The sequence below is a fragment of the Allobosea sp. P4_E12 genome, from assembly GCF_056401655.1.
In genome coordinates this window covers 55,033-102,457 of the sequence record NZ_JBFUIY010000023.1, presented here as the reverse complement: position 1 = coordinate 102,457, position 47,425 = coordinate 55,033, and the positions used below count along the sequence as shown (strand labels likewise).

Annotated in this window: 48 protein-coding genes (1 of these 48 cut by a window edge); 23 read left to right on the top strand and 25 right to left on the bottom strand. The window is 65.6% G+C overall.

Annotated features, from left to right (window positions below):
* Positions 1-5: 5 nt before the first annotated feature.
* The 6 genes from napE to AC1DW9_RS25495 form a co-directional block, all read right to left on the bottom strand.
* Entirely contained in the window at positions 6-194 is a 189-nt protein-coding gene (gene napE, locus AC1DW9_RS25520) for a periplasmic nitrate reductase, NapE protein (RefSeq protein ID WP_441507466.1), read from the bottom strand.
* Between the two features lie 174 nt (positions 195-368).
* Entirely contained in the window at positions 369-1,169 is an 801-nt protein-coding gene (locus tag AC1DW9_RS25515; protein WP_441507467.1) for an aldolase, read from the bottom strand.
* Positions 1,170-1,213: 44 nt separating this feature from the next.
* Positions 1,214-2,374: a M20 aminoacylase family protein gene (locus tag AC1DW9_RS25510; protein WP_441507468.1), complete on the bottom strand. Its 1,161-nt coding sequence runs from the start codon at positions 2,372-2,374 to the stop codon at positions 1,214-1,216.
* Positions 2,375-2,431: 57 nt separating this feature from the next.
* On the bottom strand, positions 2,432-3,049 hold the full coding sequence (locus AC1DW9_RS25505; protein ID WP_476776627.1) for a glutathione S-transferase family protein: 618 nt from the start codon (positions 3,047-3,049) through the stop codon (positions 2,432-2,434).
* Between the two features lie 133 nt (positions 3,050-3,182).
* Complete coding sequence (locus AC1DW9_RS25500) at positions 3,183-4,337, bottom strand: MFS transporter (RefSeq protein WP_476855211.1); 1,155 nt, start codon at positions 4,335-4,337, stop codon at positions 3,183-3,185.
* A 7-nt stretch (positions 4,338-4,344) separates the two neighbouring features.
* Complete coding sequence (locus AC1DW9_RS25495; RefSeq protein ID WP_441507470.1) at positions 4,345-5,529, bottom strand: diaminopropionate ammonia-lyase; 1,185 nt, start codon at positions 5,527-5,529, stop codon at positions 4,345-4,347.
* 105 nt (positions 5,530-5,634) lie between these two features.
* Between AC1DW9_RS25495 and AC1DW9_RS25490 the strand changes: the two genes are divergently transcribed.
* The 6 genes from AC1DW9_RS25490 (at position 5,635) to tam (ending at position 10,180) form a co-directional block, all read left to right on the top strand.
* On the top strand, positions 5,635-6,123 hold the full coding sequence (locus tag AC1DW9_RS25490; RefSeq protein ID WP_441507471.1) for an Lrp/AsnC family transcriptional regulator: 489 nt from the start codon (positions 5,635-5,637) through the stop codon (positions 6,121-6,123).
* 77 nt (positions 6,124-6,200) lie between these two features.
* Positions 6,201-6,731, top strand: coding sequence for a MarR family winged helix-turn-helix transcriptional regulator (locus tag AC1DW9_RS25485; RefSeq protein ID WP_441507472.1), 531 nt, complete (start codon positions 6,201-6,203; stop codon positions 6,729-6,731).
* Positions 6,732-6,776: 45 nt separating this feature from the next.
* On the top strand, positions 6,777-7,352 hold the full coding sequence (rfbC, locus tag AC1DW9_RS25480; RefSeq protein WP_441507473.1) for a dTDP-4-dehydrorhamnose 3,5-epimerase: 576 nt from the start codon (positions 6,777-6,779) through the stop codon (positions 7,350-7,352).
* A complete protein-coding gene (gene rfbB / locus AC1DW9_RS25475) occupies positions 7,353-8,408 on the top strand; it encodes a dTDP-glucose 4,6-dehydratase (protein WP_441507474.1) in 1,056 nt (351 codons plus the stop codon).
* Positions 8,405-9,298, top strand: coding sequence for a dTDP-4-dehydrorhamnose reductase (gene rfbD / locus AC1DW9_RS25470; RefSeq protein ID WP_441507475.1), 894 nt, complete (start codon positions 8,405-8,407; stop codon positions 9,296-9,298). The genes rfbB and rfbD overlap by 4 nt, the downstream gene beginning before the upstream one ends.
* A gap of 111 nt (positions 9,299-9,409) precedes the next feature.
* Positions 9,410-10,180, top strand: coding sequence for a trans-aconitate 2-methyltransferase (gene tam / locus AC1DW9_RS25465; protein ID WP_441507476.1), 771 nt, complete (start codon positions 9,410-9,412; stop codon positions 10,178-10,180).
* A gap of 192 nt (positions 10,181-10,372) precedes the next feature.
* Here tam and AC1DW9_RS25460 read toward each other — a convergent pair whose 3' ends face one another.
* Entirely contained in the window at positions 10,373-11,707 is a 1,335-nt protein-coding gene (locus AC1DW9_RS25460; RefSeq protein ID WP_441507477.1) for an 8-oxoguanine deaminase, read from the bottom strand.
* A gap of 112 nt (positions 11,708-11,819) precedes the next feature.
* Positions 11,820-12,176: a hypothetical protein gene (locus AC1DW9_RS25455; RefSeq protein WP_441507478.1), complete on the bottom strand. Its 357-nt coding sequence runs from the start codon at positions 12,174-12,176 to the stop codon at positions 11,820-11,822.
* A 218-nt stretch (positions 12,177-12,394) separates the two neighbouring features.
* Between AC1DW9_RS25455 and dapD the strand changes: the two genes are divergently transcribed.
* The gene (dapD, locus tag AC1DW9_RS25450; protein WP_043242272.1) at positions 12,395-13,237 is read left to right on the top strand and encodes a 2,3,4,5-tetrahydropyridine-2,6-dicarboxylate N-succinyltransferase; all 843 of its coding nucleotides are present in this window, start codon (positions 12,395-12,397) and stop codon (positions 13,235-13,237) included.
* A 115-nt stretch (positions 13,238-13,352) separates the two neighbouring features.
* On the opposite strand, the gene AC1DW9_RS25445 is transcribed toward dapD, so the two are convergent.
* Together AC1DW9_RS25445 and AC1DW9_RS25440 are read right to left on the bottom strand one after the other, a co-directional pair.
* Positions 13,353-13,916, bottom strand: a complete 564-nt coding sequence (locus AC1DW9_RS25445; RefSeq protein ID WP_476855210.1) for a DUF1269 domain-containing protein — start codon at positions 13,914-13,916, stop codon at positions 13,353-13,355.
* 144 nt (positions 13,917-14,060) lie between these two features.
* On the bottom strand, positions 14,061-15,551 hold the full coding sequence (locus tag AC1DW9_RS25440; protein WP_441490386.1) for an MDR family MFS transporter: 1,491 nt from the start codon (positions 15,549-15,551) through the stop codon (positions 14,061-14,063).
* Between the two features lie 574 nt (positions 15,552-16,125).
* Between AC1DW9_RS25440 and AC1DW9_RS25435 the strand changes: the two genes are divergently transcribed.
* From AC1DW9_RS25435 to AC1DW9_RS25425, 3 genes are all read left to right on the top strand, one after another.
* Complete coding sequence (locus AC1DW9_RS25435) at positions 16,126-17,556, top strand: aldehyde dehydrogenase family protein (RefSeq protein WP_441490385.1); 1,431 nt, start codon at positions 16,126-16,128, stop codon at positions 17,554-17,556.
* 1,008 nt (positions 17,557-18,564) lie between these two features.
* Positions 18,565-21,330 (top strand): autotransporter outer membrane beta-barrel domain-containing protein, encoded by a 2,766-nt coding sequence (locus AC1DW9_RS25430; RefSeq protein ID WP_441507479.1) that lies wholly within the window; start codon positions 18,565-18,567, stop codon positions 21,328-21,330.
* Between the two features lie 188 nt (positions 21,331-21,518).
* A complete protein-coding gene (locus tag AC1DW9_RS25425) occupies positions 21,519-21,992 on the top strand; it encodes a cysteine hydrolase family protein (RefSeq protein WP_441490383.1) in 474 nt (157 codons plus the stop codon).
* Between the two features lie 556 nt (positions 21,993-22,548).
* On the opposite strand, the gene AC1DW9_RS25420 is transcribed toward AC1DW9_RS25425, so the two are convergent.
* Positions 22,549-22,956, bottom strand: a complete 408-nt coding sequence (locus tag AC1DW9_RS25420) for a VOC family protein (RefSeq protein ID WP_441490382.1) — start codon at positions 22,954-22,956, stop codon at positions 22,549-22,551.
* 65 nt (positions 22,957-23,021) lie between these two features.
* The gene (locus tag AC1DW9_RS25415) at positions 23,022-23,492 is read right to left on the bottom strand and encodes a MarR family winged helix-turn-helix transcriptional regulator (protein WP_441490381.1); all 471 of its coding nucleotides are present in this window, start codon (positions 23,490-23,492) and stop codon (positions 23,022-23,024) included.
* 62 nt (positions 23,493-23,554) lie between these two features.
* Between AC1DW9_RS25415 and AC1DW9_RS25410 the strand changes: the two genes are divergently transcribed.
* Positions 23,555-24,286 (top strand): DUF899 domain-containing protein, encoded by a 732-nt coding sequence (locus AC1DW9_RS25410; protein WP_441490380.1) that lies wholly within the window; start codon positions 23,555-23,557, stop codon positions 24,284-24,286.
* Positions 24,287-24,435: 149 nt separating this feature from the next.
* Here the strand turns inward: AC1DW9_RS25410 and AC1DW9_RS25405 are convergent, their stop codons facing one another.
* Together AC1DW9_RS25405 and AC1DW9_RS25400 are read right to left on the bottom strand one after the other, a co-directional pair.
* On the bottom strand, positions 24,436-26,088 hold the full coding sequence (locus tag AC1DW9_RS25405; RefSeq protein WP_441507480.1) for an acyl-CoA dehydrogenase family protein: 1,653 nt from the start codon (positions 26,086-26,088) through the stop codon (positions 24,436-24,438).
* Positions 26,089-26,171: 83 nt separating this feature from the next.
* Entirely contained in the window at positions 26,172-27,710 is a 1,539-nt protein-coding gene (locus AC1DW9_RS25400; protein ID WP_441507481.1) for a 4-hydroxyphenylacetate 3-hydroxylase family protein, read from the bottom strand.
* A gap of 93 nt (positions 27,711-27,803) precedes the next feature.
* On the opposite strand from AC1DW9_RS25400, the gene AC1DW9_RS25395 reads away from it, so the two are divergent.
* From AC1DW9_RS25395 to AC1DW9_RS25375, 5 genes are all read left to right on the top strand, one after another.
* On the top strand, positions 27,804-28,442 hold the full coding sequence (locus AC1DW9_RS25395; protein WP_441507482.1) for a TetR/AcrR family transcriptional regulator: 639 nt from the start codon (positions 27,804-27,806) through the stop codon (positions 28,440-28,442).
* Positions 28,439-28,969 carry an isochorismatase family protein gene (locus AC1DW9_RS25390; protein ID WP_441507483.1) on the top strand — a complete coding sequence of 177 codons (531 nt, stop codon included), beginning with the start codon at positions 28,439-28,441 and terminating at the stop codon, positions 28,967-28,969. The genes AC1DW9_RS25395 and AC1DW9_RS25390 overlap by 4 nt, the downstream gene beginning before the upstream one ends.
* Positions 28,970-28,977: 8 nt before the next feature.
* Positions 28,978-29,613 carry a 2-hydroxychromene-2-carboxylate isomerase gene (locus AC1DW9_RS25385; RefSeq protein WP_441507484.1) on the top strand — a complete coding sequence of 212 codons (636 nt, stop codon included), beginning with the start codon at positions 28,978-28,980 and terminating at the stop codon, positions 29,611-29,613.
* Positions 29,614-29,710: 97 nt separating this feature from the next.
* Positions 29,711-30,715 (top strand): Vgb family protein, encoded by a 1,005-nt coding sequence (locus tag AC1DW9_RS25380; RefSeq protein ID WP_441507485.1) that lies wholly within the window; start codon positions 29,711-29,713, stop codon positions 30,713-30,715.
* The gene (locus tag AC1DW9_RS25375) at positions 30,712-31,092 is read left to right on the top strand and encodes a c-type cytochrome (RefSeq protein WP_441507486.1); all 381 of its coding nucleotides are present in this window, start codon (positions 30,712-30,714) and stop codon (positions 31,090-31,092) included. The genes AC1DW9_RS25380 and AC1DW9_RS25375 overlap by 4 nt, the downstream gene beginning before the upstream one ends.
* Positions 31,093-31,094: 2 nt before the next feature.
* Here the strand turns inward: AC1DW9_RS25375 and AC1DW9_RS25370 are convergent, their stop codons facing one another.
* The 6 genes from AC1DW9_RS25370 to AC1DW9_RS25345 form a co-directional block, all read right to left on the bottom strand.
* Positions 31,095-32,087 carry a branched-chain amino acid ABC transporter permease gene (locus AC1DW9_RS25370; RefSeq protein WP_441507487.1) on the bottom strand — a complete coding sequence of 331 codons (993 nt, stop codon included), beginning with the start codon at positions 32,085-32,087 and terminating at the stop codon, positions 31,095-31,097.
* 34 nt (positions 32,088-32,121) lie between these two features.
* Positions 32,122-33,009: a branched-chain amino acid ABC transporter permease gene (locus tag AC1DW9_RS25365; RefSeq protein WP_113518014.1), complete on the bottom strand. Its 888-nt coding sequence runs from the start codon at positions 33,007-33,009 to the stop codon at positions 32,122-32,124.
* Positions 33,010-33,195: 186 nt separating this feature from the next.
* Positions 33,196-34,401: an ABC transporter substrate-binding protein gene (locus AC1DW9_RS25360; protein WP_441490371.1), complete on the bottom strand. Its 1,206-nt coding sequence runs from the start codon at positions 34,399-34,401 to the stop codon at positions 33,196-33,198.
* Between the two features lie 41 nt (positions 34,402-34,442).
* The gene (locus AC1DW9_RS25355; protein ID WP_441507488.1) at positions 34,443-35,186 is read right to left on the bottom strand and encodes an ABC transporter ATP-binding protein; all 744 of its coding nucleotides are present in this window, start codon (positions 35,184-35,186) and stop codon (positions 34,443-34,445) included.
* Positions 35,176-35,940 carry an ABC transporter ATP-binding protein gene (locus AC1DW9_RS25350; RefSeq protein ID WP_441507489.1) on the bottom strand — a complete coding sequence of 255 codons (765 nt, stop codon included), beginning with the start codon at positions 35,938-35,940 and terminating at the stop codon, positions 35,176-35,178. The genes AC1DW9_RS25355 and AC1DW9_RS25350 overlap by 11 nt, the downstream gene beginning before the upstream one ends.
* A 179-nt stretch (positions 35,941-36,119) precedes the next feature.
* The gene (locus tag AC1DW9_RS25345) at positions 36,120-36,743 is read right to left on the bottom strand and encodes a TetR/AcrR family transcriptional regulator (protein WP_441507490.1); all 624 of its coding nucleotides are present in this window, start codon (positions 36,741-36,743) and stop codon (positions 36,120-36,122) included.
* 195 nt (positions 36,744-36,938) lie between these two features.
* Here AC1DW9_RS25345 and AC1DW9_RS25340 point away from each other — a divergent pair, with 195 nt between their 5' ends.
* The 5 genes from AC1DW9_RS25340 (at position 36,939) to AC1DW9_RS25320 (ending at position 41,726) form a co-directional block, all read left to right on the top strand.
* Positions 36,939-37,397, top strand: a complete 459-nt coding sequence (locus AC1DW9_RS25340) for a (2Fe-2S)-binding protein (RefSeq protein WP_441507491.1) — start codon at positions 36,939-36,941, stop codon at positions 37,395-37,397.
* A gap of 3 nt (positions 37,398-37,400) precedes the next feature.
* Positions 37,401-39,578, top strand: a complete 2,178-nt coding sequence (locus AC1DW9_RS25335; protein ID WP_441490366.1) for a xanthine dehydrogenase family protein molybdopterin-binding subunit — start codon at positions 37,401-37,403, stop codon at positions 39,576-39,578.
* Positions 39,578-40,201 carry an Isoquinoline 1-oxidoreductase subunit gene (locus AC1DW9_RS25330; protein ID WP_441490365.1) on the top strand — a complete coding sequence of 208 codons (624 nt, stop codon included), beginning with the start codon at positions 39,578-39,580 and terminating at the stop codon, positions 40,199-40,201. Before AC1DW9_RS25335 ends, AC1DW9_RS25330 begins: the two co-directional genes overlap by 1 nt.
* A gap of 147 nt (positions 40,202-40,348) precedes the next feature.
* Positions 40,349-41,056, top strand: coding sequence for a CoA transferase subunit A (locus AC1DW9_RS25325; protein WP_441490364.1), 708 nt, complete (start codon positions 40,349-40,351; stop codon positions 41,054-41,056).
* A gap of 13 nt (positions 41,057-41,069) precedes the next feature.
* Positions 41,070-41,726, top strand: a complete 657-nt coding sequence (locus AC1DW9_RS25320; RefSeq protein WP_441507492.1) for a 3-oxoacid CoA-transferase subunit B — start codon at positions 41,070-41,072, stop codon at positions 41,724-41,726.
* Between the two features lie 123 nt (positions 41,727-41,849).
* Here the strand turns inward: AC1DW9_RS25320 and bluB are convergent, their stop codons facing one another.
* A complete protein-coding gene (bluB, locus tag AC1DW9_RS25315; RefSeq protein WP_441507493.1) occupies positions 41,850-42,473 on the bottom strand; it encodes a 5,6-dimethylbenzimidazole synthase in 624 nt (207 codons plus the stop codon).
* Positions 42,470-43,798 (bottom strand): cobyrinic acid a,c-diamide synthase CobB, encoded by a 1,329-nt coding sequence (locus tag AC1DW9_RS25310; RefSeq protein ID WP_441507494.1) that lies wholly within the window; start codon positions 43,796-43,798, stop codon positions 42,470-42,472. Before AC1DW9_RS25310 ends, bluB begins: the two co-directional genes overlap by 4 nt.
* 56 nt (positions 43,799-43,854) lie before the next feature.
* On the opposite strand from AC1DW9_RS25310, the gene AC1DW9_RS25305 reads away from it, so the two are divergent.
* The gene (locus AC1DW9_RS25305; protein WP_476855209.1) at positions 43,855-44,958 is read left to right on the top strand and encodes a cobalt-precorrin-5B (C(1))-methyltransferase; all 1,104 of its coding nucleotides are present in this window, start codon (positions 43,855-43,857) and stop codon (positions 44,956-44,958) included.
* An 11-nt stretch (positions 44,959-44,969) separates the two neighbouring features.
* Here AC1DW9_RS25305 and cobM read toward each other — a convergent pair whose 3' ends face one another.
* From cobM to cbiE, 3 genes are read right to left on the bottom strand one after another with little or no spacing between them, the layout of a single operon-like run.
* Positions 44,970-45,737: a precorrin-4 C(11)-methyltransferase gene (gene cobM, locus AC1DW9_RS25300; protein WP_441490359.1), complete on the bottom strand. Its 768-nt coding sequence runs from the start codon at positions 45,735-45,737 to the stop codon at positions 44,970-44,972.
* Complete coding sequence (locus AC1DW9_RS25295; RefSeq protein WP_441490358.1) at positions 45,734-46,132, bottom strand: cobalamin biosynthesis protein; 399 nt, start codon at positions 46,130-46,132, stop codon at positions 45,734-45,736. Before AC1DW9_RS25295 ends, cobM begins: the two co-directional genes overlap by 4 nt.
* Entirely contained in the window at positions 46,111-47,370 is a 1,260-nt protein-coding gene (gene cbiE, locus AC1DW9_RS25290) for a precorrin-6y C5,15-methyltransferase (decarboxylating) subunit CbiE (protein ID WP_441490357.1), read from the bottom strand. Before cbiE ends, AC1DW9_RS25295 begins: the two co-directional genes overlap by 22 nt.
* On the opposite strand from cbiE, the gene AC1DW9_RS25285 reads away from it, so the two are divergent.
* On the top strand, positions 47,369-47,425 hold the 5' end (the start) of the coding sequence (locus AC1DW9_RS25285) for a cobalt-precorrin-6A reductase (protein ID WP_441490356.1). Its footprint extends 708 nt past the window's final position; 57 of the gene's 765 nt are visible here — the first part of the coding sequence; the start codon lies at positions 47,369-47,371; its stop codon lies off the right edge, out of view. The genes cbiE and AC1DW9_RS25285 overlap by 2 nt on opposite strands.

Genomic DNA, 47,425 nt, shown 5'->3' with positions numbered 1-47,425 from the left:
GGCCCTCACCGTGGTGGGCCGGGCGGTCCGAAGACCAATTGCAGCATCCAGACCAGGAAACCATAGCCGCCGACGACGCCGACCGCGATGACCGGCCAGATCAGGATCGCCAGGACGATGAAGGCAAGGAACTCCTGCCGTCGCGTTGCAGGCCTGAATGTGGCCCCAGTTTCAGCCTTGGCACCATCGGACATCACGGTGACAGCTCCCGCGACTATGATTGGGCGCTGGTACCAACGTACCGGCCCACCGGATACCTTACATTCCTTCTAGGGAAGCTAGCGCCGCCTGTCGGCTCTTGTCGAGTTGTTTCATGCGGTCGATGGACCGCGCCGCACGCATGGATGGACGAAACCGGCGTTCTTCGCTCAGCTGCGATAGGCCGGCTCTTCGAGATCGAGGGTGCGCCTGATCGAGGCGAGGTGAAGCCTTGCCGATTCCGCGTCGCCTTCGCGCATCTGGCGACAGGCGGCTTCGGCGATCGCGGGCGCAACGGGCAGGACCTTGCGCCCGGTCGAGAGCGCCAGCGTCTGCACCTCGCAGGCGCGCTCGAGATAGTAGAGATCGTCCCAGGCCTCGGCGATCGTCGGAGCAAGCACCATCACGCCGTGGTGCTTCATGAAGACGATGTCGGCGTCGCCGATGGCGCCGGCAATGCGGTCGCCCTCGCTCTCGTCGAGCGCAAGCCCATTGTAATCGCGGTCTACGGCGGTCCGGCCGTAGAATTTCAGCGAGGTCTGGCCGGCGAAGATCAGCGGCTCGCCCTCCGTCATCGAGAGCGCGGTCGCGTAGGGCATATGGGTATGGAAGGCGACCCTGGCGCGGGGGAGCGCCTTGTGGATGCGGGCATGGATGTAGAAGGCCGTCGCCTCGGGCTGTCCCTCGCCAGCGACGACGTTGCCGTGGAAATCGCAGATCAGCAGCTTCGAGGCCGTCAACTCGCGGAAGGCCCAGCCATAGGGGTTGACGATGAAGAGGTCGTCATAGCCCGGCACCAGCGCCGAGAAATGGTTGCAGATGCCTTCCTCCAGCCCATGGCGCGCCGCCATGCGGAAGCAGGCGGCGAGATCGGCGCGCGCCTCCCAGACGGCGTCGGCGTCGAGGGCGGGCTGGTTCGGGCCGGGCTCCCTGAAGGGGGCGGTAGAGCCGGGTGTGAGGGAGTGGGCCATGGGGGAGCTCCGGATCGGCAAGCGGCAGGTGCGACGGGTGTTGGTCAGGCAGGGCGCAGGCGCTGCCGCGTGATTGCGGCATGGAAGCGTGCGCCATGGATGAGGCCGGCGTCGTCGAAGTCGTAGCAAGGATTGTGCAAGGGCGCCGAGGGGCCATTGCCGACGAAGGCGAAGCAGCCCGGCACATGGTCGAGGAAACGGGCGAAATCCTCCGAGCCGGTCATCGGCTCGCGCGCGGTGGCGACATTCTCCGCGCCGAACACGCCTCTCGCGGCCGTCAGGGCTTCTGCCGCCAGCGCCTCGTCATTCACCAGCGGCACGAATTCGCGCGTATAGGTCACCTCGGCCGAGACGTTATAGGCGAGCGCCGTTCCGTCCGTGATGATGCGCATCTGCTTCTCGATCTCGGCGCTGACCTCCGGCCGGAAGCTGCGGGCATCGCCGAGGATGCGGGCGAGGCCAGGCAGGGCGTTGCGCGTGCCGTCTGTGATGAGTTCGGTCACCGAGACGACGCCGATATCGGTCGGGCTGAGCCGCCGCGACACGATGGTCTGGAAGCTGGTGACGAGCGCGCAGGCGGCGATCAGGACCTCATTGCCGACATGCGGACGCGCCGCATGGCCACCGATGCCCTTGAGCACGATCTCGAAATTGTCCTCCGCCGACATGATCGAGCCGGCGCGTGTCTGGAACTGACCGACCGGCAATTCCGGCGCATTGTGCAGCCCATAGATCTCCTCGAAGGGAAAGCGCTCCATCAGCCCGTCGGAGAGCATGGCGAGCGCGCCTCTGCCCCATTCCTCGGCAGGCTGGAAGAGGAAGCGCACGGTACCGTCGAAGCCGCCCTCGCTCGCCAGCAGCTTTGCCGCACCAAGCAGCATGGCGGTATGCCCGTCATGGCCGCACGCATGCATGGTGCCGGGCGTTTGCGAGCGATGGGCGTGCTCGGCCTGCTCGCTGATGCGCAGCGCGTCCATATCCGCCCGAAGCGCGATGGCGCGGTTGCCGCTGCCGCGCTTCAGCGTGCCGACGACACCGGTGCCCCCGATGCCCTCGGCCACATCGTCGAGGCCGAACTCCCTGAGCTTGGCCGCGACGAAGGCGGAGGTTCGCTTCTCCTCGAAGCCGAATTCGGGATGGGCGTGCAGGTCACGCCGCCACCCCGTCATCTCGCGTTCGAGGGCGTTCGGGTCGAGCGTGGTCATGTCTCTCTCCACCATCGTGAAGCCGGGGGGCGGCCGCCGGGCGAACTGGCCTGGCGATCAGTCATGCGTCTCGCCGTCATAGAGCGTGGCGCGCATCGAGGGGCGTTCCGAGAAGGAGCTATACCAGTGGGCCAGCCGTGGCCGGCCAGGCTCGAAGGCGGGCAGCGCGCGGAATTCCAGCCATGAAAGGGCGGTCGCAAGCGCGATATGGCCGACATGGAGTGGCGCGTCGAAATCCGCCTCGCGTTCGAGAAAATCGTAGGATTCGACGAGTTTCGCCGTCATTCCCTCCGCCAGGGGCGCATACCGCAGGGCCTCGGGGCGGCGTACGGTTTCCCAGCGCAGCGCAATGCCAGCGTCGCACAGTCCCTGGGCGAGCGCCTGCACGCGAAGCGCGGACCATCTTGCCCGCCCACCCTGCGGAATGAGCCGGCTGCCGCCGTCGAGGCTCGCGAGATAGTCGCAGATCACGATCGAATCGAAGATCGCCTCGCCATCGGGGAGGACGAGGACGGGAACCTTGCCGAGCGGGTTGAGCGCGAAGACGTCGTCGTTCCGGTTGGTCGGGCTCGTCTCCTGGTGGACGACGCGCAGCTGTCCGGCGAGACCCGCTTCATGGGCAAAGACCAGGACCTTGCGCGCATAGGGCGAATGAGTCTGGTAGATCAGGTCCATCGTTCGCGTCAGCTCTGATGCCGTACTCATTTGCGTGCCTTGCCAAACGGGATGATGAACCGGACTCGTCGAGAGCGCAGTCATGGTCTGCCTCCAACGGGCGCGCTTTGCGGCGCTGCGAGGGATGCGAAACTCATGTGCGCAACCGCGGAGCGCTGGCTGCGACGCCGATGAGCAGCGTCGCGACGACCAGGAAGGCAATGGGCAGGCTCGCGACTTGGGCGATGGCACCGATTGCCGCGGGGCCGACAAGGATGCCGGCATAGCCCAGTGTCGAGATCGCGGGCACGGCGATATGCTCGGGCATCGCGTTCTGTCTGCCGATCGCCGTGTAGAGAACCGGCACGATATTCGAGCAGCCCGCCCCGACGAGCGCAAAGCCGGCGAGGCCTGCCAGCCAGGATGGTGCAAGCGTTGCGAGCACGAGACCTGCCGCTGCGCAGAGGCCGCCCCAGACGATGATGCGCTGGGGGCCGAGGCGGTGCACGAAGCGGTCGCCGGTCAGCCGGCCGATCGTCATGGTGCTGGCGAAAGCCGCATAGCCAAGTCCCGCATAAGCGGCATCGACCCGGCGCAGATCGGTCAGGAAGACGGCACTCCAGTCGAGCATGGCGCCCTCGGCCAGGAAGACGACGAAGCAGAGCACGCCGATGAAGAGCACGATGCCGTGCGGAATGGCGAAGGCCGGGCCTTCGCCCTTGCCGGCATAGGGCAGGAGCCCCGAGGCCGCCCAGGCCATCGCGGCAAGGAGGATCGCGACGACGACGAGCGTGGCGAGGAGCGGCGTCGCACCCAGCATCAGGAGCCCGCTGGCCCCGGCCGCTCCGGYGATGCCGCCGAGACTGAAGAGACCGTGAAAGCCGGACATCATGCTGCGCCCGCTGGCTCGCTCGACGATCACGGCCTGGATGTTGATGACGCAATCCAGCGAACCGATTCCGGCTCCGAAGACGAACAGTGCCAGGCCGAGCAGCGGCAGGTGCGCGGCGGTCGCGAGAGCCGGGAGCATGAAAGCGACGAGCAGCACCGCGCTAATCAGCACGCGGCGGCAACCGAACCGCGAAGCCAGCGCGCCCGATAGCGGCATGGCCAGGATCGAGCCGGCGCCGAGGCAGAGCAGCAGCAATCCGAGCGCGCCATCGTCGAGAGCCATGCGCAGCTTGGCATAGGGCACCAGGGGTGCCCATGCGGCGATGCCGAGCCCGGCAACGAAGAAGGCGATGCGGGTCGCGGCCTGCTCCGCCCGTCCCGGCGCCTTTCGGGCCTCGATGGCGATGCGCGCGTTCATCGTCGCATTACTGGGCGGCTCGTGCCGGCAGGCCGGTCAGTTCGGCATAGCGTTCGGGATCGGTCGCGCCCTCGGTATTGATGACGAGAACGCGGGAGGTCGCGTCGAGGCCAAGCTGCTTCCTGACCGTGGGATCAGCCGCAACCCGGATGACGCCGGCCAGGCCGACACCACCGCTTTCGCCGGAGACGATGGCGGGGTCCTTGCCAGCGGGCCGCGCCAGCCGGTTCATCACCGCGATGGCATCCTCGTCCTCGACGGTCATGAAGCCGTCGGCGACGCGAGACAGGACACGCCAGGCGATAGGCGAGGGCTCGTAGCATTCGAGCATCGCCATCACGGTCGGTTCGCCATGAACGACCTTGACCGGATGGCCGGCCTTCGCCGTCTCGAAGATGCAGGCCGCGCGCGCAGGGTCGACCACCACAAAGACGGGACGCTGGTCGCCGAGCGCATTGGCGAGATAGCCCGCAGCCGCAGCGGCAATGCCGCCGACGCCTGCCTGCACGAAGACATGCGTGGGCGGCTCGGCGAGTTCACGCAGTGCTTCGCGGATGATCACCGTATAGCCCTGCATCACCAGCCCGGGGATGCGTTCATAGCCTGGCCAGGAAGTATCGGAGACGACTGTCCAGCCCTCCTTCTCCGCGACGCGGGCGGCTTCCGTGACCGAGTCGTCATAGGTGCCCTCGACCCGGATCATCGTCGCGCCGAAGCGTGCGATCGCCGCGACACGTTCGTCGCTGACTCGGGCATGCACGAAGATCGCGGCCATCGCCCCGGTGAGCTGGGCGCCCTGTGCGACCGAACGGCCGTGATTGCCGTCAGTGGCGCAGGCGACCGTCATCCCCGCCGCTACGGCCCGGACCTCGGGGCTGTTCAGCTCGGCGATATCGACTGGCCGCCCGAGCTTCCTGCTCGCCTCCTCCAGCACCAGCCGGAAGACGGCATAGGCGCCGCCAAGTGCCTTGAAGCTGCCAAGGCCGAGGCGATGGCCTTCGTCCTTGACGTGGATCGCACGGACCCCGAGCTCGGCGGCCATGGCTGGCAGGGCATGCAGCGGTGTCTCGACGTGGTTCTCGCGATAGCTCAGATGGCGCTCGACCTCGGCGGCCGCGGCGATGCTCAGGGTCTCGGCATCGATCGGATCGAGCGCCTTGCGACGGTCGGGGTGGTGGTTGGGAAGAAACATCGCCGCTCCTGCGCGCTGGTACAACGAATGGATATTGCAATCATGGCGAAAAGACCGCTGTGTTTGGTCCCCTGAAATGCAAGTTTGTTTCGTTGGGCGCTCCTCTTGACCCGATCCCCTTCGCCAGCAGTCACGCTGGACAATTTCGACCTCGCGATCCTGCGCATCCTGCAGCGCGACAACACGACGCCGCAGCGTGTGATCGGCGAAGCGGTCAACCTGTCCGCGCCCGCCGTCCAGCGCCGGATCAAGCGCATGGAGGAGACGGGTGTCATCCAGGCCAATGTCGCGCTCGTCGATCCTACCCGGCTCGGACAGGCGATCACCATCTTCGTCGAGGTGGAGCTGGAAAGCGAGCGTGCCGACCTGATCGACGCCGCCAAGCAGGAATTCACCGCAGCACCTGAGGTGCAGCAATGTTACTACGTCACTGGCGAAGCGGATTTTGTGCTCGTCATCCTGGTGCCGAGCATGGCGGCCTATGAGGCGCTGACGCGCCGGCTCTTCTTCGGCAACAACAATGTCAGGAAGTTCCGCACCTTCGTCGCGATGGACCGCGTCAAGGTCGGGCTCGCGGTTCCGCTGCCGGAATAGTCTGCGGCAGACTCCGCTTGCCGAACGCCGCCATCCCGGATTTGGTGGGCCCTCCAGGGATCGATCGTGGGCGCAGCATGGTTTCGACGAGGCGCCGCAAGGCCGAGGGCGGGGACGGGGACCGGGAGGTGCTCAACCTTGCGGGTTACCTGCCCTATTTCCTGACGACGATCTCGAACACCTGGTCGCGCAGTTCGTCCCGCCTCTATCTCGATCTGTTCGGCGTCGGCGTCACGGAATGGCGCATCATCTCGCAGCTCGCGATCGAGCCTTGTATCGTGGCGCAGCGCATCTGCGAGGTCATCAGCCTCGACAAGGGGGCGGTCAGCCGCGCCGTGGCGGCGCTGGTTTGGGCCGGTCATGTCCGCGAACATGCGGATAGCCGCGATGCGCGCCGGCAGGTTCTGCAGCTGACGCAGAGTGGCTACGAGCTGCATGACCGCCTGATCGCGGTTGCCCTCCAGCGCGAGAACCTGATCCTGGCCGATTTCTCCGCCGAGGAGATTGCCGGGCTGACCGCCCTGTTGCGGCGGATCCATGCGCGGCTGCCCGAGCTGCGCGAATTTTCGCCTGATGATGTCACCGAGGCGGCGGCTGCGCGTCGTTGACAGGGGGGCGGCGGCAAGACTACCTGCGGCCAGGCAGGAGACCTCATGTCCAATTTTACCTTCGCGCCTCTCGCCATTCCTGGTCCCGTACTGGTCCGGCCGCGACGTTTCGGCGACGACCGCGGCTACTTCATGGAAACCTATAGCCGCGAGCCTTTCGCGGCAGCTGGGATCGCGCCGGATTTCGTTCAGGACAACCAGTCGCGTTCGGCGCAGGTCGGCACCGTTCGGGGCCTGCATTATCAGACTGCGCCCGCTGCCCAGGCCAAGCTCGTGCGCGTGCTCAAGGGCGCGATCTTCGACGTCGCTGTCGACCTCCGGCGCGGCTCGCCGCATTACGGGCGCTGGTGCGGGGTGCTGCTCAATGCGGACGGTGCCGAGCAACTCTTCGTGCCGCACGGCTTTGCCCATGGTTTCTGCACGCTCGAACCCGGCACCGAGGTCGCCTACAAGGTCGACGCGCCCTATGCGCCGCAGAGCGAGGGCGGCTTGTTCTGGGCCGATCCGGCGCTTGCCATCGACTGGCCAGTGGTAGCCGGGGCCGCGACACTGTCCGAGAAGGACGCGAAGCTGCCCGGTTTTACCGGTTTTGCCAGCCCCTTCGTCTATGAGGGCGCCTGAGTGACGCGGTTTCTCATCACCGGCGGCGCCGGTTTCATCGGCTCGGCTGTGGTCCGGCACCTTGTCGCCGAGACGCCGCATCAGGTGCTGGTCGTCGACAAGCTGACCTATGCCGGCAATCTCGACAATCTGAAGCCGGTCGAGACCACTCCGCGCTACGCCTTCCTGCAGGCGGATATCGGAGATCTCGCCGCCATGCGCGAGGCCTTTGCGTCATTTCGGCCCGATATCGTGATGCACCTTGCGGCGGAAAGCCATGTCGACCGTTCGATCGATGGGCCGGGCGCCTTCATCCAGACCAATGTCGTCGGAACCTTCGTGTTGCTCCAGGCGGCGCTCGACCATTGGCGAGCCCTGCCGCAGGACGCGAAGGCCAGCTTTCGTTTCCACCATGTCTCGACCGACGAGGTCTTCGGCTCGCTTGGCGCGGAAGGTCTGTTCAGCGAGACGACACCCTATCAGCCGACCTCGCCCTATTCTGCGTCGAAGGCCGCTTCCGACCATCTCGTGCGTGCCTGGCACCACACCTATGGGCTGCCTGTCGTGCTCTCCAACTGCTCGAACAATTACGGGCCCTATCACTTCCCGGAGAAGCTGATCCCGCTCGTCATCCTGAACGCGCTTGAGGGCAAGGAATTGCCGGTTTACGGCGATGGCGGTCAGGTACGCGACTGGCTCCATGTCGAGGATCATGCACGCGCGCTTTGCCTGATCGCGGTAACCGGACGCCCCGGCGAGAGCTATAATGTCGGCGGCAATGCTGAGCGCACCAATCTCGATGTGGTGCGCGCGATCTGCGGCCTGGTCGACAGCCTCGCCCCCGACACCGCTATCGGCCCGCGCGACACCCTGATCCGGTTTGTCGCCGACCGGCCCGGCCATGACCGTCGCTATGCGATCGACGCTTCAAAGATCGCCCGCGAGCTCAGCTGGAGCCCGCAGGAGAGCTTTGAGAGCGGGCTGGAGAAGACCGTTCGCTGGTATCTCGCCAATCCGGATTGGTGGGGCCGCATCCGCAACGGGCTTTATCGCGGCGAGAGGCTCGGCCTCTCGTGAATGAAGCGCCGATCCTGCTTTTTGGCGCCGGCGGTCAGCTTGGCCGCGAGTTGACGGCGCTGGCGCATGAGCGTGGCGTTCCGCTCGTCGGGCTGGCGCGGGCTGACGGCGACATCACGGACCGTGCGGCTGTGGCAAGGGCCTTGAAGACCCATCGCCCCGGCCTCGTGGTCAATGCTGCGGCCTTTACGGCGGTGGACCGGGCCGAGAGCGAGACGGTCGCCGCCTTCTCCGCCAATGCGGAAGGGCCCGCCATTCTTGCCGAGGCGACGGCCGAAGCCCGCATTCCGCTCCTCCATGTTTCGACGGACTACGTCTTCGACGGCAGCAAACCCGGGCCTTATGTCGAGAGCGACCCCGTCGCGCCGCTCGGTGCCTATGGTGCGAGCAAGAGCGAAGGAGAGGTCTGCATCCGGGCCCTGCAGCCGCACCATGTCATCCTGCGCACCGCCTGGGTCTACGGCGTCCATGGCGCAAACTTCCTGAAGACCATGCTGCGGCTTGCCGCAGAACGCGATGTCCTGCGCGTTGTCGCCGACCAACGCGGTTCTCCAACCGCGACACGCGACCTTGCCGAGGCGATCCTCGCCGTCCGCGCTGCGCTGATGGCCGGCGCCGAGCCCTGGGGCACCTACCATGTTGCCGGGCAGGGCGAGACGACCTGGCATGGCTTCGCCAGCGCCATCATTGCCGAGCAGGCCCGTTTCACCGGGCGGAGCCCGATCGTGGACGCGATCACGACTGCGGAATTCCCGACACCGGCGCGCCGTCCTGCCAATTCGGTGCTTGATTCCGCCCGGTTCGCCGCGATCTTTGGCTATCGCGCAAAGCCGTGGCAGGAACGCATGCGGGAGGTCGTGGCCACGTTGATGGCGCAGAGGGTACCATGAAGGGCAGCTGGCTGAACTGGCGAAGCTGACGGGCAAATCGAGCTACGGGCGGTATCTGGCAAAACTGCTCTGATCGCGGGCCTTCCTGCTCATGAGGATATGGAAATCGTTATGACCTGGTCGGCACGGCAGTACACGAAATTCGAGGATGAGCGGACCCGCCCGGTTCGCGATCTGCTTGCCCAGGTCCCGACGGACGCCGTGGCAAGCGCGGTCGATATCGGTTGCGGTCCCGGCAACTCGACCGAGCTTCTGCTGGCGCGTTTCCCCGACGCCGCGATCAGCGGGATGGATAGCTCTTCCGACATGATCGCGGCCGCCCGCAGGCGCCTGCCGGCGATCCCGTTCGAGGTTGCCGATATCGCCTCATGGCAGCCGGCCGCCCCCTATGACGTGATCCTGTCGAACGCCGTGCTGCAATGGCTGCCCGATCACGAAGTCCTGATGCCATCACTCATGGCCAAGCTTGCGCCGGGCGGCACGCTCGCCGTGCAGATGCCGGATAATCTCGACGAACCGGCCCATGTGCTGATGCGTGAGGTTGCCGCTGACGGGACCTGGGCCGGCAAGCTCGCCCCAGCGCTGCAGACGCGCGCGGCGCGCCATGGCGCTGACTGGTATTATCGGGCGCTGCGCGGCGGCACGACAAGGCTCGATATCTGGCGCACGACCTATCATCATCCACTCGCGGGCGGGGCTTCGGCGGTGGTCGAGTGGTTCAAGGGCGCCGCCTTGCGTCCGCTGCTCGATCTGCTCGACGAGGCCGAGCGCGAAGCCTTCCTCGCACGCTATCAGGGTCTCATTGCGCAGGCTTACCCCGCGATGCCGGATGGCACCGTGCTGCTGCCCTTCCCGCGGCTGTTCATCGTCGCGACACGCTAAAGCATCGGCCCGAAAAGTGGATTGCGGTTTTCGGGCAAGCCGATGCACTCACAGATGGTTAGATCACGTTTTCTGCATTTGGATAAAAGTGTCCAAATGCAGAAAACGTGATCGATTCTAATGGTTTAGAGCATGCTCTATGCGAAAACCGTTGCCATATTTCGCAGAATGCTCTGAGGCGCGAACGGCCCCTTACGCGTAGCGCATCGCAACTGCRCTGTGCATCCGCCGCAGCGCGGCGATGTCCAGTCCGGGCACGGCACCGTCGACAACCCGCCAACGCCCCGCGACCATGACACGATCGGCCCGGTTCGCGCCGCACAGCACCAGCGCTGCGACGGGATCATGCGCGCCGGAGAAGCGCAGCTCGTCGAGCCGGTACAGTGCCAGATCCGCCTGCATGCCGGGCGCGATCCGCCCGATATCGGAGCGCCCGAGGCATCGTGCCGAGCCTTCCGTCGCCCAGCGGATCACGTCGCGCGCAGTCACGGCGCTGGCACTCTTGTAGTGCAACCGGTTGATCAGCAGGGCGTGGCGCAGCTCTTCCATCAGGTTCGAGCCGTCATTGGAGGCTGAGCCGTCGACGCCGAGGCCGAGCGGCGAGCCGGCGGCCTCGAGTTCGCGTGTCCGGCAGAAACCGGAGGCGAGCACGCCGTTCGAGGTCGGGCAATGGCAGATGCCGACGCCGGCCCGGCCCAGCCGCTCGCATTCCTCGCAGGAGAAATGGATGCCATGCGCCAGCCAGGTCTTCGGCCGCATCCAGCCGGCATCCTCCAGAAGGTCGAGCGGGCGCTTGCCGTAGACCTGGAGGCAATAGGCCTCCTCATCCTGCGTCTCGGCGAGATGGGTGTGCAGCGGAGCATCGAAGCGCGCGGCGAGTTCAGCCGATTTCGCCATCAGCGCAGGCGTCACCGAGAAGGGAGAGCAGGGCGCCAGCGCGATCTGGATCATGCTGCCTGGCTTTGGATCATGGAACAGCGAGAGCACGCGCTCACTGTCGGCCAGGATCGTCTCCTCGTCCTGCACCACAGCATCCGGCGGCAGCCCACCATCCTTCTGCGACAGATTCATCGAGCCGCGCGAGACAGTCATGCGGATGCCGAGCGCGCGCGCCTCGTCGACCGCGATATCGACCGCGCTCTCCAGCCCTTTGGGGAAGAGATAATGGTGATCTGCCGCTGTGGTACAGCCGGAGAGCAGCAATTCGGTGAGTGCGACCCGCACTGCGAGCCTGAGATCGTCGGGCGTCAGCCGGGCCCAGAGCGGGTAGAGCGCCTTCAACCAGGGAAAGAGCTCACGGTCGATCGCGGCCGGATGGGCGCGTGTCAGCGTCTGGTAGAAATGGTGATGCGTGTTGATCAGCCCGGGCAGCACGACATGATCGGAGGCATCGAATGTCTCGTCGACCGGCTGTGCCGGAGCGCTGCCGGCGGCCAGCAGTTCGACGATGGCGCCATGCTCGACCACCACGCCGCCGCCGGCGTCCGCGGCGACGATGCCGAGCGGGTTCCTGATCCAGAGGCGCATGGCCGCTCCTTGCGAACGAGGCGTGGACGTCGCTCTTCAGTAGTGGAAGGCGGCAGAGGCGAGGAATAGACCGAACGTCTTCCGGCACATCAAGGGGGCGGGCGCAGACGGCCTATGTCGGCTTTCGACAGGCGAAGGGCAGGAATGTGCTCGAGAGTCCTCCGTTGAGGGACATCAGAACAAGGATATTAGCCAGCTCAAGCTCCTTTCCGCTGCGTGGGCAGACGTCTGCCTGCGCCGTGCAGTTGGTCGCAAGGAAGGCATCGTGCCGGGCGAGGAATTCGTCGCTCAGTCCTGTCTTTCCCCGCTTGGCGATGGCCGCACCATAGGCCTCCTTGTACCGAACGCATTTCTGCGTGGTCCAATCGACGTCGCGTTGGGCCTGCGCCGCGGCCTTGGGAGCTGCGCCCATGATCGTGGCCGACAAGGCGATCGCGGTCGCAGCTCGTCTTGAAAGAGAAGGCTTCATCGCATTCATGATTCCGAGATTCCCTGCCCAGGTCGATGACCTTGGGGGGGCAATTGGGGCGTTCCTGCGGCGTCGGATTCATGATGCCTTGGTACAGTCAATGCCAGGCGGCCGGCGTCGGCACGTGCGGACGAGAAGTCGGCGGCGCGCCGCGCTTCTCCTTGACGCCGCTGTCTTGATCCGCCATCGCTCCGGCGCATTCTGAACGGAGACCGACGATGAGCCTGACCGATCTCGCCGCCACCATCGATGCCGCCTGGGAAAACCGGGCAGAGATCGGCGTCAGCACCAAAGGGGCGGTGCGCGATGCCGTCGAGCAGGCCATCGAGATGATCGATTCCGGCCAGGCCCGCGTTGCCGAAAAACTGGGCGGCGAATGGGTGACGCATCAGTGGCTCAAGAAGGCCGTGCTGCTCTCCTTCCGTCTCAACGACAACAAGATCATCGCAGGGGGCCCGGGCGAGGGGGTGTTCTGGGACAAGGTTCCCTCGAAATTCGAGGGCTGGGGCGAGAATCGCTTCCGCGCCGCCGGTTTCCGCGTCGTGCCGCCGGCCGCCGTGCGCCGCGGCGCCTTCATCGCGCCGAACGTCGTGCTGATGCCGTCATATGTGAATATCGGCGCCTATGTCGATTCAGGCACCATGGTCGACACCTGGGCGACCGTCGGCTCCTGCGCGCAGATCGGCAAGAACGTGCACCTGTCTGGCGGCGTCGGCATCGGCGGTGTGCTTGAGCCGCTTCAGGCCAACCCGACCATCATCGAGGACAACTGCTTCGTCGGTGCCCGCTCCGAGGTGGTCGAGGGCGTGATCGTGGGCGAGGGTTCGGTGATCTCGATGGGCGTCTTCATCTCGGCCTCGACCAAGATCATCGATCGCGCCACCGGTCAGGTCCATATCGGCAAGGTGCCGCCCTATTCGGTGGTGGTGTCCGGGTCGCTTCCCGGCAAGCCGCTGAATGATGGAACGCCGGGCCCCTCGCTCTACTGCGCCGTGATCGTCAAGACGGTCGATGCCCAGACCCGCGCCAAGACCGGAATCAACGAGCTGCTGCGGGACTGATACGCGCTGAGACCCCGGCAGAGGCATAGCGCAGCCGGGGTCCTCGTCAGCGGTAACGAATGGATCCCGGGCCTCGCTCTGGCTGCCCGGGATGACGTCGCCTCAAGGGTGTGCTTCAGCCCACGGGCGAGGGTGCTTCGCCGGCCGTCGGGGTTGCTGTCGCGCCGGGCGTCGAAGGATGTTCGACCGCCCCAGGTGAAGCCGAGATCGCGTCGCGCAGGGCTTGTTCGCGGGTGTGGTCGAGCGATGTCTTCAGCACCACGCCACCCGTGCCCTTGATCGCTTCCAGCACCTTGTCGCCGGTCATCTTGCGGATCAGCAGGAAGAGCGCGGCGTTGCCCGGCTGCAGGCTGGTCGAGAGTTCCTTCATGAAACCGTCATTGACACCGTAATCGGTCAACGCACCACCGAGTGCGCCGGACGCCGCGCCGATTGCAGCGCCGAACACCGGCATCAGGAAGATCGCGYCGATCAGCAGGCCCCAGAAGCTGCCCGAGACCGCCCCGAGCGCGGTGGTGTTCATGAGCTGGTTCAGTTTGATCTTGCCGCCCTCATGCATGACCGCGATCGCCGCGTCGCCGAGCTCGATCAGGTATTCCTTCTGCAGGGAGATGACTTTCTGGCGCATCTCCTCGGCCTTGGCCTCGGTCGGGTATACGATGACGACGAGATCGGACATGGGGCTCTCCTTTGGCGGGCAAACTCAACCTGCCGCGCGGCTGTGACAGAGTTGCGGCAATGCGAGATTGCGCTCCGGTTTAGCCTGCCGGCAACCCCGCCGGTTTGATGCTCGTCAAACGCGGACGAGGATGCTTGTCCCGCCCTATTCGCCTGCGATTTCCTTCGCAGCCTCGATGGCGCGGCCGCGCAGCGGCATTTCCTTCATCCTGAACAGGAAGAACAGGGCCAGTGCAAAGCCCGCGAACGTCGCTGCGAAGACATATTGGAACAGCATGATCATGGTGGCGCGGTCCGCCGTTCCGCTCCGTAGGGTCTCGGCCGTAACACCCGAGCCTGCCCCGATGCCGCCGAGGACGATCGCTCCGAATACGGCGACGATCAGCGCCCCGCCGATCTGGCGAAAGAAGTTCGCCGTCGCCGTCGTCGTGCCGAGCTGGTGCGGCTGGACGGCATTCTGGATCGAGACGGTGGCGACCGGCAGCAAGGTGCCGAAGCCGAGGCTGATTACCGCCAGCACGATACCGAAGGGGATGAGCGACATCCGGCCGGCGAAGGCGATCAGCAATGCGGTACCGATCAGGGCGATGCAAAGTCCTGCAACCGGTACGCGCTTGTAGTGCTTGAGGAGGGTCATTGCCCGTCCCGATGCGGTCGCGCCGATGACGGTGCCGCAGGTCAGCGGGATCAATCCCATGCCGGAATTGGCGGCCGAGAGCCCGGCGACCGTCTCGAAATAGAGCGGCAGATAGATGGTGAGCCCGATGAAGGTGCCCATGCCGAAGCCGGCGGCGATCGTGCCCATCCGCACCACCGGATTGGCCAGGATCGCGAGCGGGATCAGCGGCTCCTCTGCGGTCTTGAGACGCATGGCGAATGCGATCCAGAGCAGTGCCGACAGGCCGACCAGCCCGAGGATCGGCGCCGAGGCCCATGGATAATGCACGCCACCCCAGGAGAGCGCGAGCAGCAGCGTCACCGTTGCGCTCGTCATCAGCCCGGCGCCGAGGAAATCGAGTTTGTGCGGTCGCTCATGCCGCGGCAGGCGCTTCAGCGCCTTGTCGGTCATCAGGTAGGCGAAGAGCCCGAGCGGCAGGTTGATCCAGAAGATCACCGACCAATGCAGCGCCTCGGAGATCACCCCGCCGAGCACCGGTCCGAGCAGCGAGGAGGAGAAGAAGACGCTGGCGATATAGACCTGATATTTGCCGCGCTCCTTCGGCGGCACCATGTCGCCGATGATGGTCTGCGCCATCGAGATCAGCCCGCCGCCACCGAGCCCCTGGACGAAGCGCGCCACCACCAACAGCCAGAGGGACGATGCCAGTGCGCAGGCAACCGAGCCGACGATGAAGATCACGATGCCGGCGAGCAGCGTTACCCGCCGCCCATGGATGTCGGCGACCTTGCCGTAGAGCGGCGTCACCGCGGTCGAAGCCAGCAGATAGGAGGTCACGACCCAGGGCAGATGCGTAACGTCGCCGAGCTCGCGCCCGATCGTCGGCATGGCGGTGGCGACAATAGTCTGGTCCAGCGCGGCCAGGAACATGGCGAGCATGATGCCAATGATGATGGAGCGGATATCCGCTTCCGACAGAGCCGGCTTCTGCTCATCGGTCTCGACACGCTTGTCCATCGATCTGCAACGCCTGCCCTGTGTTTGGGGAATGGCGAACTGTAGGATTCCATTGGTCCATGCGCCAGCGGCGCGCGCGCAAGGCAGGGCTGTGAACCAGGGCGGTCACGGATTTGTGTCGTGCCGATTGCGCATAGAGAATAGGCAATGAGGTGGGCATGACCTGCGGCTGGCCTGGGACGTTGACCGCAACGGCGCTGTTCACACGGTGATGAAGGTCAAGCCGGGAGGCGACGCTGAGCGGTCGCGCAGCAGAAGCGGATTGCCCCTGCCAATCGGCCGCAAGCTCCGGCCGCCTGGCGTGCATGACGGTCATTCCAGCCAGGCCCGGCCGGTGACGGTGACAAGCGCGTGACGCCCGCCTATCGTAATATCCATGCTGCCATAGCGCCAAACATTCCGTCAGGTGGAGCTGGACGAGCCGCTCGCGAGGGCGATGCGCGCTGGCCGGGTTCGCCGCCAATCACGGTCGCCAGCTTCAGGGGCTGCGGCCGCCTCGCTGCCGTTCCCCGGACATCGCCTGTTCAGGGACGAGCATTACTCCCCCCAAAGCCCAGCCGCCGGAGACCGCACCATGTCGCATGCCCTGCAATTCTACATCGATGGCCAATGGGTCCAGCCGATGGGCAACAAGACCCTCGAGGTCATCGACCCCTCGACCGAGGAGGCCTTTGCCACCATCGCGCTCGGCACCGAGGCCGACGTCGACAAGGCGGTCGCTGCTGCACGCGCCGCCTTCCCGGCCTTTGCCGCGACGTCGAAGGCGGAACGCCTCGCCCTGATGCGCCGCCTGCTCGAGGCCTACAAGGCGCGCTATGCCGATATCGCGGACGCGCTGTCGCAGGAGATGGGTGCGCCGAAGGATCTGGCGCATCGTGCACAGGCCGGAATGGGCACCGCGCATCTCGCCAAGATGATCGAGACGCTCGAGAGCTTCGAGTTCGAGGAGCTGCGCGGCACGACGCTGATCGCCAAGGAGCCGATCGGCGTCGTCGGCATGATCACGCCCTGGAACTGGCCGCTGAACCAGATCATGTGCAAGGTCGCGCCGGCTCTCGCGGCGGGCTGCACCATGGTGCTGAAGCCAAGCGAGATCGCCCCGATGAACGCGATCATCTTCGCGGAGGTCATGCACGAGGCGGGCGTGCCGAAGGGCGTGTTCAATCTCGTCAATGGCGATGGCCCGACGGTCGGCGAGGCGATTTCGCGCCATCCGCAGGTCGATATGGTCTCGTTCACCGGCTCGACCCGCGCCGGCATTCTGGTCGCCAAGGCGGCAGCCGACACCGTCAAGCGCGTGCATCAGGAACTCGGCGGCAAGTCGGCGAACATCATCCTCGACGATGCCGATCTGAGCTATGCGGTGAAGCTCGGCGTCGAGAGCGTGATGCGCAACAGCGGCCAGTCTTGCAACGCGCCGACCCGGATGTTCGTGCCGGCGGAGCTGCATGACAAGGCGGTCGCAATCGCCAAGGCAACGGCCGAGCCGCTCAAGGTCGGCGCTGCTTCGGCGGAAGGCACCTGGCTCGGGCCGGTCGTCAGCGAGACGCAGTACAACAAGATCCAGGCACTGATCGAGGCCGGCATCAAGGATGGCGCCGATCTCGTCACCGGCGGTCCGGGTCGCCCCGAGGGGCTCAATCGCGGCTATTTCGTCCGCCCGACCGTGTTCGCCAATGTCACGGACGACATGACGATCGCGCGCGAAGAGATCTTTGGGCCGGTGCTCTCGATTCTGCCCTATCGGACGGAAGAGGAGGTCGTCACCCGCGCCAATGACACGCCTTACGGGCTTGCGTCCTATGTCCAGTCCGGTTCGCTGGAACGTGCCCGCAAGGTCGCGGCGCAGATGCGCAGCGGCAATGTCTACATCAACTACCCGGCCTGGGATGCTGGCGCCCCCTTCGGTGGCTACAAGCAATCGGGCAATGGCCGTGAATATGCCGATTTCGGCCTCGAGGAATTCCTCGAGATCAAGGGCACGGTCGGCTACGCCACGGCCTGATCCGGGCGGCTTGCCGCATCCCTTCCGGTTGAGGGGATGCGGTGAAGCCAAGATGGTGGATGCGGATCGAGATCGTGTCTCGATCCCGGCAGTCGGACGRCGCGGGTCTCGGCTTGCATCTGGTCGTACAGGGGCGGCTTCGGCGTCCAAGCCTCTGTGAGAGTTGCCCCGGCGAGCCCCTGTTTGCCAAAAGGGGCGTGTGCATCACTGCGCACGCCCTTTCTCGTCTCTGCGCGGCATGGAAGGCGCATTCCGCTCCMGCTGTTGAGGCCGTGCACCAATGATCCTGAGATGGCGCGCAATCGACGCGCCTCCGCAAGCAGCCGGGCAGTGAAGCGCTCGTTGGCATATGCTCTGCGGTCTTGACCCAGGGCCAACCAGTCGGGAGCGGCGTGCTGCGCTTTGGGAGAGGTTCTCGAAGATCTGCTTAGGGTGGGCTGGTTAGTAAAGGTGCCGCCGCTGAGCGCTTTCCAGGAAGTCGGTCAGACCCCGCCACTCCCGAGCATGGCGATCATGGCGACGCTTCAGTGGTAAATTTATGCGCCGTATGCAGGTTTATCTACGCTATAAGATCACCGAGAGTGCGAAATAACATCACAATTCGCGGTTGATATATTTTCGTCGGAGAACGTGCCGTAATTGTGCGTGTCGATTATTTATCAGGATTCGAAATATTCCGGGCGCCGGACGCTTTCGACTCGATGCGGCCATGTGATGTGAATGGCTGTTCAAATTCCCGAATGAAATAGGTTACTAATTTCTTGACAATTTTATGAATTCCCTTGCGGAATGCATTCGCTATTGGGCGTTGAAGACCCAGGGGGGCGCATGCGGCCGCTACGAAGTTATCCTCGTGCCATCACGGGGCTGGCGGCCTTGTCGACGGTGAGTTGGTTTGCGCTTGGCGTGACGCCGTCACTGGCTCAAACAGCATGGCAAGGCGCTTCTCCCGACTGGCATACAGCGTCGAACTGGTCGCTGGGGGCCGTTCCAACTGGCGCTACGACAGTGACCATCGGCTCTGGCTCGCTGATTGCGCCGTCCATTACTGCTGCCGGGGCGTCCGCAAACCTGCTGCACATTGGCGCGATCGGCATGACATCATCGCTGACGGTGTCGCCCGGCGGCTCGCTCACCGCGGCCGCAACGACCGTCGCAAACCTCGCCGGAGAGGTGGGATCGGCCAACCTGATCGGCGGGGCCTGGTCCGGCGACTACCTCTATGCCGGCTACAGGGGCCAGGGCAGCTTCGCCGCTTCGGGCGGTGCGGCGGCAAATTTTGCGGCTTTCGTGACGACCGGCTCCTTCGCCGGCTCTGCCGGAACGATCACGCTCTCGGGAGCAGGGACCACCTGGTATAATGGCAACGGCCATATCGTCGGCGAATCCGGGCAAGGCACCTATCAGGTTCTCGCCGGCGCCAAGGCCGATGACCGTGCGATCACCGCCGGCTACAACGCGACGGGTGTGGGCGCGGTCACCGTCAGCGGCGCTACCTGGAATATCCGCGGCACGTTGATGGGTGGCTACGCGGGACGCGGCGATATCGTTATCTCCAATGGCAGTTCGGCTGCGGTAACGGTCAATACGAATTTCGGCGAGTTTGCGTCCGGCCGGGGTTCGCTCACCATCGATGGCGCCGGCACAAAGCTGAAGGTCGGGGGCTATTCGGTCTTTGGCATGAGCGGCCAGGGCAGTGGCCTCGTCTCGAACGGAGCTGTTGTCCAGACGAACCAGGGCATCCTCGCCTGGCAAGCTGGCTCTCGCGGCGATTTGAGAGTGACGGGCGCGAATTCCCAGTGGCTCGGCACCACCTACCTGATGGTCGGGAATCTCGGCGTCGCCGAAGCAACGATCGACAATGGCGGCACCGTGCGTATCGATGACGGCCGCGGCATGCTTGTCATCGCCAACAGTGCCGGCTCGACCGGGACCGTCAATATCGGTGCAGCGGCAGGAGCAGTCGCCCGCGCTCCCGGCTTCATCGAGGTGGCGGAAATCCGCCTCGGACGCGGCTCCGGGCGGCTCGTGTTCAACCATACCGCTTCGAATTATACGGTTGGCGCAACGATTACCGGCACTGGAGCGATCCTGCATGAAAGCGGGACCACGACCCTGAGCGGCATAAACACCTTCCGTGGGACGACGACGGTGAACGGCGGTTCGTTGATCGTGAACGGATCGCTAGCGGCCTCTTCGGGGCTGACCGTTGCGGCGGGTGCGCGGCTCGGCGGGTCCGGTCAGTTGCCCTCGACGGTGGTGAACGGCACGCTGGCGCCGGGCAATTCGCCGGGAACGCTGACGGTCAACGGCACCCTGACAATGGGCGCGGGCTCGGTCTATGAGGCCGAGATCCAGGGCGCGGTCGCAGACCGGGTCAATGTCACGGGCACCGCGAGCCTCGCAGGGACGCTCAGGTTGGTGGCACTTGGCGGCCCCTATTCCTTCACGACGCGCTATACGCTGCTCTCGGCGCAAGGCGGGCTCGGCGGGACGCGCTTCGGCACGCTCGATTCGACCGGCCCCTTCGGAGCCGGCATCGCCACCAGCCTGGCCTATACCGCAAACGACGTGATGCTGACCCTTGCGCCAAAGCCGCTGGCCGGCTTCGTCGCATCGCTCTTGAACGCCTTTTCGGTTGCCGCAGGCCTCGATCGGGCGGTGGCGGGCGGAGCCGATCCGTCGGCGCTGTTCGGCATCTACAACCTGCCGGCCGCAGCAATCCCCGGGGCGGTGAACCAGCTTTCGGGCGAGGCGCATACCGCAGCGCCGGCAATGGCGGTCTCGGCCGCCGACCAGTTCCTGCGTGCGATGCTCGATCCCTTCGCGGCGGGCCGCGGCAGCGCGGGGGCTGCTCCCGGCGAAGCCTCCTTCTCCGGCCTCGTCCGCAAGGGCGCCGACGCACCGACCGCGCCGGCTTTCCTCGATCCGCCGCCATACACCGTCTGGGGCGCAGCCTTCGGCTCGGTCGGCCGCACCGACGGATCGACCAGGGTCGGCTCGGCCAAGAGCGATCTCGACGATGCCCATCTCGCCGTCGGCGCCGATTTTCGGATCATGCCCGGCACGGTTGCGGGCTTTGCGGTCTCCGGCGGCAGCGCCCGGTCCTCGCTCGCCGGCGGTCTCGGCAAGGCCGAGGCCGATGTCTTCCAGGCCGGCCTCTACGGCACGACCCGGCTCGGGCCGGTCAATCTTGCCGCTGCCTTCGGCTATGGCCGGCTCGAGAACGAGATCAAGCGCAGTATCCCGGTGCTCGGCAGCGCATTGTCCTCGTCCTATGCCACCACCGCCTGGAGCGGCCGGCTGCAGGCGAGCGCCGCGGTGCTGTCATGGAACGGCCTGACGCTCTCGCCGCTGGCGGCGCTGCAGGCGATCCAGGCCCGCAGCCCGGGCCTGATCGAGGCGAACTGGGCCGGGGCCAATGCCGGCGCGCTGGCGCTCGCCCGGCGCAACGACATCACCTCGCGCAGCGAGCTTGGCCTGCAGCTCGATTATGCCAATAGCCTGAACGGGTTGCCAGTCGCCGGCTATCTCCGGGCGAGCTGGGCGCATTACTACCAGCGTGACGCCGGTCTCTCCGCCTCGATTGCCGGCCTGACCGGCTCAGGCTTCGCGGTCGAGGGGGCCAGGCCCGCCCGCAACAGCGCGCTGCTCGCCGCCGGGCTCGACCTCAGGCTCAGCCCCTCCGTCACGCTCGGCGCCCGGCTCGACGGCGAACTCTCCGGCTCCACCAACCGCCTCGGCGGCCAGGCCCAGGTCAGGGTCAGCTTCTAGATCATCGGACCGGATATCGTATCCAGTCCGATGATCTAACCCTTTGTCTTTGCATCGGCTTCCCCGAAAAATCCCAATCCACTTTTCGGGCCGATGCTAAGGCGCGGGCATTCCGGCCGCGTGCATGAGCTCGGTCGAATGACAGCCATCGGAGTTGCAGCCGAAGGCTGCCCGCGCTTAAACGCAGCATGCGCCAGGCCCTGCTGATCGTGGACGTGCAAGCCAGCTTTTCGCCGCCGGAATGGCTGATCCAGGGTATTGCGGCTGTCGTAGCCGGTATGCCCTCAGTCGCGACGGTCGAGAGGCATGACGAGGCAGTGACGCCTTTCGAGCGTCAGTTGGGCTGGAAACCCGGCCTGTCGGACGAGAGCCTGGTTCCCGCCGATCGCGTCTTCGTCAAGCACGGCTATCTGCCGCCGGCCGCGATGATCGACCATCTCCAAGGCATGCAGCTGGAGCGTGTGCTGGTCTGCGGCCTGCAGGCCGACACCTGCGTCCTCGCCGCCGGCTTTGCCCTCTTTGATGCCGGGCTCAGTCCGGCGCTCCTGAGTTGGTTGACCGTCGGCTCCTCCTTGGATCGTTCCGGCGAATTGGGTGTCCGGCTCTGGCGCCACCATTTCGGTGCGGTGATCCTGAGCCCTGATGAGCTTCTGGCGGGTTAGCGCGGCCTTGGCTCCRATCCGGCTCGATGTAGCATGACGAAGCATTAATGCCCGCGTCATCGAACAGATCGGCCCGCCTCCCTATGCGGAGTGTGCTCGGTGTTTCGCTTTCAGGACGCGTCGCGTGAGTGATCTGACGCGATACCGATCGCCTGGCCTCGAGTGCAGGTCGAAGCAGTGAATGCTCCCTGCGCGCGTCGTTACTCGTACCGGGAATACCCGGGCGAGGCCTCGGCCCGCGGGAGGAGGCGCCGTGATGGGGAGATAGCGGCGCCTCCTCTTCGATCGCGCATGGAGCGGTCGGCATCTCGAGGCCGGCGAGCCTGGCGGCATGACGTGTGTCGCGCTGGGCTCAGCGTCGTCCCGACTGGGGGCGCTGGGCGGCCATCACCCAAGAAAAAAGGGCCACGCCAAAGGCGCAGCCCGAAGTCTAGGGAGGAAACGCCCAAGGAGGGCGCCACAGCATCTCTGCTGCGGTGCACAGGAGATAGGGCGGCACTCTCGCGACTGCAAGAGGAAAAGGGCAGTATCGCTGCCCTTTTTTCAGGCGGCCTGCTCAGCCTTGCTGCACGGCCGCGGGATCCATCCACATCACCTCCCAGACATGGCCGTCGAGATCCTGGAAGCCGTGGCCATACATGAAGCCGTGGTCCTGCGGTTTCGCATAGGTCTTGCCGCCGGCGGCGACCGCAGCATTGACCATCGTGTCGACATCGGCGCGGCTTTCGCGCGACAGGCAGGTCAGGACCTCGGTGACCTTGGTCGCGTCGGCAATCGGCTGCGGTGCAAAGCCTGCGAATTTCTCGTGCGTCAGCAGCATTGCGAAGATGGTGTCACTGATCACCATGCAGGCGGCGGTGTCATCGGTGAATTGCGGGTTGAAGTTGAAACCGAGCGCCTTGAAGAAGGCCATGGACTTCTGCAGGTCCTTCACCGGCAGGTTGACGAAGATCATCTGGGGCATGGTCGTTCCTTGCTTGTTTTTGGTGGTGTGGGTTGGGAAACGGCCGCCGCCATAGGCGGTAGCAGTCAGGGCTGGGACAGTGCCCTGAGATCGTGCCGGAAACGGTCAGGATCCGTCCCGGGCAAGAGCGCGTCGACCTCGCGGTGGATGCGCTCCCAGGTCGGGACGGCGAGGAGGAGCAATGCATGCCCGGCTGGCTGCAATGTCAGCAGCCGGCTGCGCCGATCATCCGGATCGCTGTCGACCGAAACGAGACCGCGCCGCTCGAGCGGCTTGAGCGCCGCCGTCAGGGTGGTGCGGTCCATGGCAAGGAGGTTTGCCACCGGGCCGAGGCTCGGTGGTTGCGGGCGATTGAGCGACATCAGCAGCGAGAATTGCTGGTTCGTCAGCTCAAACGGTCGCAAAGCCTCGTCAAAGCGCCGCGCAAGTGCCCTGGCTGCCCGCTGCACATGCAGGCACAGGCAATGGTCCCGCACATGCAATGTGGTCTCGAAGGGCAGTCGGTTCTCGGCGGAAAGGGGGATGGGCTTTGACATGAAGTTTTTATGTTGATATCAACTTATCTTGTCAAGAGGGGCGTTTCTGAAGGAGGAAGGCCATGCAGCAACACCCGGTTGTTTCACGCGAGGACTGGCTTGCCGCGCGCAAGGTTCTGCTCGCCCGCGAGAAGGAAGAGACGCGTCTGCGCGACGCGGTGAATGCCGAGCGAAGCGCCTTGCCCTGGGTCCGGGTCGAGAAGAACTATGTCTTCGACACCCTGACAGGGAGGCGGCGGCTGGCGGAGCTGTTCGACGGGCGCAGCCAGCTGATGATCTATCATTTCATGTTCGGGCCGGAATGGGAGGCAGGTTGCCCCGGTTGTTCCTTCCTGGCTGATCATCTCGACGGCACGCTGGCGCATCTGAACAATCACGACGTGACATTGGTCGCAGTTTCGCGCGCGCCGCTGCAGAAGATCGAGGCCTATAAGCGTCGCATGGGCTGGCGCTTCCCCTGGGTCTCGTCCCATGGCAGCGACTTCAATTTCGACTACCACGTCTCGTTCACGCCCGAGCAGCTCAAGGGGGAGAGCGTCCGCTACAATTTCACCGATACGCCGGTGGGCAATGCGCATGACGAACTGCCCGGACTGAGCTCATTCATCCGCAACGAAGCCGGCGAGGTGTTTCATACCTATTCGAGCTATGCGCGGGGCCCGGAGGAGCTGATCGGCACACTGATGATCCTCGACCGCGCCCCCAAGGGCCGCAATGAGGACTCGACCATGAGTTTCGTCAAGCGCCACGACGAGTACGAGACGGTGCCGATGGCCGCAGCCTGCTGCGCGTGATTGAAGGCCTGGTGCGCCCGGAACCCGGGCGTCACCCGGCCGATGAGAAGCGCAGGACCGGGGTCCATGCCAGCCTTGAACCATCCAGGTTCGGGCACGGCCCCCGGGGCTCTCTTCACCGCCCCGTCCGGCGGCGAGGCCAGAATGGCTCACCCCCGCGCCACGCTCGCGCGCTTCACGATGCCGGCCAGTTCCGGCGATGGATCGAGCGTGCCGAAGACATAACCCCAGTCGGCATCGAGCCTGGAGCGGCAGAAGGTCTCGAACACCGCCTCGTCCGCGTGCTTCTTCAGCTCCGAGGCCTGCAGCGCATAGGCCATCAGGTTGGCGAGCCGGCGGCCATGGCCGTCGTCATTGCGCGGTTTGGCCACCTCGTCGTCGAGCCTGTCGAGCCAGCGGTCGAGCGCACGGTTGACGCCCCGAGCGGAGCCGAGCTCGGCCATGAAGGCCTCCTTCGTATGTGGATCGCGGTTGAACGAGCGCAGGACGTCCATGCACATCATGTTCGAGGTGCCTTCCCAGATCGCGTTCAGCGGCGCCTCGCGATAGAGCCGTGCCATCGGGTTCTCCTCGATGAAGCCGTTGCCGCCATGGCATTCCAGCGCCTCGACGACGAAGGCGGCCGCGCGCTTGCAGTTCCAGAATTTCGCCAGCGGTGTCGAAACCCGTGCGACATGCCGCTCCTGCTCGCTGCTCTCCATCGCGTCCGTTGCGGCGGCGACGCGGAAGGCCATCAGGGTCGAGGCTTCGGAGTCGATTGCGAGATCGGCAAGAATATTGGTCATCATCGGCTGTTCGGCCAGCGAGGAGCCAAAGCCCCTGCGCGATTGTGTGTGGTTGAGCGCCAGGGTCAGCGCCTGCCGCATCAGCCCCGCCGAGCCGATGGCGAAATCCAGCCGGGTCAGATGGGCGTGGCCGAGGATCTCGCGGATGCCGTGCCCCTCTTCGCCGACCAGCCAGCCCAGGCACTCGCGGAATTCGACCTCCGACGAGGCGTTCGAGCGGTTCCCCGCCTTGTCCTTCAGCCGCTGGATCTGCAGCCGGTTGCGGCTGCCATCCGGCAGGAAGCCGGGGGCGAAGAAGCAGGAGACGCCGCTCTCGCTGCGCGCGAGTGTGAAGAACCCGTCCGATTGCGGGACCGAGAAAAACCATTTGTGTCCGGTGATCAGATAGACGCGCCCCTCCGGCGTATCCTCCAGATAGCGCGCGGTCGTCTGGGTCTGCCGGAGGTCCGATCCGCCCTGCTTCTCGGTCATCGCATAGCCGATGCTCGCCCCTGTCTTCTGTGAGACCGGGAGTGGGCGCTTGTCATACTGGCCAGAGGTGATCTTCTCGCGCCAGAGCGAGAACTCAGGCTGGGCCAGGCCCGGCCAGGCGGCATAGGTCATGCCGGTCGGGCAGCCGACCCCATGTTCGATCTGGTTCCAGACATAGGAGAGGACGCCACGCGCGACATGGCCGTTCGGCTCCGTCGTCGTCCAGGCCAGCGAGGGCACCTCGTGCCGGAAGGCGAGCGCCATCAATTCGTGCCAGGCTGGATGAAATTCGACCCAGTCGATGCGGTTGCCGAAGCGATCATGCGTCCTGAGTTCCGGCGTAAACCTGTTGGCGAGACGCGCCAGATCCTGCACCGTCTCATCGCCGGCATGGGCGCCGAGCGCCATCGCTCTGCCTGCAACCCAGGGAGCCTGGCGCGTGACGACGCCCTGCAGCACCGCGTCGTCGGAGAAGGCGTTCCAGCCCGTGGCTGGGCGCGCCTGGTTCAGCACCTGATGGGTCGAGGCAAGGGCGTGCACGGTCATGTTGGTCCTCTGGTCAGGTCCGGCGCGCCGGCTATCCCGTCCCGGGACGGGGAATGAAGGGGATCAGAGGCTGACGGGTTGCGCTATTCAGCCGCTTCGCGCGGGGCCCCGCCCGGCATTTCCGGCACCTCGCAACCGGCGACACAACAGCGCCCAGGCTGCTTCGAGACCCTGCCGCCATCGGCGAGGACGCCCCGTCCGAGCAGGCTCTCGACCAGTTCGACCTTCTCCGCCACCGGGTAGTTGCGCCAGATCTCGCGCTTCATCGCTTCCGGCGAGCCGCCGCCATGCAGCGAGATCACCGAATACCAGCCGGCCTCCTTCGAGACGGTGAGATCCTCGATGAAGCGCGCGACCTCGGCGCGCTGCGCGTGCGGGATATCGGGGCGGCCCGCGAGCACGGCAGACAACGAGGCAGCGGTCTCGGGATTATGGTCCTCATCCGGGCCTGGCAGCGCCACGATCAACCCGCCCGATACGTAATGGGCGATGCGGTGCATGTCGTAGATCTGCGTGGCCAACAGCAGCTTGCCGATATTGGAGAAGACGCTGTCAGGCATCACCGAGCCTGCTGGATCTTTCTGGCAGTAGACGGAGGCCGCGACACCGCAGGCGAAAAATCCTTCGGTGATCTTGATCAACTCGACCATCTGTTCGCGGACATGGCCGTGGCGCTCGGTATCGAGCCCGTTGGCCTCGATCATCAGTGCGCCGGCGCCGATCAGGAGATCGCCGAACCCGGCTCTGGCGCCGATGCAGGAATGGCGGTGATGCGTCGCGTAGCTCGTGGTCAGGAAGCCGCCTTCCTCGGTCTCGCCGGCAAGGAAGACGCGGTCCCATGGCACGAAGACATCGTCGAACATCACGACGCCGGTCGACTGGCCGTATTGCGACGAGAATTTCGCGGCTCGATCTCCGGGGCGTCCGGCAGGTCGCGCTACGATGGTGACGCCCGCGGCATCGCAGGGCACGGCGCAGCAGACCGCGAAATCCTCGTCGCCCGGCACGTGGGTTCGGCAGGGCATCACCAGGAATTCGTGCATATAGGGCGCGCCGGTGACGATGGCCTTGGTGCCGCGAATGACGATGCCGTCCTTCCGCCGCTCCTTGATGTGAACATAGGAATCCGGGTTCGCCTGTGCGCCCGGTCGCTTCGAACGGTCACCCTTGGCGTCGGTCATGGCGACGCCGAGCGTCAGGTCCTTGTCCTGAACCTCGTGCAGATAGGCGCGGAAGCGTTGCGCATAATCGGTGCCGTGACGGGCGTCGGTGAGCGCTGTCGCCTGCCAGAGCGCATTCAGCGCATCATGGCTGAGATAGCGCTGGGCGCAGCCCGAGATATTGCAGACCAGCCGAACCGCCTCGAGCTTGGCGAGCAGGTCGCCGGAGCTTTCGTTGATGTGCAGCATGCGGTTGACGGTCTTGCCGGAGCTTGTCTGCCGCGCCGTCATCACCGGGAGATGGGCCTCCTGATGGGCGAGGTCGTAGGTGATCCCGACCGCGTTGATGCCCGGAGCGAGCAAGGGCTCGTCAGCCACGCTCTCGACACGCTGGCCGTTGACGAAAACCCGCGGATGATAGGCGCGCAGCGACTCGCGGTAGCCCGCAGCATCCATCAGCATGGGCGTGTCCTCTTGATATTTGAGTGTTGCCCGTAAAATTGAACGCCGTTAGAATTTTCGTCAACTCAAATCTGGAGCGATGCTGAGGTGGCAGTGGCCGAGACGATGCGAGGTCGCCGCAAGCGGGCGGTCACGGAACTCAGGCGCGGGCTGATCCTCGACGCCGCACGCACGATCTTCGAGCGCGATGGGTTGGATGGCGCCTCGCTGCGCGGCATCGCGGCTGAGGCCGGCTACACGCCGGCGGCGCTCTACTTCCATTTCGATTCCAAGGAGGCGCTCTATGCCGAGGTCCTTGGCCAGTCGCTGTCGGCACTGCGCGACCATGTCGACAAGGCGGTCGAAGGGGCTGCTACGCCGGAAGCCCGCTTCCGCCTGGCAGCGCTCGCCTTCTTCGATTTCTATGCGGCTCATCCCAGGGATCTCGATCTCGGCTTCTACCTGTTCCGTGGCGGCATGCGCCCCCATGGGCTCGGCCGCGAGCGGGACAAGGCCCTGAACGAGGCCCTGGAGGCGGGGCTCTCGCCAATCAGGCACGCGGTCGAACAGATGGGCCGCGATCAGGAGACGGCACGGCTGGCCATGGCCGATGCCTTCGCCCATGCTTCGGGCGTGCTGTTGCTCGCCCATACGCAGCGGCTGAGGATGTTCGGGGCGCAGGCGCGCGCCCTGATGGAACGCTATGTCGATGTCCAGATCGGACAATTGCTGATGAAGGGAGAGCGTCCATGACACTGCTGAAGGTCGAGCGCGCCCGCCTCGTCATCATCGATTTTCAGGCGCGCCTGATGCCCGTGATCCATGACGGGCCGCGCATGGTCGCGAATGCACGACGGCTCGTCGAGGCGGCGGCCCTGCTCGATGTTCCCGTGGTGATGACCGAGCAGAACCCGGCCGGGCTCGGCAGCACGGTGCCGGAACTGTCGGGCGCCGGTCCGGTGGTGACCAAGATGAGCTTCGATGCCTGTGCCGAACCGGCCTTTCTCGGCGCGCTGGAAGAGGACGAAGAGCTGATTGTCTGCGGTTGCGAGGCGCATGTTTGTGTCGGCCAGACGGTTCTTGGGCTGCTGACGCAATGGCGCCGCGTCCTCGTGGTGCAGGACGCGATCGGCTCACGCGCTGCGGAGAACAAGGAGGCTGCGATCCGGCGCATGTCCGCTCATGGCGCCGAGATGGTCACGACCGAGATGGTCCTGTTCGAATGGCTGCGGACGGCGGAACACCCGCAATTCCGCGCCGTGTCCAAGCTGATCAAATGAGGATGCGAATGACCAAGCCTGCCATCTGGTATTTCGACCTCATCTCACCCTTTGCCTATCTGGCATTGACGAAGCTCGACGCGATTGAAGAGCTGCGGCCTGTCGTGATGAAGCCGATCGTCTTTGGTGCCGTGCTCAAGCATTGGGGCCAGCTCGGCCCGGCCGAGATCGCGCCGAAGCGTGTCCACACCTATCGTCTCGCGACGCACCTGGCCCAATCGCTGGGCGTGCCCTTCCGCTTCCCGCCGAGCCACCCGTTCAACCCGCTCGCCATGCTGCGCCTGTTGACCGCGCTCGATGGGCAGAAGGGCGCGGTCCGCGAAGCCTTTCGGCTGATCTGGGGGCAGGGGCGCGACGGTAACGATCCAGCCGTGCTGGCCGAGGTGGCGGCCGCGGCCGGAGATCCTGCTGCGCTCGGCCGTATCGGCGAACAGCCGGTCAAGGATGCGCTGCGCCTGGCCACGGAAGAGGCCGTCGCGGCGGGGGTCTTCGGCGTGCCGAGCCTGCTGATCGACGGCGAAGTCTTCTGGGGCGTCGACGCCATGACGATGGCGCGTGACTATCTGGTGGCGCCGGAACGTTTCCTGAGCGGCGAAATGGCGCGGGTTTCGAGCCTGCCCGTCGGAGTTCGACGGCAGCTCTGAGCGGCAGGGGAGAGTCGGCGCAGTTTCACCATCTTGTCGTCCCAAGCTGGAAACCGGCCGAGGCGTTGCGCCCGGCCGGTACAGGAGGAGACGCTTCATGCTGCGCCGGTCCTTTCTTCAGCTTGGCCTCGTCGGGCTTGCGGCGCCGGCCCTGGTCGGCCGGGCGGCGGCGGCCGGACCGACGGCGCCGGGGTCCAGATTCAACATCACCTATTTCGATATCCCCGCGATCAAGGGCTCGCGCGATGTCACCGATGCCGGCGACGGCACGATCTGGGTCTGCGGTCAGCGCAACGGCACGCTCGGCCGCTTCGATCCGCGTTCGAGCCAGCTCAAGGTGGTCGAACTCGGCCAGGGGGCCGCACCCCATGGCGTGATCAGGGGCCCGGACGGAGCCGCCTGGGTGACGGAAGGTGGCCAGAACGCCATTGCCCGCGTCGACGACAAGACCCACAAGGTCGATCTCTTCAAGCTGCCAGCGGGGCGCGAGAGCGCCAATCTCAATACCGGGGTCTTCGATAAGGAAGGCATTCTCTGGTTCACGGGCCAGAATGGGATCGTCGGTCGCTTCGATCCGAAGACCGCCAGGATGGAGATCAAGGATGCGCCACGCGGGCCGGGCGCCTATGGCATCACCAGAACGCCCTCCGGCGAGATCTGGTACGCCTCGCTGGCGGGCAACCATATTGCCCAGATCAATCCCGGCACCTTCGAGATCACGGTGGTCGAACCACCGACGCCTGGTCAGGGCGCGCGGCGGGTCTGGTCGGATTCGAAGAATCGCATCTGGGTCAGCGAATGGAATTCCGGCAATGTCTCGGCCTATGACACGCTCAGCAACAGCTGGAAGACATGGAAATTGCCGGGTGACAAACCGCGCACCTATTCGGTCTATGTCGATGATGCGGACAAAGTCTGGCTGACGGACTTTTCGGCCAATGCCATCGTCCATTTCGATCCCGTCACCGAAGCCTTCAGCAGTCTCCCGAGCGACAAGCCCGGCGCCAATGTCCGCCAGATGGACGGGCGTTCCGGCGAGGCCTGGGGCGGCGAGAGCGGCAATGACCGACTTGTTCGGATCCAGACGGTGAAGCAGGCGTGAGGAGCGCGCCTGTCGCATCTGCGATCACGGCGGTTCTGTTTGCCGCGCAGCCTGGCGCAGCCCAGGAGAGCGGGGCGGGCGAGCGTCTGTTCGCGACCTGCCAGGCCTGCCACAGCCTCGACCCGGCCAAGCCGGGCATGGCGGGTCCGCATCTCGCCGGCCTGTCCGGCCGCCGCATCGGCACGGCCACAGGTTTCGATTACTCGCCGGCGCTGAAAGCGGCCGGCGCGCAGGGCCTCAGTTGGGACGCGGAGCGGCTGAAAGCCTATCTCGCCGATCCCGAGGCCATGTTCAAAGGCAGCTGGATGAGCGCGCCCGGGCTCGCCCGCGAGGCCGACCGGGCAGCCGTCGCTGATTTCCTGATGCGGCCGCGCTGACGTCAGAGCGGTCGCTTGATGGCCCTCGAGATCACGCCGACGATGCCCTCGCGGAACAGCATCACGCAGATCACGAAGATCACGCCCTGCACGACCGTGACCCAGGCGCCAAGGCTGGCGAGATAATTCTGCATCGAGACGATGACGAGCGCACCGACGATCGGCCCGAACACGGTTCCGAGACCGCCGACCAGCGTCATCAGCACGACCTCGCCGGACATTGACCAGTGCACGTCGGTGAGTGAGGCGAGCTGGAAGACGATGGCCTTGGTCGCGCCCGCCAGCCCCGCCAGCGCAGCCGAAAGGACGAAGACCGCGAGCTTGTAGCGATTGGCGCGGTAGCCGAGCGAGATCGCGCGCGGCTCGTTGTCCCGGATCGCCTTGCAGACCTGGCCGAAGGGCGAATGGATGATGCGGTAGATCAGCAGCAGCCCGGCCATGAAGATGACTGCGACCACGTAATACAGCGCCCGGTCGTCGGCGAGGCTGATCAGGCCGAAGAGCTTGCCGCGCGGCACTGACTGGATGCCGTCCTCGCCGCCCGTGAAGCGCGGTGTCTGCAGCGAGAAGAAGAACACCATCTGCGCCAGTGCCAGCGTGATCATGGCGAAGTAGATGCCTTGCCGGCGGATCGCGAGCGAGCCGAAGACGGCGCCAAGCATACCGGCGATCAGCGTCCCGGACAGGATCGCGAGCTCGGGCGTCAAGCCCCAGTTCTTGGCCGTATAGGCGCTGACATAGCTTGCCATGCCGAAATAGGCCGCATGGCCGAAGGAGAGCAGACCGCCATAGCCAAGCAGAAGGTTGAAGGCGAGCGCGAACAACGCAAAGCACATCACCTTCATCACGAAGACGGGATAGGCGAGGAAAGGCGCGACGGCGACCAGGACCGCGAGCCCGATGAAGATCGCCCGATGCAGGCGCTCGGTTCCCTTCGTGGTCTCGGCGACTGCGAGGCCGCCCGCGGGAACGTCGGCGGAAAGCGCGTCGGCCATGGTCAGCTCCTTCCAATCATGCGGGACGGTGCCATCACGCGGGCCGCCCGAACAACCCGGCTGGTTTCACCAGCAACACCAGGACCATGATGATGAAGATCACGGTCGCGGACGCTTCGGGATAGAAAACCTTGGTCACGCCTTCGATCAGGCCGAGGCCGAACCCGGTGACGATCGCGCCCATGATCGAGCCCATGCCGCCGATCACGACGACGGCGAAGACGACGATGATCAGGTCGGCCCCCATGTTTGGATTGACCGAGTAGATCGGCGCCGCGAGCACGCCGGCGAACGCCGCCAGAGCGACGCCGAAGCCGTAGGTCAGGGTCACCAGCAGCGGCACATTGATACCGAAGGCCTGTGTCAGCGTCGGGTTCTCGGTGGCGGCGCGAAGATAGGCGCCGAGCCTCGTCTTCTCGATCACGAACCAGGTCGCCAGGCAGATGACGAGCGACGCGATGACGACCCAGGCGCGGTAGTTCGGCAGGAACATGAAGCCGAGATTATGCCCGCCCGCCAGCTGCGGCGGGATCTGATAGGGCAGGCCCGACGAGCCGTAATTGTTGCGGAACAGGCCCTGGATGATCAGTGCGAGGCCGAAGGTCAGCAGCAGCCCGTAGAGATGGTCGAGATGGGCCAGCCGCGAGATCAGGAACCGCTCGATCAGGACGCCCACGATCCCGACGATCAGCGGTGCCAGCAGCAATGCGGCCCAGTAGTTGATGCCGAGATAGTTCAGGCACATCCAGGCCACGAAGGCGCCCATCATATACTGCGCGCCATGGGTGAAGTTGATGATGTTGAGCAGCCCGAAGATCACCGCCAGCCCGAGGCTGAGGATGGCATAGAACGAGCCGTTGATCAGGCCAAGCAGGACCTGGCCGAACAGCGCTTGTGGTGGGATTCCGAGAAGCTCGAACATGCCTTGCTCAACTCATCCTGAAAATGCTGCCAAGGACCGACGTACGGATACGCCATCTCCTGCTGCCATCATCCCGGGCCGGCCGAAGACCCGACCCGGGAGATGTGCCGGAGCATGTGGATCCCGGGTCTCCCTAGGATCGCCCGGGATGACGCAGGAACCAAGCAAGCGCGGACGAAGCCTCGTTCACTTCTTGACGAGCGGGCACTCGCTCTCGCTGAGCGGCTTGAAGGCCTGTTCTGCCGGCAGAACCGCGATCTGCTTGTAGTAATCCCATGGTGCCTTGGACTCGGACGGCTTCTTGACCTCGAAAAGGTACATGTCGTGCATCTTGCGGCCGTCGACGCGGACCGACCCCTTGCCGAAGAGCGGATCGTCGGTCGGCAATTCCTTCATCTTGGCCATCACGGCCGCGGTATCCTTGCTCTTCGCAGCCTCCACGGCCTTGAGATAGTGGAGCATGCCGGAATAGACGCCGGCCTGGACCATGGTTGGCTTCTTGCCGCCATGGGCCTTCGCAAAGCGCTCCGACCAGGCACGGGTCTGGTCGTTCGTGTCCCAGTAGAAGGCTTCCGTCAGGACCAGGCCTTGCGCCGTCTGCAGGCCGAGCGCGTGCACGTCGGTGAGGAAGACGAGCAGCCCCGCGAGCTTCTGCCCGCCTGCAACGATGCCGAACTCGCCCGCCTGCTTGATCGAGTTGATCGTGTCGCCGCCGGCATTGGCGAGGCCGATGACCTTGGCTTTGGAAGCCTGAGCCTGGAGCAGGAACGACGAGAAATCGGTGCCCGGGAAGGGCGTGCGTACGGCCCCCAGCACCTTGCCGCCGTTCTTGGTGACGATCGCGGCAGTGTCGCGCTCCAGAGCGTGACCGAAGGCATAGTCGGCGGTCAGGAAGAACCAGCTGTCGCCGCCGGCCTTCACCATGGCGCCGCCCGTGCCCTGGGCGAGGGCATAGGTGTCATAGGTCCAGTGGATCGTGTTCGGAGAACAGGCCTTGCCGGTGAGGTCTGAGGTCGCTGCGCCCGAGTTGATATGGATCTTGTTCTTTTCCTTGGTGATCTGGTTGACGGCCAGCGCCACCGATGAGGTTGGCACGTCAAGGATGATGTCGACGCCGTCCTGATCGTACCATTGCCGGGCGATGGTCGAGCCGACATCGGGCTTGTTCTGGTGGTCGGCGGAGATGATCTCGACCTTGATGCCCTTCTCGGCGGCCTTGAAATCCTCGACGGCCATGCGGGCCGCAACCACCGAGCCTTCGCCGGAGAGGTCTGCATAGAGGCCGGAACGGTCGTTGAGCACACCGGCCTTGACGGAAATCTGCTGCGCCAGCGCCGGGCTCACCAGCAGCGCGCCAAATACGCTGCCCAGCAGCAATGTCTTGAGTTTCATGCCGTCCCTCCCTGAAATGACGTCGTTCTCGACGCGATTGTTCAAACCCCGAGATAACCGTGGAGCTTGTCGATGTTTCGCTCAAGCGCCTCGTTCGGAATCATGTCGACCACCTTGCCCTGCTCGACGACATAGTGCCTGTCGGCCACCGTTGCGGCGAAGCGGAAATTCTGCTCGACCAGGATGATGGTGAAGCCATCGTGTTTCAGTTTCGCGATGGTGCGGCCGATCTGGTCGATAATCACGGGGGCCAGCCCCTCGGTCGGCTCGTCGAGCAGCAGGAGATTCGCGCCCGTGCGCAGGATGCGCCCGATCGCCAGCATCTGCTGCTCTCCGCCCGACAGCTTGGTGCCCTGGCTCTTCAGCCGCTCCTTCAGATTGGGAAAGAGCTCGAAGATCTGGTCGAGGCTGAATCCGCCCGGCTTCACCTGCGGCGGCAGCAGAAGGTTCTCCTCGACATTCAGGCTCGAATAGATGCCGCGTTCTTCCGGAACGAAGCCGATGCCGAGCCGGGCGATGGTGCGCGAGGGCAGGTTGATCGTCTCGGTACCGTCGAACGAAATCGAGCCCTTGCGCTTGCCCATGATGCCGATGATCGACTTCAACGTCGTGGTCTTGCCGGCGCCGTTACGGCCGAGCAAGGTCACCACTTCGCCCGGCGCGACGTCGAAATCGATGCCATGCAGCACATGCGACTCGCCATACCAGGCCTCGAGCCCGCGGACCGCGAGCAGCGGTTTGACAGCGCTCGCAGGCGCTGCGGCCCCGGTCGCCTCAGTGAGCATGGCCGACTCCCGATCCGATATAGGCTTCGACCACGCGCGGATCCTTCGAGACCGTGGCGTAGTCGCCTTCGGCAAGCACCTGCCCACGCGCCAGCACGGTGATGCGGTCGGAGAGTGAGGCGACGACCGAGAGGTTGTGCTCGACCATCAGGATGGTGCGGTTGGCCGAGATTTTCCGGATCAGCGCCGCGATGCGTTCGACATCCTCACGGCCCATTCCGGCCATCGGTTCGTCGAGCAGCAGCATCTCCGGATCGAGCGCCAGCGTGGTCGCGATTTCAAGCGCGCGCTTGCGACCGTAGGAGAGTTCTCCCGCCGGCAGGTCCGCAAAGGTCGAGAGGCCGACGGCCTCGACGAGGCGCAGCGCCTCGGCATCGAGCGATTTCAGCACATCCTCGGACCGCCAGAAATCGAAGGAGTCGCCACGCTTGCGCTGCAGCGCGATCCGGACGTTCTTCATCACGCTCAGTTGCGGGAAAACCGCCGAAATCTGAAAGGACCGGACCAGCCCGAGCCGGGCGATCTCGGCCGGCTTCTGGCGCGTGATGTCCTGGCCGTTATAGACGATCGAACCCTTGGTTGGCGCAAGAAACTTGGTCAGCAGATTGAAACATGTCGTTTTGCCGGCACCATTTGGGCCGATGAGCGCATGAATGCTGCCGCGCCTGACCTTGAGGTCGACGCCATTGACCGCGGTGAATCCCGCGAATTCTTTGGTTAGCCCCGAGGTGGAGAGAATAATATCCTCAGACATACCACGCACACATGGTCGCCACCTCAATGATTCTTGGATTGTTCGTTTCCCCTTGCAGTCATGCTGCACCGCGCGCAGCGCGCCTGTCAACGCCACGCCCGTGCGCATGAATCCATGTGCATCTGCCCAGGAATGGCGGTTTAGACGAAAGGCTTAGAGCCGATGCCGGCCCTGTCATACTAGCCGGTCGGCAGGACGGCAGCAGCCGTGACCGATGCGATCGCGTCGAGCCGCTGCTGGTAGTCCGCGCAGGAGGGCAGGGGGCCGAGCTTGGCACCGGCGGCCGCCTGCATCAGCGTGTTGATCAGCATCGTGGGGCTAAGGCCCGTGCGTTTCAGCGAGATCTCGCCCTTCGCTTGCGCCTCCTCGATGAGGTTGCGCGCATGCCTGGCGAAGATGTCTTCGAAGACAAGCAGCTCCTGCCCGGCAATGCTGGCGATGACGGCCTTCAACTCGACCAGGTGTTCACCCGTGCCGAGGCTCTCGAAGGCCGTGGCGAAATGAGCTCTCAACAGTGCCGTGAGGCGTTCCGGGAAGGGGGCCTGGCTGATCAGGACTTCACGGCAACGTGCTTCGACACGCCTGCCGAGCAGCGCGAGCATGGCCCGGAACACATCATCCTTGCCCTTGAAATGGAGGTAGAGCGTCGCCTTGGCCAGCCCGGCTTCCTTGGCGATGTCGTCCATCGAGGTGCGTTTGTAGCCGTAGCGGGCAAACAGGCGCAGGGCCGCATCGGCGATCTGATCGATGCGACCGGTGGCATCATCGGCGGCCACGCCGGAACTCTCGCTTCTGTCGGACATTGCAGTCTTGACAAGATCCAAACTGAGCGCGACTATTCCAATTAGACTCAAACGGTCTAATTCGTCTAGTCGCGCGACCCAAGACGACGGATCACCCGCCCGCTTCTGATATGTCAGATCGGGCCGTCGAGAGCGAGCCTCTCGATCCGCACCATGGTGCCGCGCTGTGTCATGTCCAGCGATCCGGAGGCAGCCATGGTCTCACTCAAAGTCAACGGCAGGACGCACAGCGTCGATGTCGACGACGATACGCCCCTGCTTTGGGCGATCCGCGACAATCTCGGCCTGACCGGCACCAAGTTCGGCTGTGGTGTCGCGCAATGCGGCGCCTGCACGGTCTTCATGGACGGCAAGCCGCTGCGCTCCTGCGTCACGCCGGTCTCGGCGGTGGGCGATGCCGAGATCACCACGATCGAGGCGATTTCGGGCAAGGAAGCCGATGCCGTTCAGGCCGCCTGGACGGCACGCGACGTACCGCAATGCGGCTACTGCCAGTCGGGCCAGGTGATGAGCGCGGTTGCGCTGCTCACGGAAAACAAGAAGCCGAGCGATCGCGACATCGATCTCGCGATGAACGGCAATCTTTGCCGTTGCGCAACCTATGTCCGCATCCGCGCCGCGATCCATGATGCTGCCCGCACGCTGGAGGGCTGAGCCATGACCGTTCACGATCAGAACCTCTCCCGCCGCTCGCTGCTGAAGGGAGCTGGCGCCCTCGTCATCGGGCTGCATCTCCCGCAAGTGGCCCGTGCCCAGTCCGGGGCAGGCGCTGCGTTTCGCCCGGGCGGAAACGCCACCTTCGCACCCAATGCCTTCGTCCGCGTCGCGCCTGACAGCACCGTCACGGTGCTGATCAAGCATATCGAGTTCGGCCAGGGGCCATTCACCGGGCTTGCGACGCTCGTCGCCGAGGAGATGGACGCAGACTGGGGCCAGATGCGCAGCGAGCATGCGCCGGCCGACGTCAAGCTCTATGCCAATCTCGCATTCGGCGTGCAGGGAACCGGCGGCTCGACCGCGATCGCCAATAGCTGGGAACAGATGCGCAAGGCTGGAGCCACGGCCCGTGCCATGCTGGTCCAGGCCGCAGCGCAGTCGTGGAAGGTCCCAGCCTCCGAGATCAAGGTCGAGGCCGGCGTCCTGAGCCATGCCTCCGGCAAACAGGGACGCTTTGGCGAATTCGCCGAGGCGGCCTCGGAGCTTGCCGTACCGGAAAACGTGCCGCTGAAGCCGGCTTCGGCCTACCGCCTGATCGGCAAGGAGGGCGCGGTCAGGCGGCTCGACAGTGCCGACAAGTCGCGCGGCAAGGCCGAGTTCACCATCGACATCCACGCTCCCAATATGCTGACCGTCGTCGTTGCCCGGCCACCGCGCTTCGGCGGCACGGTCGGAAACTTCGACGCGGCCGAGGCGCTCAAGGTCAAGGGCGTCGTCGACGTCAAGCAGATCGGCTCCGGCGTCGCCGTCTATGCCAATGGCATGTGGCCCGCGTTGAAGGGCCGCGAAGCCCTGAAAGTGACCTGGGACGAGAGCGCGGCCGAAAAGCGCGGCAGCCGCGAACTCATCGCCGAATATCGCGCGCTTGCCCGCCAGAAGGGTGTGGTCGCCGGTTCGCATGGCGATGCCGAGGCCGCGCTCGCCAAGGCTGGGACGGTGATCGAAGCCGAGTTCGTCTTCCCCTATCTGGCGCACGCGCCGATGGAGCCGCTCGACGGTTATCTGCAATGGGATGGCAGCGAGGCGCTCGCCCGCTTCGGCAGCCAGTTCCAGACCACCGAGCATATGACCATCGCAACCATCCTTGGCCTGCCGCCAGAGAAGGTCAGGCTCGAGACCATGCTGGCAGGCGGCAGCTTTGGCCGGCGTGCGCAGGTCAGCCAGCATCTGGCAGCGGAACTCGCCATGGTCGCCAAGGCGATCGGCCCCAACCGTCCGGTCAAGCTGGTCTGGACCCGCGAGGATGACCTCTCCGGCGGCTATTACCGCCCGCTCTTCGTGCATCGCCTGCGCGGTGCCGTGAACGACGGCAAGATCACGGCCTGGGCCGACAGCATCGTCGGCCAGTCCTTCTTCCTCGGCACGCCCTTCGAGGCGATGGTGGTGAAGAACGGCATCGACGCAACCTCGGTCGAAGGCGCCAACGAACTCTTCTACGAGATTGCCGATTTCCACTGCGAGGTGAACAACCCCAAGGTTGGCGTGCCGACCCTGTGGTGGCGCTCCGTCGGCCATACGCACACGGCCTATGCGGTCGAGTGCTTCATCGACGAGCTGCTGCAGGCGGCGGGGCAGGATCCGGTTGCCGGCAGGCTTAACCTGATGAACCGGCATCCGCGTGCCGTCGGCGTGCTCAAGGCTGTCGCCGAACTGGCGAAGTGGAATGGCTCCGGCCCGGTCGACGGCCGCGCCCGCGGCGTCGCGGTGGTCGAGAGCTTCGGTTCCTTCGTTGCCCAGATCGCGGAGGTCTCGCTCGGCACTGATGGTGAGCCGAAGGTTCACAAGGTCTGGTGCGCGGTGGATTGCGGGGTCGCGGTCAACCCCGACATCATCCGGGCGCAGATGGAAGGCGGCATCGGCTTTGGTCTTGGCCATGCGCTCTACGGCGAGATCACGCTCGACCAGGGCAGGCCGGTCCAGGCCAATTTCGATACCTATCGCTCGCTGCGCATTCACGAGATGCCGGAGGTCGAGGTCCTGATCATCCGTTCGACCGAAGCGCCCACCGGCGTCGGCGAGCCGGGCGTGCCGCCGATCGGCCCGGCGGTCGCCAATGCACTGGCAAAGCTCGGGCAACCGCGTCCGCGGCAATTGCCCATGGTCGGAGGCACGGTCTGATGCGGGCGCCCCTCCTTCACGCCGTCCTGGCAGGTGCGGGACTCTGTCTGGCCGGGACCGCGCTCACCTCGGCGCAAACGACGCGACAGGCCCCGCCCGCCTCGCTGCGTCCAGCCGAGAGCTTCAGCGCCATCGCCAACCAGCGCGATCGCTCGGTCGCCCTGTTCGGCGAGATCGGCACGGTGCTGCAGCATCCGCGCTGCATGAACTGCCACCCGGCGACCGAACGCCCGCGGCAGGCCGATGCGAGGCGCCTGCATCAGCCGCTCGTCGTGCGCGGCAAGGACGGGCACGGCGCACCGGGGCTGGAATGCGCGACCTGCCACGGAAAGCAGAATTTCGACCCGGCGCGGATTCCGGGCGATGGTCACTGGGCGCTGGCGCCGGCCTCGATGGCCTGGGAGGGTAAGTCGCTCGGTCAGATCTGCGAGCAGCTCAAGGACCAGAACCGCAATGGCAGCCGCGACCTCGCGGCAATCGTCAAGCATGTCACCAGCGACACCCTGGTGCTCTGGGCCTGGAACCCGGGACTCGGTCGTGTTCCGGCACCAGGCAGCAATGCGCAATTCGGTGCGCTTATGCAGGCCTGGGTCGATACGGGAGCCGTCTGTCCGGCGTCCTGACGCGGCTCCTTCTTCTCCCCTCGGGGTACGAGGGGAGGCACGCATGCCCACCCGCGCCCTCGTCCATGTTGCAACCGCACCATGGGCTCGGCTAGTCCTTGGGAGGAACGCTCCTCTCCCCCTGATCCCAGCGGCAAAGGCATCGCGATGAAGAAGGTCTACCCCGACGCAAAGGCGTCGCTCGCCGGTATCGTCAAGGACGGCATGACGATCATGGCCGGCGGCTTCGGCCTCTGCGGCATTCCCGACACCCTGATCGAGGCGATCCGTGATTCCGGCGCCAAGAACCTGACCTTTATCTCCAATAACGCCGGCGTCGACGGCGCGGGGCTTGGTCTGCTGCTGGAAACCCGCCAGATCAAGAAGATGATCAGTTCCTATGTCGGCGAGAACAAGCTTTTCGCCCAGCAATACCTGGCTGGTGAACTCGAGCTTGAATTCACGCCGCAGGGCACTCTTGCCGAGCGGATTCGTGCCGGCGGGGCTGGCATTCCCGCCTTCTTCACCAAGACCGGTGTCGGTACGCTGATCGCCGAGGGCAAGGAGGAACGCGAGTTCAATGGCGAGCGCTACATCATGGAGCGCGGCCTCTTCGCCGATATCTCGATCGTTCATGCCTGGAAGGGCGATACCGAGGGCAACCTCGTCTATCGGAAGACGGCGCGGAACTTCAATCCGATGATGGCGAGCGCCTCGCGCTTCACGGTCGCAGAGGTCGAGCACCTCGTGCCGGCCGGCGAGATCGATCCCGATCACATGCACACGCCCGGCATTTTCGTGAAGCGCATCGTGCATGTGCCGAACCCGGTCAAGCGCATCGAACAGCGCACCACCCGTCCCCGTCCGACGGCTTGAGGAGACAAGGACCATGGCTTGGACACGTGAGCAGATGGCCGCCCGCGCCGCCAGGGAGCTGCAGGACGGTTTCTACGTCAATCTCGGTATCGGCATCCCGACGCTGGTCTCGAACTACATTCCCGCCGGCATGAGCGTGCAGCTCCAGTCGGAGAACGGCATGCTCGGCATGGGGCCGTTCCCCTTTGAGGGCGAAGAAGATCCCGACCTGATCAATGCGGGAAAGCAGACCATCACCGAACTGCCGACGACGAGCTATTTCTCCTCGGCGGATTCCTTCGGCATGATCCGTGGCGGTCATATCGATCTGTCGATCCTCGGCGCGATGCAGGTGGCCGAGAACGGCGATCTCGCCAATTGGATGATCCCCGGCAAGATGGTGAAGGGCATGGGCGGCGCGATGGATCTCGTTGCCGGTGTCAAGAAGGTCGTCGTGGTGATGGAGCATGTCGCCAAGAACAAGGACGGCTCCGAATCGGCAAAGCTGCTCGAGGCCTGCGACCTGCCGCTAACAGGCGCCGGCGTCGTCGACATGGTGATCACCGATCTCGGTGTCTTCGCCGTGGACAAGGCGAATGGCGGCGGCATGACCCTGATCGAGCTGGCGGACGGCGTTTCGCTGGATGAGATCAAGGCCAAGACCCAGGCCAAGTTCAAGGTCGCGGTCTAAAGTATCGGCCCGAAGAGTGGATTGCGGTTTTCGGGAAAGCCGATGCAAACACAAAGGGCTAGATCATCCCGGGGCGGCGCATGCGGCCCCGGGATCGCCGCGCTGAACACGCGCGATGAGATCTCAGTCGCGGCCTGTCCCGATCTCCCAGCCATGCCGGATCAGCTCCGGATCGGCATGCTCCTCCTGCGGATAGCCGACGCAGAGCCAGGCGATCAGCTTCCATTGCGGCGGCACGCCAAGCGCAGCCGCGATCGCCTCGGGTTCGAGGATGGAGACCCAGCCGACGCCGATGCCGTGCATGCGCGCTGCCAGCCAGAACTGAGTGATCGCGGCGACCACGGAATAATCGAGCATCTCCGGCATGGTGCGCCGGCCGAGCCCATGACCTTGCTCCGTGCCGTGGTCGCAGAACACCGCAAACTGCTCGGGGGCTTCGCGCAGGCCTTCGAGCTTCAGGTTGGCATAGAGCCGGGCTCGCTCGCCGGCGTAGTCACCGAGCGCCTCGGCGTTGCAATGCGTAAAACTGGTCTGCGCCGCCGCACGCTGCTCTGCGTCCGTGACGCGCAACCAGCGCCAGGGCTGCGAATGGCCGACCGAGGGAGAGAGTTCGGTCAGCTTCAAGAGATGCGCCAATAACGCTTCGGGCACCGGCTCCGACCGGAAGCGGCGCACATCGCGCCGCCAGGCGAGCAGCGTCTCGAATTGCGCCGCAAAGGCCTCGTCGAAGACCGGAGGCCCGCTCATGGCTGCCCGGTGAAGCGGGCGATAGCGTGGAAGAAGGAGCCGGTTACCAGCGCCCGCCGGCCGCCGGCGGGAACCGGAGCCGAGCCATGCGGATCGGTCACCATCGCGAAGGGCGCGTCATCGCCAACCGAAATGATCGTCGCGTAGTGGAATTCATGCCCGGTCAGTGCCTGCCCGGCCGAACCCAGCGGACCATTCGCCTGGAGCACGGCGCGGCGGTAACCCAGATTCATCTTGCGCTTCGCGAAGCTGGTCTCGACCGAGAGCAGGTTCGCCATGGCATGGGCGGTGCCGTCGGCATCGATCAGCGTTCGGCCAAGCACCATGTAGCCGCCGCACTCGCCATGGACTGGCCGGGTCTCCGCGAAGCGGCGCAAGCCGGCCAGGAAGCGGCTGGCGCCGGCGATCCGGCCGGCATGAAGCTCCGGGTAGCCGCCCGGCAGCCAGCAGCTGTCGCAAGTCTCCGGCGGCGATTCGTCGGCGAGCGGCGAAAAGGGAAGGAGCGTTGCGCCGGTCGCACGCCAGCCGGTTTCGACATGCGGATAGACGAAGCTGAAGGCGGCATCGCGGGCAATGGCGATGCAGCGTCCCGGGGCGGGCAGGGCGGGAGCGCCATGCCGGGTTACCGGGAGGTCCGTCGGTTCGGCCACGGCAAGGATCGCATCGAGGTCGACCGCGGCAGAGATCGCGTCTGCGAGCGCATCGAGCCGGCCATGCAGATCCTCTGTCTCGCCGGCTTGCACAAGGCCGAGATGGCGCTCGGGCAGGATCAGGCTTGCCTCGCGCGACAGGGCTCCGAGCACGGGCAAGCCGATCCGCTCCATGCCGGCGCAGGCAAGCCGGCGATGGCGTTCGCTTGCCACCTTGTTGAGGATCACGCCCACGACACGGATGCGCTCGTCATAACGCACGCAGCCGAGAGCCACCGCGCCGGCCGACTGCGCCTGACCGGAGACATCGACGACCAGCACGACCGGCCAGCCGCAGAAGGCCGCGATATCGGCGCTCGCGCCCGTATGCCCCATCTCGCCCGGCACGCCGTCGAACAGGCCCATCGAGCCCTCTGCGACGACGATATCGGCCGCCTCTGCAGCCTCGCCTGCGATCTGGCCGAGCAAGGTGTCCGGCATCGCAAAACTGTCGAGATTGGCGCTCGGTGCGCCGGTTGCGGCCGCGTGGAATGCCGGGTCGATATAGTCCGGCCCGCATTTCAGCCCGCGTACGGTCAGCCCTCGCTTCACCAGCGCCCGTTGCAAACCGAGCGTGATCGTCGTCTTGCCCGAGCCGGAGCGCGGCGCGGCGATGAGGAGGCCTTTTCCGCTCATGCGATGATCTCCGCGGGCTCCTGACGGAGCCCTCTTGCTGCGCTATGCAGGCGCTCATGGAAGACTTGCCGCCCCAAGGCGAATTGCGACGCGGCTGGACGACGGGCGCTTGCGCTGCCGCCGCCGCCAAGTCCGCCTATTGCGGCTGGGCGGCCGGCTCGTTTCTCGATCCCGTCGAGATCACGCTGCCGGGCGGCCAGCGGCCGGCCTTTGCCCTGGCCCGGCAGTCCGCGCTTGCGGAGGGCGCCGAGGCCGGCATCATCAAGGATGCGGGCGACGATCCCGACGTTACGCATGGCGCGCTGGTGGTTGCGCGGGTCGGCCCGGCCGCGCCTGGCGCAGGCATTGTTTTTCGCGCCGGCGAGGGTGTCGGCACAGTCACCTTGCCCGGCTTGCCATTGCCGGTCGGCGAACCCGCCATCAACCCGATGCCGCGCGAGATGATCCGGCAGGCTTTGACGGAGGTCATTGCGGCGACGGGCGGTCCGCGCGACGTCTCCGTCACCATCGCGATCCCCGGTGGGGAGGCCCTCGCCGGAAAGACCATGAATCCGCGCCTCGGCATCGTCGGTGGGCTCTCGATTCTCGGTACGACCGGAATCGTCATACCCTTTTCGTGCGCGGCCTGGATTCACTCGATCCATCGCGGCATCGATGTCGCGCGCGCGACTGGTCTCACCCATGTCGCAGGCGCCACCGGCTCGACCTCCGAAGCCGCTATCCGGCGTCTCCATGGCCTGTCGGAGCAGGCTCTGATCGACATGGGGGATTTCGCCGGTGGCATGCTGAAATATCTGCGGCGCCACCCGGTCCACCGCGTCACGGTCGCCGGCGGCTTCGCAAAGATGGTCAAGCTCGGGCAGGGCATGCTCGACCTGCACTCGCGCGCGGGTCCGGTCGATTTCGCCTGGCTGGCGGCGCGGATTCTGGAGGCGGGCGGCAGTGAGCACCTGGCTGCCTGGGTGCCCGGGGCCAATACGGCGCTCGAGGTGTTGCAACGTGCCCAGGCCGAGGGGTTGCCATTGRCCGAAACCGTCGGCCGGCATGCCTGGGTGAACGCCGCGCATTCCCTCGGCGTGCCGGACAGTGAGCTGGAGATCGCGATTTTCGATCGCACCGGTGGCCTTCTGGCGCGTACGCCATTCCGCAAGGTGGGGTGAGCCCGAGCGTGTCACACGCCACCACCGCTCGGCCGGAAACGCCGGTCGTAGCCTGTGGAATACAAGGCGCTCTCGCCAAAATCCTGCGAGCCGAGCGCGGGGCCGACGAGGATCAGCGCGGTCCGTTCCAACCCCGAGGCCTGGACCTCGGCCACGATCGTGCTCAGCGTTCCGCACAGCACGCGCTCATCTGGCCAGGACGCCCGGAAGACGACGGCGACGGGGCAATCTGCTCCGTAGAACGGTGTCAGCTCGGCGGCGACCTGTCCGATCACGTGGATCGAGAGATGGATGGCGAGCGTCGTGCCCGAGGCCGCGAAGGTCGCGAGCTTTTCGCGCTCGGGCATAGCCGAGGCGCGGCCCGAGGTGCGTGTCAGGACCAGCGATTGCGCGACGCCGGGCAGCGTCAATTCGCGCTTCAGCGTCGCTGCCGCCGCGGCGAAGGCCGGCACGCCGGGCGTGACCGTAAAGGGGATGCCGAGCGCATCGAGCCGACGCATCTGTTCGCCGCAGGCGCTCCAGATCGAGAGATCGCCCGAATGCAGTCGAGCCACGTCCTGCCCCGCTTCATGGGCGGTCTGCATCTCGCCAATGAGCGCATCGAGATCGAGCGGGGCGGTGTCGACGATGCGCGCGCCCGGTGGACACCAGTCGAGCATCGTGCGCGGGATCAGCGAGCCGGCATAAAGGCAGACCGGGCAGGCGGCGATCAGGTCGCGCCCGCGAAGGGTGATGAGATCGGCGGCACCTGGGCCGGCGCCAATGAAATGGATGGTCATGACGTGGCGCTCCGCGCCAGCGCGCAGGTGACGCGGGCAGTGGCGATCCGTGGCTGGATCAGCACCGATCCCGGGCCGGCGGCCGCAAGCGCAGCCGCCTCCGCGACGGAGCCGACGCCATAGAGAGAGGCGATGCGGGTCGAGCGGGTTGCGCAGGCGGCCTCGTAGCCCTTGAGCGCTTCGTCTGGAATCGCGACGAGTTCGGCGTTGCGGCTCCGCGCCGTGGCAAGGAGACCCGCCTCGCGCGAACGGCTGGAGATGGTGGCGAGGCGCAACGCGGTCGGCGCCACGCCGGCTTGCCTGAGCGCCTGGTCGAGGCAGGCGAGGATATCCACCTCGCTGGTGCCCGGGCGTAATCCGATCCCCGCCACGATCACGGCTTCACCACCCGCCATTGTGTCACCGGCATCGCGGCGCGCCAGCCATGCATGCTGCCGACCGCGTCGAGATGGCTGACGCCGATCCGGCGCAAGGTGCCGCCATGCGCGGCGTAAAGCGCCGCAAGCCGTGCCTCGCCCTCCAGCGTCACCACATTGGCGACGAGGCGACCGCCCGACTTCAGCGCACCCCATGCAGCCTCGAAAACTCCGGGCTCGGTCATGCCGCCGCCGATGAAGACCGCATCCGGGACCGGGCGGCCGGGAAAGCTCGCAGGTGCCGCGCCGATGGCGACCTCGATTCGGAGCGCACCGAGGGCTGAGCCGTTGCGGGTGATCCGCGCAGCCCGCTCGGGCCTGGCCTCGAAGGCGATGGTCTGGTTGCCGGGATTGCGCAGGCACCATTCGAGCCCGATCGAGCCCGAACCGGCGCCGACATCCCAGAGCAGTTCTCCAGCACGGGGTCGCAGGGCGGACAACGTGATCGCACGGATATCGGCCTTGGTGATCTGGCCGTCATGCTCGAACCAGTCGTCATCCAGTCCGGAGGCGAGTGGGAGGATACGCGCTTCACGCTCTGCGACCAGATCCAGCGCGATCAGGTTGAGCGGGTCGACTGTGCCGAGATCGAAGGCCTGCGCCTTGCACTCGCGGATACGTTCGCGTGGACCGCCGAGCGCCTCCATCACCACGAGGCGCGAGGCACCAAAGCCGCGTGCGCTCATCAATTCAGCCAGCTTTCCCGGGGTCGAACCATCCCAGGACAGAGCGAGCACGCGCCGGCCCGGCTGCAGAAAGGGGATGATGCGTTCCAGCGCACGACCATGCAGCGAGACGCGGCCGCATTCCTCTTGCGGCCAGCGCAGCCGGTTGCAGGCGAGCGCAAAGGAAGAGAGCTGCGGATAGATCCGCATCTCGTCCGGGCCGAGTGCCTTCGCCAGGCCGGCACCGATTCCGTAATGGAACGGGTCGCCCGTGGCGAGCACGCAGACCTTGCGGCCTCTCTGCGAGAGGATCAGCGGCAGCGCATTGCGGAAGGGCTGCGGCCAGGGCGCAGCCTCGCCCGCAACCGGCCCGATCAGGGCGATATGCCGGGCGCCGCCATAGACGAGCTCGGCGCCTTCAAGCGCGGCAAGCGCGTCCGGCGAAAGCCCGGCGCGGCCGTCTTCTCCAAGCCCGACGAGGGAGAGCCAAGGCTCGGTGGCCGAGGCGGATGCCCTCGACAGTTCGTCGGATTCAGGCGAAAACAATGTCATGACGGTCCTGATCCTCGGCGGCACCAGCGAAGCTGTCGCGCTTGATCAGCTTCTT

What these genes read in the sequence shown, in the direction of transcription:
- napE (WP_441507466.1), bottom strand. Translation starts at nt 194, where the DNA reads ATGTCCGATGGTGCCAAGGCTGAAACTGGGGCCACATTCAGGCCTGCA.
- AC1DW9_RS25515 (WP_441507467.1), bottom strand. Translation starts at nt 1,169, where the DNA reads ATGGCCCACTCCCTCACACCCGGCTCTACCGCCCCCTTCAGGGAGCCC.
- AC1DW9_RS25510 (WP_441507468.1), bottom strand. Translation starts at nt 2,374, where the DNA reads ATGACCACGCTCGACCCGAACGCCCTCGAACGCGAGATGACGGGGTGG.
- AC1DW9_RS25505 (WP_476776627.1), bottom strand. Translation starts at nt 3,049, where the DNA reads ATGGACCTGATCTACCAGACTCATTCGCCCTATGCGCGCAAGGTCCTG.
- AC1DW9_RS25495 (WP_441507470.1), bottom strand. Translation starts at nt 5,529, where the DNA reads ATGTTTCTTCCCAACCACCACCCCGACCGTCGCAAGGCGCTCGATCCG.
- AC1DW9_RS25485 (WP_441507472.1), top strand. Translation starts at nt 6,201, where the DNA reads ATGGTTTCGACGAGGCGCCGCAAGGCCGAGGGCGGGGACGGGGACCGG.
- rfbC (WP_441507473.1), top strand. Translation starts at nt 6,777, where the DNA reads ATGTCCAATTTTACCTTCGCGCCTCTCGCCATTCCTGGTCCCGTACTG.
- tam (WP_441507476.1), top strand. Translation starts at nt 9,410, where the DNA reads ATGACCTGGTCGGCACGGCAGTACACGAAATTCGAGGATGAGCGGACC.
- AC1DW9_RS25455 (WP_441507478.1), bottom strand. Translation starts at nt 12,176, where the DNA reads ATGAAGCCTTCTCTTTCAAGACGAGCTGCGACCGCGATCGCCTTGTCG.
- dapD (WP_043242272.1), top strand. Translation starts at nt 12,395, where the DNA reads ATGAGCCTGACCGATCTCGCCGCCACCATCGATGCCGCCTGGGAAAAC.
- AC1DW9_RS25440 (WP_441490386.1), bottom strand. Translation starts at nt 15,551, where the DNA reads ATGGACAAGCGTGTCGAGACCGATGAGCAGAAGCCGGCTCTGTCGGAA.
- AC1DW9_RS25435 (WP_441490385.1), top strand. Translation starts at nt 16,126, where the DNA reads ATGTCGCATGCCCTGCAATTCTACATCGATGGCCAATGGGTCCAGCCG.
- AC1DW9_RS25425 (WP_441490383.1), top strand. Translation starts at nt 21,519, where the DNA reads ATGCGCCAGGCCCTGCTGATCGTGGACGTGCAAGCCAGCTTTTCGCCG.
- AC1DW9_RS25420 (WP_441490382.1), bottom strand. Translation starts at nt 22,956, where the DNA reads ATGCCCCAGATGATCTTCGTCAACCTGCCGGTGAAGGACCTGCAGAAG.
- AC1DW9_RS25415 (WP_441490381.1), bottom strand. Translation starts at nt 23,492, where the DNA reads ATGTCAAAGCCCATCCCCCTTTCCGCCGAGAACCGACTGCCCTTCGAG.
- AC1DW9_RS25410 (WP_441490380.1), top strand. Translation starts at nt 23,555, where the DNA reads ATGCAGCAACACCCGGTTGTTTCACGCGAGGACTGGCTTGCCGCGCGC.
- AC1DW9_RS25405 (WP_441507480.1), bottom strand. Translation starts at nt 26,088, where the DNA reads ATGACCGTGCACGCCCTTGCCTCGACCCATCAGGTGCTGAACCAGGCG.
- AC1DW9_RS25400 (WP_441507481.1), bottom strand. Translation starts at nt 27,710, where the DNA reads ATGCTGATGGATGCTGCGGGCTACCGCGAGTCGCTGCGCGCCTATCAT.
- AC1DW9_RS25390 (WP_441507483.1), top strand. Translation starts at nt 28,439, where the DNA reads ATGACACTGCTGAAGGTCGAGCGCGCCCGCCTCGTCATCATCGATTTT.
- AC1DW9_RS25385 (WP_441507484.1), top strand. Translation starts at nt 28,978, where the DNA reads ATGACCAAGCCTGCCATCTGGTATTTCGACCTCATCTCACCCTTTGCC.
- AC1DW9_RS25380 (WP_441507485.1), top strand. Translation starts at nt 29,711, where the DNA reads ATGCTGCGCCGGTCCTTTCTTCAGCTTGGCCTCGTCGGGCTTGCGGCG.
- AC1DW9_RS25370 (WP_441507487.1), bottom strand. Translation starts at nt 32,087, where the DNA reads ATGGCCGACGCGCTTTCCGCCGACGTTCCCGCGGGCGGCCTCGCAGTC.
- AC1DW9_RS25365 (WP_113518014.1), bottom strand. Translation starts at nt 33,009, where the DNA reads ATGTTCGAGCTTCTCGGAATCCCACCACAAGCGCTGTTCGGCCAGGTC.
- AC1DW9_RS25360 (WP_441490371.1), bottom strand. Translation starts at nt 34,401, where the DNA reads ATGAAACTCAAGACATTGCTGCTGGGCAGCGTATTTGGCGCGCTGCTG.
- AC1DW9_RS25355 (WP_441507488.1), bottom strand. Translation starts at nt 35,186, where the DNA reads ATGCTCACTGAGGCGACCGGGGCCGCAGCGCCTGCGAGCGCTGTCAAA.
- AC1DW9_RS25350 (WP_441507489.1), bottom strand. Translation starts at nt 35,940, where the DNA reads ATGTCTGAGGATATTATTCTCTCCACCTCGGGGCTAACCAAAGAATTC.
- AC1DW9_RS25345 (WP_441507490.1), bottom strand. Translation starts at nt 36,743, where the DNA reads ATGTCCGACAGAAGCGAGAGTTCCGGCGTGGCCGCCGATGATGCCACC.
- AC1DW9_RS25340 (WP_441507491.1), top strand. Translation starts at nt 36,939, where the DNA reads ATGGTCTCACTCAAAGTCAACGGCAGGACGCACAGCGTCGATGTCGAC.
- AC1DW9_RS25335 (WP_441490366.1), top strand. Translation starts at nt 37,401, where the DNA reads ATGACCGTTCACGATCAGAACCTCTCCCGCCGCTCGCTGCTGAAGGGA.
- AC1DW9_RS25330 (WP_441490365.1), top strand. Translation starts at nt 39,578, where the DNA reads ATGCGGGCGCCCCTCCTTCACGCCGTCCTGGCAGGTGCGGGACTCTGT.
- AC1DW9_RS25325 (WP_441490364.1), top strand. Translation starts at nt 40,349, where the DNA reads ATGAAGAAGGTCTACCCCGACGCAAAGGCGTCGCTCGCCGGTATCGTC.
- AC1DW9_RS25320 (WP_441507492.1), top strand. Translation starts at nt 41,070, where the DNA reads ATGGCTTGGACACGTGAGCAGATGGCCGCCCGCGCCGCCAGGGAGCTG.
- bluB (WP_441507493.1), bottom strand. Translation starts at nt 42,473, where the DNA reads ATGAGCGGGCCTCCGGTCTTCGACGAGGCCTTTGCGGCGCAATTCGAG.
- AC1DW9_RS25310 (WP_441507494.1), bottom strand. Translation starts at nt 43,798, where the DNA reads ATGAGCGGAAAAGGCCTCCTCATCGCCGCGCCGCGCTCCGGCTCGGGC.
- cobM (WP_441490359.1), bottom strand. Translation starts at nt 45,737, where the DNA reads ATGACCATCCATTTCATTGGCGCCGGCCCAGGTGCCGCCGATCTCATC.
- AC1DW9_RS25295 (WP_441490358.1), bottom strand. Translation starts at nt 46,132, where the DNA reads ATGGCGGGTGGTGAAGCCGTGATCGTGGCGGGGATCGGATTACGCCCG.
- cbiE (WP_441490357.1), bottom strand. Translation starts at nt 47,370, where the DNA reads ATGACATTGTTTTCGCCTGAATCCGACGAACTGTCGAGGGCATCCGCC.